Annotated in this window: 43 protein-coding genes and 1 pseudogene (1 of these 44 only partly in view); 19 read left to right on the top strand and 25 right to left on the bottom strand. The window is 60.4% G+C overall.

The annotated features are described in order from the left end of the window. Positions 1 to 757, top strand: a 757-nt coding sequence (locus K6U75_07210; protein ID MCL6474824.1) for a CZB domain-containing protein, incomplete at its 5' end; no start/stop codon positions are given. A gap of 197 nt (positions 758 to 954) precedes the next feature. After that, positions 955 to 3,888 (top strand): hypothetical protein, encoded by a 2,934-nt coding sequence (locus K6U75_07205; protein ID MCL6474823.1) that lies wholly within the window; start codon positions 955 to 957, stop codon positions 3,886 to 3,888. A 45-nt stretch (positions 3,889 to 3,933) separates the two neighbouring features. On the opposite strand, the gene K6U75_07200 is transcribed toward K6U75_07205, so the two are convergent. The 3 genes from K6U75_07200 to K6U75_07190 are packed head-to-tail and all read right to left on the bottom strand — an operon-like array spanning position 3,934 to position 8,921. Next, a complete protein-coding gene (locus K6U75_07200) occupies positions 3,934 to 5,181 on the bottom strand; it encodes a DegT/DnrJ/EryC1/StrS family aminotransferase (GenBank protein ID MCL6474822.1) in 1,248 nt (415 codons plus the stop codon). Between the two features lie 54 nt (positions 5,182 to 5,235). Continuing rightward, positions 5,236 to 7,008, bottom strand: a complete 1,773-nt coding sequence (locus K6U75_07195) for a hypothetical protein (GenBank protein ID MCL6474821.1) — start codon at positions 7,006 to 7,008, stop codon at positions 5,236 to 5,238. A gap of 2 nt (positions 7,009 to 7,010) precedes the next feature. Continuing rightward, on the bottom strand, positions 7,011 to 8,921 hold the full coding sequence (locus tag K6U75_07190; GenBank protein MCL6474820.1) for a hypothetical protein: 1,911 nt from the start codon (positions 8,919 to 8,921) through the stop codon (positions 7,011 to 7,013). A 113-nt stretch (positions 8,922 to 9,034) separates the two neighbouring features. Between K6U75_07190 and K6U75_07185 the strand changes: the two genes are divergently transcribed. After that, positions 9,035 to 10,000, top strand: a complete 966-nt coding sequence (locus K6U75_07185; GenBank protein MCL6474819.1) for a class I SAM-dependent methyltransferase — start codon at positions 9,035 to 9,037, stop codon at positions 9,998 to 10,000. Positions 10,001 to 10,008: 8 nt separating this feature from the next. Here K6U75_07185 and K6U75_07180 read toward each other — a convergent pair whose 3' ends face one another. The 5 genes from K6U75_07180 to K6U75_07160 are packed head-to-tail and all read right to left on the bottom strand — an operon-like array spanning position 10,009 to position 14,734. Beyond that, the gene (locus K6U75_07180) at positions 10,009 to 11,889 is read right to left on the bottom strand and encodes an aspartyl protease family protein (GenBank protein MCL6474818.1); all 1,881 of its coding nucleotides are present in this window, start codon (positions 11,887 to 11,889) and stop codon (positions 10,009 to 10,011) included. Continuing rightward, positions 11,847 to 12,875: a 23S rRNA (adenine(2503)-C(2))-methyltransferase RlmN gene (rlmN, locus tag K6U75_07175; protein ID MCL6474817.1), complete on the bottom strand. Its 1,029-nt coding sequence runs from the start codon at positions 12,873 to 12,875 to the stop codon at positions 11,847 to 11,849. Before rlmN ends, K6U75_07180 begins: the two co-directional genes overlap by 43 nt. Positions 12,876 to 12,881: 6 nt before the next feature. Continuing rightward, the gene (gene gatC, locus K6U75_07170; GenBank protein MCL6474816.1) at positions 12,882 to 13,178 is read right to left on the bottom strand and encodes an Asp-tRNA(Asn)/Glu-tRNA(Gln) amidotransferase subunit GatC; all 297 of its coding nucleotides are present in this window, start codon (positions 13,176 to 13,178) and stop codon (positions 12,882 to 12,884) included. A 17-nt stretch (positions 13,179 to 13,195) separates the two neighbouring features. Then, positions 13,196 to 14,155 (bottom strand): ribose-phosphate diphosphokinase, encoded by a 960-nt coding sequence (locus K6U75_07165; protein MCL6474815.1) that lies wholly within the window; start codon positions 14,153 to 14,155, stop codon positions 13,196 to 13,198. A gap of 42 nt (positions 14,156 to 14,197) precedes the next feature. After that, positions 14,198 to 14,734, bottom strand: coding sequence for a hypothetical protein (locus K6U75_07160; protein MCL6474814.1), 537 nt, complete (start codon positions 14,732 to 14,734; stop codon positions 14,198 to 14,200). Between the two features lie 308 nt (positions 14,735 to 15,042). Between K6U75_07160 and selB the strand changes: the two genes are divergently transcribed. Next, entirely contained in the window at positions 15,043 to 16,950 is a 1,908-nt protein-coding gene (gene selB, locus K6U75_07155) for a selenocysteine-specific translation elongation factor (GenBank protein MCL6474813.1), read from the top strand. On the opposite strand, the gene K6U75_07150 is transcribed toward selB, so the two are convergent. The 5 genes and pseudogenes from K6U75_07150 to K6U75_07130 form a co-directional block, all read right to left on the bottom strand. Then, entirely contained in the window at positions 16,947 to 17,312 is a 366-nt protein-coding gene (locus K6U75_07150; GenBank protein ID MCL6474812.1) for a zinc ribbon domain-containing protein, read from the bottom strand. The two genes, selB and K6U75_07150, sit on opposite strands and share 4 nt — an antisense overlap. 70 nt (positions 17,313 to 17,382) lie before the next feature. Next, the gene (locus K6U75_07145; protein MCL6474811.1) at positions 17,383 to 19,305 is read right to left on the bottom strand and encodes a hypothetical protein; all 1,923 of its coding nucleotides are present in this window, start codon (positions 19,303 to 19,305) and stop codon (positions 17,383 to 17,385) included. A 208-nt stretch (positions 19,306 to 19,513) separates the two neighbouring features. Further along, positions 19,514 to 19,819: a hypothetical protein gene (locus K6U75_07140; GenBank protein MCL6474810.1), complete on the bottom strand. Its 306-nt coding sequence runs from the start codon at positions 19,817 to 19,819 to the stop codon at positions 19,514 to 19,516. Between the two features lie 866 nt (positions 19,820 to 20,685). Beyond that, a pseudogene (locus tag K6U75_07135) lies at positions 20,686 to 20,868 on the bottom strand (DUF1559 domain-containing protein). 96 nt (positions 20,869 to 20,964) lie between these two features. Further along, entirely contained in the window at positions 20,965 to 22,098 is a 1,134-nt protein-coding gene (locus K6U75_07130) for a GntR family transcriptional regulator (protein MCL6474809.1), read from the bottom strand. Between the two features lie 252 nt (positions 22,099 to 22,350). On the opposite strand from K6U75_07130, the gene K6U75_07125 reads away from it, so the two are divergent. After that, on the top strand, positions 22,351 to 23,550 hold the full coding sequence (locus K6U75_07125; protein MCL6474808.1) for a hypothetical protein: 1,200 nt from the start codon (positions 22,351 to 22,353) through the stop codon (positions 23,548 to 23,550). Positions 23,551 to 23,564: 14 nt separating this feature from the next. Here K6U75_07125 and K6U75_07120 read toward each other — a convergent pair whose 3' ends face one another. Beyond that, positions 23,565 to 24,644, bottom strand: coding sequence for a radical SAM protein (locus tag K6U75_07120; GenBank protein MCL6474807.1), 1,080 nt, complete (start codon positions 24,642 to 24,644; stop codon positions 23,565 to 23,567). A 224-nt stretch (positions 24,645 to 24,868) separates the two neighbouring features. Here K6U75_07120 and K6U75_07115 point away from each other — a divergent pair, with 224 nt between their 5' ends. The 6 genes from K6U75_07115 to K6U75_07090 all read left to right on the top strand — a co-directional run bounded on the left by K6U75_07115 (position 24,869) and on the right by K6U75_07090 (position 31,478). Next, a complete protein-coding gene (locus K6U75_07115) occupies positions 24,869 to 26,569 on the top strand; it encodes an AAA family ATPase (GenBank protein MCL6474806.1) in 1,701 nt (566 codons plus the stop codon). Positions 26,570 to 26,580: 11 nt separating this feature from the next. Then, entirely contained in the window at positions 26,581 to 28,152 is a 1,572-nt protein-coding gene (locus tag K6U75_07110; protein ID MCL6474805.1) for a proteasome accessory factor PafA2 family protein, read from the top strand. Continuing rightward, positions 28,125 to 28,313: a ubiquitin-like protein UBact gene (locus tag K6U75_07105; protein ID MCL6474804.1), complete on the top strand. Its 189-nt coding sequence runs from the start codon at positions 28,125 to 28,127 to the stop codon at positions 28,311 to 28,313. Before K6U75_07110 ends, K6U75_07105 begins: the two co-directional genes overlap by 28 nt. A 3-nt stretch (positions 28,314 to 28,316) precedes the next feature. After that, positions 28,317 to 29,099 (top strand): proteasome subunit alpha, encoded by a 783-nt coding sequence (locus K6U75_07100; protein MCL6474803.1) that lies wholly within the window; start codon positions 28,317 to 28,319, stop codon positions 29,097 to 29,099. A gap of 89 nt (positions 29,100 to 29,188) precedes the next feature. Next, a complete protein-coding gene (locus K6U75_07095) occupies positions 29,189 to 29,959 on the top strand; it encodes a hypothetical protein (protein MCL6474802.1) in 771 nt (256 codons plus the stop codon). A gap of 46 nt (positions 29,960 to 30,005) precedes the next feature. Then, positions 30,006 to 31,478, top strand: coding sequence for a proteasome accessory factor PafA2 family protein (locus K6U75_07090; GenBank protein ID MCL6474801.1), 1,473 nt, complete (start codon positions 30,006 to 30,008; stop codon positions 31,476 to 31,478). A 161-nt stretch (positions 31,479 to 31,639) separates the two neighbouring features. On the opposite strand, the gene K6U75_07085 is transcribed toward K6U75_07090, so the two are convergent. After that, a complete protein-coding gene (locus K6U75_07085; GenBank protein ID MCL6474800.1) occupies positions 31,640 to 33,052 on the bottom strand; it encodes a hypothetical protein in 1,413 nt (470 codons plus the stop codon). 240 nt (positions 33,053 to 33,292) lie between these two features. Between K6U75_07085 and K6U75_07080 the strand changes: the two genes are divergently transcribed. Continuing rightward, positions 33,293 to 36,580: a DUF3395 domain-containing protein gene (locus K6U75_07080; GenBank protein ID MCL6474799.1), complete on the top strand. Its 3,288-nt coding sequence runs from the start codon at positions 33,293 to 33,295 to the stop codon at positions 36,578 to 36,580. Between the two features lie 203 nt (positions 36,581 to 36,783). Here K6U75_07080 and K6U75_07075 read toward each other — a convergent pair whose 3' ends face one another. Next, complete coding sequence (locus tag K6U75_07075) at positions 36,784 to 37,260, bottom strand: hypothetical protein (protein ID MCL6474798.1); 477 nt, start codon at positions 37,258 to 37,260, stop codon at positions 36,784 to 36,786. Between the two features lie 99 nt (positions 37,261 to 37,359). Here K6U75_07075 and K6U75_07070 point away from each other — a divergent pair, with 99 nt between their 5' ends. The 5 genes from K6U75_07070 (at position 37,360) to K6U75_07050 (ending at position 42,702) form a co-directional block, all read left to right on the top strand. Beyond that, on the top strand, positions 37,360 to 39,021 hold the full coding sequence (locus K6U75_07070; protein MCL6474797.1) for a cation:proton antiporter: 1,662 nt from the start codon (positions 37,360 to 37,362) through the stop codon (positions 39,019 to 39,021). A gap of 65 nt (positions 39,022 to 39,086) precedes the next feature. Further along, on the top strand, positions 39,087 to 40,169 hold the full coding sequence (locus K6U75_07065) for an aldose 1-epimerase family protein (GenBank protein MCL6474796.1): 1,083 nt from the start codon (positions 39,087 to 39,089) through the stop codon (positions 40,167 to 40,169). 49 nt (positions 40,170 to 40,218) lie between these two features. Continuing rightward, positions 40,219 to 40,554 (top strand): nucleotidyltransferase domain-containing protein, encoded by a 336-nt coding sequence (locus tag K6U75_07060; GenBank protein ID MCL6474795.1) that lies wholly within the window; start codon positions 40,219 to 40,221, stop codon positions 40,552 to 40,554. Next, the gene (locus K6U75_07055; GenBank protein ID MCL6474794.1) at positions 40,544 to 40,894 is read left to right on the top strand and encodes a DUF86 domain-containing protein; all 351 of its coding nucleotides are present in this window, start codon (positions 40,544 to 40,546) and stop codon (positions 40,892 to 40,894) included. The genes K6U75_07060 and K6U75_07055 overlap by 11 nt, the downstream gene beginning before the upstream one ends. Before the next feature lie 44 nt (positions 40,895 to 40,938). Further along, complete coding sequence (locus K6U75_07050; protein ID MCL6474793.1) at positions 40,939 to 42,702, top strand: alpha-L-fucosidase; 1,764 nt, start codon at positions 40,939 to 40,941, stop codon at positions 42,700 to 42,702. 93 nt (positions 42,703 to 42,795) lie between these two features. Here the strand turns inward: K6U75_07050 and K6U75_07045 are convergent, their stop codons facing one another. The 7 genes from K6U75_07045 to K6U75_07015 form a co-directional block, all read right to left on the bottom strand. After that, entirely contained in the window at positions 42,796 to 43,992 is a 1,197-nt protein-coding gene (locus tag K6U75_07045; protein ID MCL6474792.1) for a pyridoxal phosphate-dependent aminotransferase, read from the bottom strand. 10 nt (positions 43,993 to 44,002) lie between these two features. Beyond that, positions 44,003 to 44,563: an NUDIX domain-containing protein gene (locus K6U75_07040; GenBank protein MCL6474791.1), complete on the bottom strand. Its 561-nt coding sequence runs from the start codon at positions 44,561 to 44,563 to the stop codon at positions 44,003 to 44,005. 36 nt (positions 44,564 to 44,599) lie between these two features. Beyond that, positions 44,600 to 46,132 (bottom strand): DUF4091 domain-containing protein, encoded by a 1,533-nt coding sequence (locus K6U75_07035; GenBank protein MCL6474790.1) that lies wholly within the window; start codon positions 46,130 to 46,132, stop codon positions 44,600 to 44,602. A 47-nt stretch (positions 46,133 to 46,179) separates the two neighbouring features. Beyond that, positions 46,180 to 46,590, bottom strand: coding sequence for a GIY-YIG nuclease family protein (locus K6U75_07030; protein ID MCL6474789.1), 411 nt, complete (start codon positions 46,588 to 46,590; stop codon positions 46,180 to 46,182). A gap of 447 nt (positions 46,591 to 47,037) precedes the next feature. Next, the gene (locus K6U75_07025) at positions 47,038 to 47,985 is read right to left on the bottom strand and encodes a ParB/RepB/Spo0J family partition protein (protein ID MCL6474788.1); all 948 of its coding nucleotides are present in this window, start codon (positions 47,983 to 47,985) and stop codon (positions 47,038 to 47,040) included. A gap of 4 nt (positions 47,986 to 47,989) precedes the next feature. Beyond that, positions 47,990 to 48,703: a hypothetical protein gene (locus K6U75_07020; protein ID MCL6474787.1), complete on the bottom strand. Its 714-nt coding sequence runs from the start codon at positions 48,701 to 48,703 to the stop codon at positions 47,990 to 47,992. Positions 48,704 to 48,717: 14 nt separating this feature from the next. Further along, a complete protein-coding gene (locus K6U75_07015) occupies positions 48,718 to 50,685 on the bottom strand; it encodes a hypothetical protein (protein MCL6474786.1) in 1,968 nt (655 codons plus the stop codon). Between the two features lie 124 nt (positions 50,686 to 50,809). Between K6U75_07015 and proS the strand changes: the two genes are divergently transcribed. Further along, positions 50,810 to 52,249 (top strand): proline--tRNA ligase, encoded by a 1,440-nt coding sequence (gene proS, locus K6U75_07010; protein MCL6474785.1) that lies wholly within the window; start codon positions 50,810 to 50,812, stop codon positions 52,247 to 52,249. Between the two features lie 43 nt (positions 52,250 to 52,292). On the opposite strand, the gene K6U75_07005 is transcribed toward proS, so the two are convergent. After that, positions 52,293 to 53,522 (bottom strand): hypothetical protein, encoded by a 1,230-nt coding sequence (locus K6U75_07005; GenBank protein MCL6474784.1) that lies wholly within the window; start codon positions 53,520 to 53,522, stop codon positions 52,293 to 52,295. A 287-nt stretch (positions 53,523 to 53,809) separates the two neighbouring features. Here K6U75_07005 and mqnC point away from each other — a divergent pair, with 287 nt between their 5' ends. Then, positions 53,810 to 54,874, top strand: a complete 1,065-nt coding sequence (gene mqnC, locus K6U75_07000; GenBank protein ID MCL6474783.1) for a dehypoxanthine futalosine cyclase — start codon at positions 53,810 to 53,812, stop codon at positions 54,872 to 54,874. A 222-nt stretch (positions 54,875 to 55,096) separates the two neighbouring features. Here mqnC and K6U75_06995 read toward each other — a convergent pair whose 3' ends face one another. Then, positions 55,097 to 55,295, bottom strand: partial view of a glycosyltransferase family 4 protein gene (locus K6U75_06995; GenBank protein MCL6474782.1) — the final stretch only. Its footprint extends 917 nt past the window's final position; 199 of the gene's 1,116 nt are visible here — the last part of the coding sequence; the start codon falls outside the window, past its right edge — the gene reads right to left on this strand; the stop codon is at positions 55,097 to 55,099.

Below are 55,295 nucleotides of genomic sequence, written 5' to 3'. Positions count from 1 at the left end.
TGCGCGCAGTGAGCAGGTGGGTTCTGCGTTGACGCAGATTATCGGGGCGGCGCAGCAGGTGGCTGGTGAAGTGCAGTTGGTGACGGCGGTGGCAGAGGAGATGTCCGCGAGTGTGCAGCAGGTGCTGGCGACAGTGAGCACAGTGCTGCAGAGTGCCGAGGAGAACGCGCGAGCTGCGCTGGAGATGGCATCTGGCGCGGAGCAGGTGTCGTCGGCGATTGCGTCGGTGGCGAGCATCAGCGAGGAAGCCGCGGCGAGCGCAGAAGAACTCACCGCCACGAACGAGGAAGTCGCGGCTACCGCTCAGGAGCTCTCCAAAATGGCAGCCGAACTGCAGCTTGCGCTGGCGCAATTCAACACCGGCGACTGCACCGCCCTGCAAGAGTGTATCCACGTGTTCAAGAACGCTCACACCAGCCGCGCGGAGCGTCTGAGAAGGGTGATAGACGGTAAGGTCTCACTGACGGAAGCCGGTTTAGGAGACCATACCAGCTGCCACTTCGGCAAATGGTACTACAGCTCCGGTCAGAGGGACTTCGGCTCCTACCCCGAGTTTCAGGCGATGGCAGCGCCGCACGCTCGTTTCCATCAGCTGGAGCGGGAGATTGTCTCCCTGACGAACCGCGGACAGAAGCAGCAGGCAGAGCGCTTGCTGCCCGAGGCGATGCGAGCCAAAGAGGAGATCGTGCGTGCGCTGGATACCCTGATGAACATCGTGCGCGGACAACAAAGGGACGTCATGCGCAAGGCAGCGTAAGCCGCGCAATTGCTGGAGGGCGAACCTCCGGGTGAGCCGCCCTACCCCATGCCCTACGGGCGGGGAGGAGTTCACGGCTCGGCAGGAGCCGCGCCCTCCACTACGGTTATCACGTCGCCATTGGCTCAGCTTTCCCCAGAGGAGAAGAGTTCCCACACTGCGAATCTACAGGCAACGCTACAGGAGGTCATGCAGCGATGAAACGTTGTCTGAAAAGCGGGTTGCTCTTTCTTCTCATTGTCTCCGCTGCCATTGCCGAACAGACCCCCGACTGGGCGCAGGTGCGGCGTGAGGTTACTGCCTCGGTGAAACTGCCCGAAACACAGTATTCACCCGCTCGTATGTGGGAGGCGGAGGAAGCCAGTTCGAATGTGGGGCGGATAGTCAACGATGCCGGGGCGCACGGAGGCAAAGCGCGCGAAGCCCGAACCTCTGACCGCGGCGGACAACGAGACCTTGAAGGACATATTCTCTACGGTCCCTATATCGAACTGCCACCCGGCACATACGCCGCGTTCTTCCGCGTGAAGATGCTGGATGACATCCGCGACGGCGAAACCGTGGCAGAGATAGATGCCTGTGTGGGCTACGGACAGAACATCCTGGCGGCGCGAGAGGTAGCGGACACCGACCTGTCTCCCGGCGTATACGTGCAAATCCCCCTCTTCTTCCGCTATGACGGGGGCAAGCTGGAGTGTCGCCTGCGCTGGACGGGTTACGCTTCACTGCGTGTGGACAGAGTGAGCCTCTTCCGCGTGGAGGGTGCGCAGGTGCCTCAGGGCGTTCAGCGTGTGAACCCACCACAACCTTCTGGAGAACCGGAAGACCTGCCGGTCACACGTTCGCCCTCGCTTCACGAGATTTTCGCCCGCTCATCCGCTCCTGCAGACACCCTGCTGGTGACGGATATTCGCCCGCTATCTGCCGACTGGCAGATGCTCTTGCTGAGCCTGCAGGGCATTGTGAACCGCCAGCGACCACAGATTTACTATCTCTTCAACGAGACCGACCAGTTCTGGCTGGACTGGATGCGACAGCGCGGCTGGGTGAAGCGCACGGAGCGTGTAAGCAATCCCCAGCAGCTGTTACAGCGGTTCCGTTCGGTGATTAAGGGCATGGTGATTACCGACCCTGCAGTGCCTGCAACCAAAAACGTCGCGACCATGCTGGCTGGAGTGCATAACGCCGTGGTGGCGTCGCCCCGAATCGCCAGAGAATTGTCCCTGCCCGTTATCGCCGACCTGCGCGGGCGGTGGAAAAAGAACGTGGATGCTTACCGCTGGGCGTTTGAGACACTCTGGGAGCAGATGAACCACCATCTGGTCGCGTGTTCCTATCCCGACCACCTCGCGCTGCGCGACTATCTGGTGCGGAACCGCGTGTTCATCTTCTGGATCTCAGGACCGATTGACGGAGCACGACCGTACTCCGACCCCGATGCGGAAGCGCGTCTCGCGGAACAGATACTGGCGAAGATGCCGCCCAACACCTGTGTACTCAGCTACCCGTGGGCTGGCAAAGACATCGGCATGGGTGAGGGACCGGGTGTTACCCTCTTCGCGGAGTTCGGCAAGTACCTGGTGGGCACGATTAACGTTTCCAATCTCACCGTGCATTCGGGCATCCGCGTGGCGCAGTTCCGCCAGAAGCCCGCGCCGCCCGCGCCCCCATTGAGGGACAACAAGGTGTACGTCTCCTTCATCATGTCCGACGGGGACAACCTGCCGGTGCTTACCACGCATAACTTCCCGCAGCTGTGGCGCGACCCCCTGCGAGGCAAAATCCCTATCGGCTGGACGATGAGCCCTGCGGCAGGGCTGTTGATCCCCGCGGTAGTAGATTACTACTACGAAACTTCCACGCCGCAGGACTACTGGCTCACCGCGGTGTCGGGGCTGGGCTACACCTACCCGGACCAGTACGGCATACGTTACCGCGACCGCGAGAAGGTATATACCGATTTCCTGAACCTCACCCGCCTGGCGATGGTGCCGATGGACCTGCACGCCGCGTGGATTATGGGTATCACGCAGCCAAAGCTCATCGCACAGTACGCTGAGCTGGTACGCCCGCAGGCTCTGTTCCCCGACTACGGCAGGCGCGTTACCCGCTACGAGGATGCCACCTACCTCACCTCACGGAACGTGCCGGTGTTCCACGCGGTGATGGGATGGCGCGAAAACGCTTCTCCTGAAGAACAGGTTGCCCTGTGGGAGCAACAGATACGTGCGCTCACCCCCAAACAGCGACCTGCCTTCCTGCACCTGTTCCTGTGGAACTGGGGAACCAGCCTGCCGATGCTGCGCGACCTTCTGCAACGACTGGGCGACGACTATGTGGCAGTGCGCCCGGACCACCTGGCGACGCTGTACCGGCAGGCAATGGAGCGCGAGCAAATCATCGTGCGCCCGCCGGACCGTATTGCGGTGCTGGGCGACGAGCGTATCTCCTTTACCCTGCACGTGCGCAACACCGGTAAGGAGCGTCAGGAGGTGTCCGTGCGCGTGGAGGAAGGGCTTCAGCAGGCGGCAACCTCCTTCGACACGATAGACCTCTTCCCGCCGAACGGCGTGGACGTCTTGGTAGAGGGGATACCTGTCGCGGATACGGTCAAAATCGCCTTCGAGGGCGCGTTCGGACGACGAGAGGTGCGTATCCCCGTGCTGCGAGTAAAGCCGGATATGGTGGTTGGCACGCTACCGCCCCCGCAACAGCTGGAACCGGCGGGTTTCTATGAAGCGGAGAATCTGGGGCATCTGTCAGGTGCAGAGCTTCCCGACCCGGAAGCTACCGGCGGCACGGCGTGGAGCGCGGAGCCGGGTAAGGCACAACCGGGGCATATCGTGTTCGGTCCCTACGCCGGTATGCCTGCCGGACGGTATCTGGTGCTGTTCCGCACGAAGCGCACGGGTGAGGCACAGGGAGCGTTGCTGAAGGTAGATACCTGCGTTGGCGGCGGCAACCCCGTGACTGCCGAGCGTATCGTGCAGGCGCAGGAGCTGCCGCTGGGCGAGTACCGCTACGTGGCGCTCACCACCAGCCACCCCGGCGGCGCGATAGAGACGCGCGTGGAGTGGTTCGGCGCGGCAGGCGTGGTGGTAGACCACGTGGCTATCTGGCGCATCCGTTAGGGACAAACACGCTACGGGGGCAGACGCACTGGTCTGCCCCTCCGTCTATCTCTGGTTCCTGCTCCGGAACCACAGCACCACGCGGCGGATGGCGTGCGCGGTTTCCTCCAGGTCAATCTCAGTGTATGCCTCGTTCACCGGCAACAGCACGCAGGTATCAAGAATCGCCTCTGCGAACGGGCACAGCCCTTTGCCGTATGGGCGTGCGGTGTAGGCATGGGCGCCACGCTCGAACGCCGAGTGGTTGGTGAATATCGGGTACTCATACACACACTGCGCGATGTAGTGCGCGCCGACGGGCAGCCCCTCTGCGCGTAACGCCTCGGCGAAAGTGTCGGCATCTGCGCCCAGTGAGTCGGGTACGACGCGCATCATGTAGAACCACCAAGATGGTTCGCAGCCCGCCGTCGGCTGCGGCAGGGTGATGCCGGGCAATCCGTGCAGTTTTTCGCTCAGCGCCTCACACCAGTGCCGCCGCCGCGCCACGATGCTCTCCAGCTTCTCCAGTTGCGCCACCGCGACAGCCCCCTGCAGCTCGGTCATGCGGCAGTTATTGGCAAGGAATGTGGGGTTGCGCTGGGTGACTCCCGGCTCGCGGTTGTAGCACTTGTCGGTAGCGAGGCGCAGACGGGTAGCCAGCCGCTGATCGCGGGTAATCACGATGCCGCCGTCGCCACAGGAGATGTGCTTGAACTCGTTCAGACTGAAGCAGCCGATGTCGCCGAATGTGCCAATCGCCTCACCCATGTATCGGCAGCCGAACGCCTGCGCACAGTCCTCGATCAGCCACAGATTGTGCTTGCGGCAGATGTCGCGCAGTGCGTTCAGGTCGCAGGCGTTGCCCCACAGATGTACGGCTATCACCGCGCGTGTGCGCGGGGTGACCCGTGCCTCTACCGACTCCGGTAACATGGTGTAGGAATGCGGATGGAGGTCGGCAAAGACAGGCACCGCACCCTGATACAGGATGGGTATTACCGTTCCCATGTCGGTGATTGGCGAGGTAATCACCTCATCACCGGGCGAGATACCCACTGCAATCAGCGCGGCGTGGATACCGGAGGTGCCGCTGCTACAGGCTACCGCATAGGGTACCCCGTTCAGCTCGGCAAAACGCTTTTCCAGCGTCTTCACCTTGTTGCCATGTGCGTAAAACAGGCTCCCCTGCTCCAGCGCCTCGCGCAGCTGTTGCAGTTCCTCTTCGCCGTAACGTTTTTCGCGCCCGAAGGGCGTCCGCTTCGCCGGTTCGCCGCCGGCAATGGCGGGCAGGTCGGTGGCTACCGATGCGTGCATGGTTACATCCCCCTTTAGACAGTCTCACGCCGAGACCATGTGAAGAAACGCCTCTTACCGTAAACGCAAGGTCACCTCGCCGTGCAGGTTGAGTGTTACCGCTGTCATCGCAAAACCCCAGCGTTCCGTGCGCTGTACACGCAGGGGCGTCTCTGCGTCCGCGTTCACCTCCGCGTGTTCCCCGGTAAACAGCAAAGTTGCTTCGTGTAACGGCGTCTCACTGCGCACACGCACCACAAGCGCGCTATCCTGTTGCTGGTAAGCCAGCCACCGCACCGTCCGGCGGGCGCGTTCCCATTCGTTGATTCGTCGTGCTGTCCACCATTCCATGCCTCGCTCCTGCGCGGTGCGGATAGAGTGCAGGATGGTCTCGGCAATGCCCTGCTTATCCACATGGGCGGGATGGAAAAGCAGATGCAGGACGCCGTGGTGCCGCTCCACCGCTTTCAGTAAGGGATCGAGCAGGGCATCCGGGGCAAACACGTTCAGGTCCTGCGTGAGGGTTGGCAGTTCCAGCACGTCTATCGCTCTGCCTCGCGGGTCCACAGGAAAGTACGGATGGCACGTGCCGAAGTTGAAGCCCGCTTCACCCGTTTTGGAGGGTCCCTTCGACTGGTCTAACTGAACCCCTCGCCGCTGGCACCATTCGAAGAACTCGGTATCGCCCTCCCAGCGCAGGTAGTGATTCTTGTTGGTGGTAATGTGCTTGCCGCCGAAAAGCCAGCGCAGCTGCCGCCACTGTTCGTGAAATGCGCCCTCATTCCAGATACTGCCCTCTTCGACCGCGTCGTAATGCATCGCCAGCTCGTGACCTTCCTCATTGATGCGGGCGATAATCTCCGCAGGGTAACCGGGCAGGATGACACACCACGTCGAATGTATTCTTGCCTGCTGAAGCACCTGCAGCATCTGTTCTGCTTTGGCGGGCTCGTTGACGTCGGTATCATGCGATAAATGCGCCAGGGCAGGCAGATTGCGCGGGTAAAGCCACAGTATCGGCAACACCACTTTGCGTATCTGCATCAGATACAGTATCGCGCGGATGACCATCTCCCTCCAGATGTCCGCGATGGGGTGCAGGAAGGCATGAAAGCCGGATACCCCTTCCACCGCCTGGCGGTCAAACCACCAGTCCAGCACCGCGCCGTCGCTGCTTTTCAGCATATCATCGCAGATGGGTGCAGTGCCATCGGGCGCGGAGATGCCGTCGCGCGTCACCGCCACGCCCTGCTGGATGCGCACCACCGTGCCTGTGACATCCGGCGCAATCAGCAGGCATCGTCCGTTGCCCACACGCCTTTCCACCACCGCCGCGCGAGACGTTCTTCTCTGGTGTGCATCCAGCACGCCCGCGTGAGCAATGCCGATGCTTGCATGTACGGGCACGCCGTTGAAAAAGTGCAGAGGCACAGGGACATGCGCCAGCACGGGATGGTCGGCGGTCTTGACCTGCAGATAGCCTTCGCCCAGCGTACCCATGCTGGCTCCCCAGCCGGAGTAGGTTGCCGATTCCTCCCTGACCCCAAAAAGCGCAGGCGCGCCCGCGGTGCCTCCAATCGCCAGCCACATCCCGCCCCCTTCCACCCAGCGAGACAGGGCATCGATGGTGGTTTCGGGCAAAGCCGTATCGCCGACCGTCACCAGCACGCGCACGTCAGGCAGAATCTGCTCCAGCGTATCGGACGGGATGGTCTGGTAACACAAACCGGCGTGAGTGAGTATCTCGTGCAGATAGTGACCATAGCTGACGGTGCGTGCGGCGTTACGTGGGCGCGGCGGCAACACACACACGCCCACAGGAGATGGGAGCGTTTCTGTAAACTGCATGGCTACCTCCTGATGCGATAGATATCTGCGCCACAGGACGCATACAGGGTGCCGTCTTGCTCGACGGCTACATTCGACACACCAGCGGGCAGTTCCACAACGGTCTCGGTGGCGCCGGTGTTCATGTCTACCTGCACTATCGTCTTTCCGCTACCGTAGTACGCCCTGCCGTCGCCCAGCCCGATGATGCGGCTGCCCACTTTGGGCGGGCTTGAGACCGGTGCAAACTCGCGGGTGGCAGTATTGAAAAGGTGCAGTTTCCCGTCCACCGAAAAAGCCAGCCGCTTCGTGCGCGTATCCAGCCAGAAGGTGCGCACGCCGGATGCTCCTTCAAACTCGTGCCGGAACACCACCTTTTGCGTCGCCTTATCGATCATGCCGAATCGTGCCCACTCCCCGCTCTTGTTGGGCAAGCCGTTCGCGCCCAGCGAAGTTCCGACATAGATAAAATGCTCGTCCACCGCCAGCCCTTCCACTGCCTGCGCACCCAGCGGGTTTTCGATGAGCTGGGTTTGTCCGGTTGCAGGGTCGGTAATGACCACTGCTCCCCCGTACACACCGTATTTTGCCATCCAGCCGGAATACAGTCGTCCATCGGTCGCAGCGACTACTCCCGCGGTAGGGCGGATATAGCCTTTTTCGCCCACACTGGCTATCACACGCGGATTGACGTTGTTCCACTGGTCCCAGGGAGATTCAGGATCGTACTGCACAATGTCGCCGCCCGCGTAGGCAACCGCGTACACCTTGTCGTTCACGAAAGCCACATCGTATACCTCGCCCCCCGCGTTACAGATGGTGCCTGTGTTCACCGTTTGTCGGGTGCGGGTATCCATCCAGAAGAGCGTCTGCCCGAAGTGCGGACCGCCCCATAACCTGCCTTTGCTGTCCAGACGCAGAAACAGTGTCGGACGTGGGGCGGAGTCCACCGGTATCGGCTTGAGAGCGACCTGCGCGTCGCCCGGCTGAATGACGAAGTAGTCCTGCCCGCGTACACCGAGCAGTTCGCCTTTGGCGGTAGCGGCGTAGATTCCGCCGCCGCGTAAATCTACAGAGGCAAGCAACTGCGGTTTTTCATCGTCTTTCATATACCGGTAAACGGCGCTGCCCTGTCGCAGATACAGCACTTCGTCGGTAGTCAGGTTCACATCCACTGCCCAACCGCCCTCGCCTGGCGGTAGGGGGAACGGCGGTTCCACAGGCTGTAGCGTTTTGCCGTCCAGCACCCGCGAACCGGCGAGGAAATAACCGTTCCACGATACGCCACGGCTGACGCCCTGCAGCACAGGGGGAGTCTGCTCAAACCTCTTCGTGCGCGGATCGTAAATCAGGTTGACAGGCTTCTCCATGCCGAAGTCGCACAGGATGCGTCCGTCGGGCAGGGCGGACACATATCGCAGGTACATGTTCGGAGACGCGGGCGCACCGCAGTCTTCCACCGTGTAAGTATTCAGGTCCAGTGCGCCGAGCTTGCCGCCCGGATAGGTTCCGCCGTACACACGCCCGTCGGCTCCTAACGCCAGATTCCAGATGTAGCTTTCTCCCGGAAAGTCCGCGACCTTCACAAACTCCATCCGCTGCAGGTCGAACACCATGAACACGCCGTCGTAGAACGTACCCACAATGAGACGGTTGCCCGGAACCTGCAGCAGTGCCCAGGAGCCTGCTCCTGCCGGAGCACGGATTGCCTGTCCTGTATTGCTTCGAAAATCGATAAAGAGCAGTTCCATGCCTGCCGCCTCGTTCATGTTGGTGAGCACGAACCACTCCTTACCATCGGGAGCAATCACATAGCGCGCTGCCAGTACGTTCTTCGCACGGCATGGTTGACCAATCAGTTCCACCTTCGGCGCAGCGTGAACTGCTGCTACCAGAAGCAGGCACGTCAGCATCATGATGACCACTCTCCGCATCTTTATATCCTTCCGGTTCGCGGTGTATAGACAAGCTCCTGCTTGACGTTTGCAGGGGCCGGTGTTACCATCGATATCGTGCTGACTGAGAAAGGGCAGGGCTAGCGTTTCTGATGACCTATCGATGCCTCTGGTGTCATACTACAACCGCAGCGCGCACCTTCACCGCGCGGGAGCGCCTGTTTGGCATGGAGGGAGAGTGGGAGTACGCGGAGTGTGGCGCATGTGGCTCTCTGCAGATGCTTCAGCCTCCCGATGACCTGCAACGCTACTATCCACGCGAATACGATGCCTACAATACCTTACCGGACGCCTACTATCGAGGCCTGCTGGGCATCATCCGCACATGGCGCGACCGCACGGTAGCCACGGGAAAGGGGTTGCTGGGCAAACTGGTGTTGCTGGTGCATCCCCAGCAGGACCCGCGCGTGCGCAGTATCCGCCTGCTGAATCTGTTGCCCGATGCGCGCGTGCTGGATGTCGGCTGCGGCAGTGGCTTGCTATTGCTCATCATGCATCAGGTGGGTTTCAGGAACGTGGAAGGCATCGACCCCTTTTATCCTTCCGAACAGCCCATCGGGGGCAGGGTTCGCGTGTATCGGCGCACCCTTCGCGAGCACATAGAAGCGCAACCACCCCCATACGACGTAGTGATGTACCATCACGTGCTGGAGCATGTACCCGACCCCGAAGGCGAACTCTCGCTGGCAAAGCAGCTGCTGAAGCCCGACGGCAGGATACTCGTGCGGTTGCCGCTGGCGGGGTCGTACCACTGGAAGCACTACGGTACCGACTGGTTCCAGCTGGACGCCCCGCGCCACCTCAGTATCCCCTCGGTACAGGGCATGAAGGCTCTGGTGGAGCGGTGCGGATACAGGGTGGAGTACGCCGGATTCGACGCCTTGCCGTTGCACCTGCACGCCAGCGAGCTCTATCGCAAGGGCATCATCGGCAGCCAACACCGCCCCGAGCTGCACTCCCCCGCCCAGTGGCGCGAGTTCGCCCGCCTGACCGACCAGCTGAACCGGACAGGGGAAGCGGATTCGGGGGTGTTCGTGTTGAGGAAGTCTGGTCTATAGACAAACTTCTAAAACATCGGCTGGCACTGGAGCCGCACCTGCCAGCGCTTTGAGCCACGCTGCAGGAGAATGCGCTTGAGCGTTCCCTCTGCGCCCGTCAGCCACTTTTGCACTTCGGAAGGTGGCACGCCTCTGGTGGAACGTCCGTCCACCGCCAGTACCTCATCCCCCCGCTCCACGCCTGCTTCCCACGCGGCGGAAAGCGGGGTTACTCCCGCAACCTTCGCGCTCTCCGCCGTCAGGTCCAGCACGATGCCCACCGTCGCGGCGTCGTCCATTGGCGCAGGCTGGGGCATTCGCTGCAATACCACCGTGCGCATGGGGTAGTCGATGGTGAGTCGGAAATGGCGAAGCAGGTTATTGCCCAGCAAGCCGAAGCCCGCCTCCGAGAGTATTTGTACCGGCGCGCCTTTCGGGGCTGGCGAGGAGAACATCAGCGTGACGCCGCGGATGGTCTCCCCGGCGAGATGGACGAAACCGGCGCGAGCTGCACGGGGAACATTCCCTGCCCCACCCACTCCCAGCGTCAGCCCCAGCGATGCCGGGCGGTAAGGTTGCCACTGCTGACCCGACTCTGCGGGCAGAATGCTCATTGCCGCGCCGGTGTCCAGCAACATCGGCACTTTGCCGATGTCCTCGACCTCCACCTCCAGCATCGGTGTCGCACCAAAAAACTCAGTGGTTATCGCTCTGCCCGGAGGTAATTCACCACCCGGTCTCTCCAGAGTCACCGTGCGCCGGTGATAATCGACCGTCACGCGAAACCGGTTCAGCGCGTTGAAGCCGAGTATTCCCCCAAACCGACTGCCGCCGATAAGGCGTATCAGCCCCAGGTCGGTTACCGCTACCTGCACATCTCGCAAGGTGACACTGCCCATCTGCAGGCTTGCCAGCCTGGTCACCGAAGCTGCGCCTGGTCCGCTCGCGCCAAGCAGGTTAAATGTCTCGCCCGGCGGCAGGCGCAGTGCTTCTGCCACCGGCTGGTCCACGACGGTGATGCCTGCACCCGTGTCCAGCATCATCAGGTATTCGCGCCCATTCAGCTTCACCTCCACGAATATCTCGCGCTGGGAGAAGCGAACGGGCAGGGTAACGGGCAACCCGGCAGGCGCAGGCAGGGAAGCCGGCGCTCGGAGTTTCGATTGCAGCACTTCCCTCGGCAGAGGTTCACTGCGCTCCCAGCGTATCGTCTGCGTGTGGCGTTCGTCTTCGTATAGCTTCAGATCCACAGGCAAGCGGACGCCGTCCTGCTCTTTCCAGCCGGTGGGTATCACGACGAACTGAGTCGGGCGGCGGCGCAGGTCGTCGCTCTCGTGGTAACCCCATGCTATCAGGCTACCTTCGGAGTCGCAGTAGATATCCCACGGAGTGCCCGTGTGCGCAACCACTTTCAGCCACCGTGCCTGCCGCCCATCGGGTAAGGTGCAGGTACCACAGTCTATCACGCCCAGACTACCGCTTGCCCCTTCAAACATCACCTTGCGCAGGCGCAGCAGAGAAAGCCGTTCGGGTGGTTGTACGTTGCCTGATTCGAGAGGAAGAACCAGCCCATGCTGTCTGCGCCATCCGACGCCGGCACGTGCATCGTATGCACTCTCGCTATCCACACCGCCTACATGCAGGAGGGCGTGAAACCTGTCACCGTCCTCCATCAGCGTGATGGTGCCCGTATTGCTCATCGGGTAGAACACCTGCACCGTGCCCTGCAGGCGCACGGCTGGCGATGTCGGCACAGCTAAGCCCGACGCCGCTCTTTGCAGAAGCGTTTGGGGCGATTGCGCGAGTGCAGCTATCGCCGTACCCAAAAGCCACAGTGCGGCGACCGCTACCAGAGGCGAAAACCGTATCAGGCGCGCGCCTGCGCCGTTTCTAATTTCAACTGACCACATGCGGCGGAAATGTCGTGTCCTTTCTCTACACGTTGTGTTACGGCGATGCCCGCCTCCTCCAGCACCCTGCGGAATCGAGCCACACGCGACGGCTCGGGGCGGGTAAAGCCTTCGGGCGTATCCACCTGATTAAACGGTATCAGGTTCACGTTACACACCAGACCTTTCACCAGCTGTGCCAGTGCCTGCGCATGGTGCGGCTCGTCGTTCACGCCGCGAAGCAACAGATACTCAAAGGTGACTTTGCGTCCCGTCACTTCCGTGTAATGTCGGGCGGCGTCGATCAGCTCCCGCACCTTCCACTTCCGCCCGACGGGCATGATGCTTTTCCTCAGTTCATCATCGGGCGCGTGCAACGAGATGGCAAGCGTTATCTGCAGGCGATGCTGCGCCAGCTCGTAAATACCGGGTACGACGCCGACCGTAGAAACGGTAATATGCCTTTGCGAAATGCCCACTTCACGGTTCAGCAGCAGGATGCTCTTCACCACCTCCTGCAGGTTCCACAGGGGCTCACCCATGCCCATGTATACCACGTGGCTGATGCGCTGTCCTGCGGACTGCTGGATGGTGAGTACCTCGTCGACCATCTCGCCGGCGGTGAGATTGCGGCTGAAGCCCATCTGTCCAGTAGCACAGAAGCGACACCCCGCCGCGCACCCGACCTGCGAGGAGATACATACCGAAATGCGGTCTTCATAGGGCAGATACACCGCTTCCACCTGTTCGCCATCTCCCAGCACAAACAGGTACTTCACAGTGCCGTCCGCGGAATGCTGGGCGCGAGCGACTTCCAGCCTTTTGAGGGGCAGTATGTCAGGCATAGTATCCCGCAGACCCTGCGGAAGGTTGGTCATCTGCTGGTAGGTGTGCGCGCCCTTGCGGTACACCCATTCGGCTATCTGCTGGGCGCGGTAGTCCGGCTGCCCTAACCCGCGCACCACCTGCAGTATCTCCTCGCGCGTTGCGCCGGGCAGAACGGGCATTCGGCATCACTCCTCTACAATAATGGGCACAATGAAACAGCCGTCGCGCTGGTCAGGGGCGTTGGCAAGAATCTCCTCGTGGGGCAGAGAGGGCTGTACGGCGTCCTCGCGGAACACGTTGTACACCGGGAACGAGTGCGCGGTCGGCTCCACACCGGTGGTGTCGAGCTCCTGCAAGCGTTCGAACTGCGCCATCAGGTTGTTGAGGTGCTTCTCCATCTGGCGCATCTCCTCTTCGCTCATCGCCAGCCGCGCCAGATTCGCAACGTGCGCTATTTGTTCCAGAGTCAAACGCTGTGCCATAGACGTTGCCTCCCCTGTCAATCTCTCACCGTTTGAGGGAGAACGATGGTATCCAGTGTTCGGTCAAAGTATATCCGTCGAATCGCCTCAGCAAAAAGGTGCGCCGTCGATATGACTGTCACGCGAGGTTGCTGGTGCTGCTGGGGGATGGTGTCGGTGATAGCCAGTTCCACCACCTCCGGTTGCATGACTCGCCGGCTGGCATCGCCCGCCAGCACGCCATGCGTGGCAGCTACCCGCACCTCAGGGATGCACCCCTGCCGAATCAACGCCTTCACACAGGATTCTACCCGTTTTCCCGTGACAATCATATCCTCAATAACCAGCGGTTTCAAGCCTTCCACGTCGCCTGCGAACCGGATATGCGCCGGGTTATCGGTACGCCCGGTACGGGCATAAGCCACCGCCAGCGGTGCCTCCAGCTTCCGCGCCACCGCACGCGCCAGCCGTACCGCTCCGGCGTCCGGGGCAACGACCACCAGATTCTCTTCGCGGAGCCGGACGAAGTGGTGTACCAGCAGCGAGAGCGCGCTCAGGTCGTCCACCGGGATGTGGAAGAAGCCGGTAATCGCCTCCGCGTGCAGGTCCATCGTGATGACGCGATTCGCCCCGGCGGTGGTGAGCATATCCGCCACCAGCTTCGCGGGCACGGGGTCGCGCGGGGTGTTCTTTTTCTCCTGCCTTGAGTAGGCGTAGTAGGGTATCACCACCGTCAAACGCGCCGCAGAAGCTCGCCGCAGAGCATCCAGCAGGATAAGCAGCTCCATCAGGTTGTCATGGATGGGCGGGCAAAGGGACTGAATCACAAACACATCACACCCGCGCACCGTCTCATGGCATTCCACGCGCACCTCGCCGTCGCTAAAACGGCGTACCATCAGGTTGCCCAGCGATATGCCCAGTTCAGCGGCGATACGCTGAGCCAGAGCGGGGTTTCCGTTGCCGGCAAACAGTTTCAGAGGACGACGTTGTCTCATGGAGAGATGAAGAAGGGGCGGTATGCTACCGCCCCCGCCGCCTTAGAGTCGGTATCCAACCAGAATGGTGGTGCTATCGCCGCGGAAATCCTGCTGTTTTTCGGTGAGGTGGTAGTTGAACTCGATAAACACTCTCTCATTGATGTCGTAGCCAAGCACGACCTTTCCACCGAATACGGACTTCGCGCTGACACCAGCAGGTTTCAGCACGTATACTCCTGCCCCCACACCGATATAGCCCTTGAACTTTTCGGAGGGGTCTACCGAGAACACCTGCGTCAGGGTAACAGCGGTGATGCTGGACGTTTGCCCACCCTTGCTGCGGGTGTAGTAGTCCACGCCCAGCAACAGCTCGCCCTCGCCAATAGGCGAGCCGCCGCGCAGCTTCACATCTGCTCCCACAGCCAGCCACACGTCGCCTACCACACGCATGCTCGCGCGGTTCACCACGTTCGCTCCCAACCGCAGGCTCAAGTCGGTTGAGGCGTTGTCGAACTGCGCCCGAGCCTGCGGTGCTGCGAAAATCCCAAGGGTCAGCGCCAGAGTACACAGCGCTACGAGACGAGACAAGCCTTTCACTCGCATTCCTCCTTGTGCTGAATTCACACCCAAGACAGCAGTCCTCCGGGTTGCCTGCTATCTCGGAAACATTATATGTTTTCGCCCTGTAGATGTCAAATCTCCTGCGAGAGCATTGAAAAAACGCGGCGGGGGACCATGTGGTGGGCTATCCCCCACCTGGCCTCACCGCTGGCGGGGAGGTGTTAACGGCTCGGCGAGAGCTTCGCCCGCCAGCGGGGTGTTGGATGCCGAAGAGGTTTTGCACTCTTCAGGTCGAAGTAACAATCCGTGATACATGAGCCGATTTCGCCCAGCGGGTGGTAAACATGTCAGAGAAACACGTCATCATCGGCACGGCGGGGCACGTGGACCACGGCAAGTCTACGTTGATTACCGCTCTCACCGGAACCAATCCCGACCGCGTGAAAGAGGAGCAGGAGCGCGGGATGACCATTGACCTCGGTTTCGCGGCGCTGACCCTGCCAGACGGGCAGACAGTGGGCATCGTGGACGTGCCGGGGCACGAGCGGTTCCTCAAAAACATGCTGGCGGGCGCAGGCGGGGTGGACGTGGTGCTGCTGGTTATCGCCGCTGATGAGGGCATCATGCCTCAGACCCGCGAGCACCTGGACATCCTGCGCCTGCTGGACGTGAAGGCTGGCGTGGTCGCGATTACCAAGTGCGACCTCGTGGACGCGGAATGGCTGAAACTGGTTACCGACGAGGTACGCGCTTTCTTGCAGGACACGCCGCTGAAGGACGCGCCTGTGGTCGCGGTGTCGGCGGTGACCAAGCAGGGTTTGCAGGAGCTGTTGAACGCCTTGCAGGAGGCGGTAGCGCATGTGCCCGCTCGCGAAGTGAGTGCCCCCTTCCGCCTGCCCGTGGACCGCGTGTTCACGCTGGCTGGAGCAGGCACGGTGGTAACGGGCACACTGATCAGCGGGCGGGTGCGTGCAGGCGACCCCGTTGAGATACTGCCCCCCGGTCTGCATTCGCGAGCGCGGCAGATACAGGTGCATGGGCGCAAGGTGGAGGAGGCAGTCGCGGGCAGTCGTGTTGCCATCAACCTGCCGGGCATAGAAAAAGAGCAGATAGAGCGCGGGATGGTGTGCGTTCCACCGGGCACCTTCCAGCCCACCCGTGCTTTTGATGCGCAGTTGCGCCTGCTTCCCAACGCAGCCAAAGGGTTACCGCATCGCGCCCGTATCCGACTATATCTGGGCACGGCGGAGGTGATTGGGCGTGTCTCCCTGCTGGACAGCGAACGGCTGGAGCCGGGTGCGCAGAGCTTCGTGCAGTTGCGTCTGGAGAAAACGCTGGTGGCGGCGCGCGGTGACCGGTTTGTCATCCGTACCTATTCGCCCATGTTCACCATCGGCGGGGGCATCGTGCTGGAGCCCCATGCTCCGCGGCACCGACGGTTTGACCCTGCTGTGCTGGCAAGGTTGCGTTCTCTGCTGGAAGGTGCGCCAGAGGAGAAGATGCTGGCTATCCTGGCGCAATCGCCTGTGGGAATGGATGAGCAGGAACTCATCCGCCGCGCCGAGATGGACGCAACCAGCGTTTCCGCTATTCTGAGCCAGCTGGAGGTGCGTCAGCAGGCAGTGCGTGTTGGAGATGTGTGGCTGGCGCGAGGCGCATGGGAGAACCTTCGCCAGCAGGTCGTGGAAACGTTGCGCCGCTATCACCAGCAGAACCCTCTGCGCGCGGGCATGCCCCGCGAGGAACTGCGCTCCACGCTGGGCGGGCGGTTGCCTGCTCGCCTGTTCGAGGCGATGCTGTTGCTCTGGCAAAAGGACGGAGTCATCGCCCTGCAGGGTGCGCAGGTGCGGTTATCGGGTTTCACCATCCGCCTGAACGAGCGTCAACAGCGGCTAGCAAAGCGTGTGGAGCAAATCCTGCGTGAGGCGGGAGCCACTCCTCCGCCTCTGAAAGCGATTGCGGAACAGGTGGGCGCACCGCCTCCTGCAGTCAAGGCGATGATAGAGGTGCTGCTGGAGCAGGGGGTGCTGGTGAAGCTGGAAGAGGAGATGTACTTCCATCGGGACACGCTTGCGGAACTCGCCGAGCTGGTGAAACGCACGATCCAGCAGAAGGGTTCCCTCAGCGTTGGGGAGTTTCGCGACCTCACCGGCTCCAGCCGCAAGTTCGTCGTGCCCCTGCTGGAGTACTTTGACCGCCTGGGTTTGACGCGCCGGGTGGGGGATGTGCGTGTGCTGGCGCAGCAGGCTTAAGGCAAATCTTCGGAGCCGCCTTCTTCCTCTCCCTCGTCACCGCCGCCTCTGGCTGCTTTCTTCTCCTCCTCGGCAAGTATCTCGTCGAACTCGTCGGTGAAATCTTCGCCCAGCTCTTTGCCCATCTCTTTGACCCATCGGCGCATGGTTTTGGGGTCTTCCGGGTCCCCGATTTTGTCTGGATCGAGCATATCATCAATGATGTCATCTTCGTTGCGCAGGCGGGCAAAGCGCGAGATGAGGCGTGTAACATCCGTCCCCCCGCAGCGCGGGCACTGGAGAGGGTCGTCCTCCGCAATCACTCCCACCAGCACGCTAAATCGCCTTCGGCAGGCGTTGCACCGATACTCGTAGATGGGCATGACCACAACCACCTCCTGCACCGTGTTGCGCAAGAGCATTATACCTTTACCATGTGGATTCTGCCATAACTCATATCCAGAATATCTGATTGCCCTTTGCACCGCTGAAGTAGTCCATGATGAGCCAGAAGCCGTTGCAGGTATATTGCCCGACAATGAGCCCCAGGAAGAAAGGCAACGACAGGCGGAACCAGCGCAACCCGCCGAATCGCAGGATAAGAAACTTGACCAGCCAGGCGATGAAGCAGGTAAGCCAGATTTCGTCCATAATCCACGTGCTGCCCACGCAGAAGCCCACAGGATGGAAGGGCCAGCCCACAAACCGCTGTCGCATCGCGCTGAGAAAACCCATCACCGCCGCGCCGAAGCCCGTCAGCAGCCAGCCGGTGATACTGGGGTCGGAGGGGTTGTTTATCTTGCCCGCTACCCACTTGTAGGGGAACTGCGGACCGTCCAGAAAGAACCATCGGTTCAGATTCGCGCCGCCGTAGCGGTACGCCAGCAGCAGGGTGACCCACACCGACGCCACGATACTGACGACAATTGCCAGCATCATCGCCCAGAACAGCCCGCGCGAGCGCACGCCGGTGCGCTCGGCTAAACGCATGCCGTGAATGCTGGAAGCCATGACGGTGGTGCGAATATCGGCGGAGTAGACCCACGTTAACCCCAGTGCTGTCAACCCACGCGGCCCGAAGGGGGTACTGCCAAATCCCGCTACCGTGAACACAGGCGCAATCATCGCCGCCACTGCCTCCGCCAGACCCGTTTCCACCACCACGCGCGTCAGCCCGAAGAACAGCACCATCATAAAGAGCAGATACATCCATGTCGCCCAGTAAGGCAGTCCCGACCACCATATCCAAACGCTCATCGCTAGCAAACCCAGCACCGTACCCCAGAAGGCCACAGGGTAGCTCAGCACCTCACCGCTGTCATCCACGTCCTTGCCCCTGCCGATGGATTTACGGAAGACATCCGCCAGGTGTGAACGCGCCGCCCACAACCCTGTTGCCACCAGCATCAGCATTGCTCCCATGCCCAGATATTTGTAAGGGATGTAGGGTGTGCCGTAAGCGCCGCCCAGGTCCTCGCGGATTTCCACCCCATAGATGTTCAGGTAGCCGCGCACCACCATGAACAGCAGGTTGAAAAACCAGAGGCTGAACAGCGCATCCAGGTTTGCCAGATAAAAGAAGCCCAGCATGGGGAAGCTGAAGCGCAAGCTCCAGCTGACCGTCTCGCGGAAGAGGGGCACGTACACATTGAGTTTGGGAGCGGGCACGGAAGGCGCGTAGTTGTGCAGGGCAATGAGGCTACCCACCGCGAACGGCAACGCGACCCCCAGCCAAAACAACTTTTTGCGCAGCAGGGGGTCCTGCGCGTTGACCATCTCCAGTGGCAGCTGGGTGACGGGGAAAGCCAGACGCTCGCGGTCCATCCATTGACGACGGAAGATGACCATGATGGCAATCATCACAAAATATAGCGCGAGGATGAGGGGCATCCACGCCAGCAATGGCGGCAGCCACACCTCCCACGGCACCGTAGCCCCCGGCTTACCCTCAAAGAAGAGCCTTACCGCCTCCTTGTCGCGCGGCACGAGGAGAGGATGCAGATGGGGATGTATCAGGCGGTCCCAGCCATTTGCCGGGTTCGCATAGTAGATAACCGCTGCCAGCACAGGCAGAATCTGCGCCGTCAAACCCAGGGTGGGGACGACACAGGCGGCAATCATCATCACATAGATGGTGATTAGCTCACCAGACTGCAGGGCGGTGCGCGGGCTCAGGCGTTTCCATAACCCGTTGATGATGACCACCAGCACAAAGAACCCAAAAACGGCTGCAGGGGTACTGTAGTCGAGAGTCATGTAGGAGCCTTGGATAACGTACAGCCCGTAGGGGTCCAGCGCAGCGATAAGTAAAGAAGCCAGCAAACCGATGCCTACCGCTCGCCAACTGAGCGAGCGCACGCGCGTGTTACACTGCATGAATAGTCAAGAACCCTCCTTAAAAAACAATCATAGAGTGCAACAGTCAGCCTGTCTTTCGCCACAGAGTTCTTTATAGAGGTTATACGTCTCGGCTGGAGCCTTGCCCTCCACAAGGGGGTTGGGCGTCAACCGGAGGGCGAACCTCCCGGTGAGCCGAAAACCGCGCCACGCGGCTCGGCAGAAGCCTCGCCCTCCGAAGGGAATGTCATCGCCCCTGTGCGGGCGGAGCTGTCTGTCCCGCGGGCGGAACGTACACAGGCGGCATGCCCGGTGCCGGCGACACCCATCCTCCTTGAGGCATTCGTTGCTGCAGCTCCTGCTGCTTCTGCTGCCATGCTTCTTCTTGGCTTACCTGTCGGCGCGGAAATATCGGTGTGATGAACTGATTGACGAGGAACAGGATGAAGACCAGTATCACCACCCCCGCCAGCACCGCGACGCCCGGATGCACCTCGCGCTGTCGCCAGTCGGAACCTCTCTGGCTACCGCCACGCTGTATCGTCTGCGGCATTCCTGTCCACCTCCCTGTAAAAGGGGTGTCCTCCTCTTTACGGGGAAGACACCCCACAGATATCAGTCAGATGACGCCGTGTGCTGGCGCATGAAGGTATCCCGCTGGAACTTCACGTGCCCGTCCGCGAAGACGAGGTTTTGTCCGTTGTTGTGCGGGTGCAAAGCCCGGTCGTTCGACCGCTGCACGGGCATCACGGTACCGTCGTCGTTCAGCATACCGTTCTCCATCACCCAGAAGTTAGGATCGGTCTTCGCGCGCTTCAGCGGGCGGTTCGGGTGGTAACCAGCGGGGAATCCGCCCTCGGCGGGATAAGCAGCTGCCATCTTCGCCAGGATGGTTGCGCGGTCGCCGGGGTAGCTATCCATGCCGCAGCACTCGGCAAACATCGGTCCCGTGCCCACAGGTCCCTCCATGAACACGATGGAGTCCGCCGGATGGGTCAGGCGAGCGAGCTGTGCGCCCTTCGCGCAGCCCCATCCCCAGCCCTGGCAGCCGGGGTCCTGTCCGCACAGGAAGTCCGCGCCTCCACCAGCGGCAGCGCCTGCGCTCTCCGGGTTGATGGGGTCGGCATTGATGTTGCTCTGGTTGATACCGTAAGTCAGCGAGCCCCATCCGCTCTCGCCGCCCACCGCGGGGATGAGCGCGTCGCCCGTTGGGCAGGTGAAGACTCCGCGGTTGCCTTTCGCGATGGGGCGTCCCTGTGCGTCATAGGCAGCAGCCCGTCCCGATTTCACGTACGGATAGATGAGGTCGGGCCAATACTGACCCCACGGAGTTCCTGTGTACGGCGCGCGGAAGTTGGGGTCCACTACCGGGAAGCATCCCCGGTTGAGGTTGCTCTTCACCCACATGGGCGCACCCGTCTCATCGTAGTCCTGCGCGTACATAGCCCAGGCGGTTCCAATGTTCTTCATGTTGCTGGTGCAGGTTGCCTGGCGAGCCTTCTCCCGAGCCTGGGCGAACACCGGGAACAGGATGGCTGCCAGAATCGCGATAATCGCGATAACCACCAGCAATTCAATCAGCGTGAAAGCCTTGCGAGACATGCTTGTTACACCTCCTGATTAGATTAGTTGAACGTCCTGGCTAGCACTCCATTAGACCGCAACATGGCGCGACAAGGTTCTTCCAGAATTTTTCCGTTAACCACCTCCTTTTACTGACGCAGCATGGAGAGTGGAAGCCACCAGCGCCGTAGAGGCTATTGTCGAGGCACGGATACGCAAGTTCACCGGCAATACCACATGCTGGGGTGGTGATTCCGGCTCCCGAATACGCCGTACCAGCAGGCGCACCGCCTCTGCCCCCATACGCAGCGATTGCTGTTCCACAGTGCTCAGAGCGGGGCTCATCAGGTCGGATAGCTCCATGCCATCGTAGCCCACTAACGCAACCTCTTCGGGCACCGCGATGCCACACTCCCGCAGGTAGCGCAAGGCGCCCGCCGCTAAGCAATCATTCATGGCGAAAAGGGCTGTCGGTGGTTCGGGCAAACCCAGTAACGCCTTTGCCTGAACTCTCCCCTGATACAAATACTCCTCCCAGCCATCCCGACGTTTGCTGACAGAGTGACCAACCAGCGCAGGGTCAAACGGTACGCCGAACTCTTCCAACGCTTTCTGATAACCGCGCAACCGCTCGGTGAACGTGGTGGACTTTCGGGGAGAGATGACCCCGATACGCCTGTGACCCAGCTCCAGCAGGTGGCGCGTGGCCAGATACCCCCCATGCACGTTGTCGGAAGTCACTCTGTCCACATTGAACTCGGGCAGATAACGGTCTACAAAAACAAACGGCACGCTCTGCACGAGCAGTTGTCCATAGTGTGCATGGTTCTGGTTACCTGTCGCTGGGGCGATAACGAAACCCGCCACGTGCGATTGCAGCTCCAGCAAACACTGCCGCTCCTTTTCCGCGTCGTTGTCGGTGGAGCGTACCAGCAGCTTGTAACCGTGCGCGGCTGCTTCTTGCTCCGCACCGCGAATGATTTTGCCAAAGAAATCCAGCTGAACGTCCAGCGCCAACAGAGCGATTAGCTTGGGGAGAGAAGCAGACGATTCACGCTGCCGCACAAAGGTGCCTTTCGCCGGAATACGCACGAGCAGCCCCTCCCGCTGCAGCAGTGCCAGAGCGTTCCGTACCGTGACCCGGCTGACCCCAAATCGCTGCATCAGCTCCGCCTCGGTCGGCAATTGCGCGCCAGGCGGGTAATGACCGCTCTGTATCTCTTCTCTTAGCGCATGGTAGATTTGCCTGTAAAGTATCGGCTCTTCCATGTTCACACCATTCCGATAATAAAATACATTATGATACATTATGCTATATATAGTATACTATGCATTTGCGAAAATGTCAAGGAGTTTGCGCTACATTTTTTTGGAAAAATGGAAAATCCCAACAGGAAATAGCGTGTACGCAAACAAACCCCAAAACGGAAGAATGCGCTTCGAGTACTGGTCATGTCTGGTGTGGGAAACGCTGATTCTACAAGGGGTTACCCCCTCGGGCAGGAGGTGAAAGTTGCTCTCATGAGATTTCGCAACGGATTCGTTTTATTCAGTCGGCGGTTGGCGGGTGTCACTCCGCCGTTGACTGCGGCGGTTCTCGGAGCAGGTTTCGCTCTGATGGTGCTTGCACTCGTGGTTTTTTCGCAGCCGCTTCCCCCCGAACGTTTTCGCGACCGTACGGCGTTATGGCAGCGCAGCGGGAAGAACATCCTCAGTGGCTTCCGCAACATGTATAACTTCCATGTGCTGCATGAGCCGGGCGCGGAATATCCCTTCCGAGCATGGTTCTTCGGTTGGGCGATGGAAGATTGCAACACCAACGTGCCCGGCTTCAGGGGATGTGATGCCATCTTCGCTGCCCGTGCCAAACGACTGGAGGGTCCGTGGGAGGTGTACGCCGGTGATGGCAAATGGGATGCCACAGGTAATCCCCGACTGTGGAGACCGCTGTTTGCGCCGCTGGGTACCTATTTCGACGAGTGGCATAACGGCGACCCCAGCGTGGTGAAGGTGGGTAAGCGCTACTACATGGCTTACAGCGCCACCGGGCACGATAAAGACCGCAAGCCCGACGGCACTCCCTCCGACTCCGACGGCAGTTACCTGTGCATTATGGGCGCGGTCTCCGAGGATGGCATCCACTGGAAACGCTCGGAGAAGCCCATCCTTGCCTACCCGCGCGAGTACGGCAGAAAAGCTATCGAAGGCGATGTGGTGGTGTACGGCTCGTACCACCGCCCCTCCATCCTGTACGAGAACGGCGTGTTCAAAATGTGGTTCGATTACTGGACGCCGCGCGGGGTGGCGATGGGCTACGCGGAGAACCGCGGCGACTTCCTGAACCCCGCCGACTGGCAGGTCATCCGTGCCGGCAAGGAACCGTGCCTGTGGGAGTTTCCCAATCCGGATGTGGTGAAGGTGGGCAAACTCTATTACGCTTACGCCGATGCCAGCGGTTACGCGAATCACCCATGGACCGGGCGCAAGATCGTGGAGGCGGTATCACGCGATGGGCTGAACTGGCAGGTGCTGGGATACATAGAGCCGGACGCCGATGCGCCTGCGATACATGTGCCCGAAGCTCTCGTGCTGAACGAGAAAGGCGCAACCCGCATCTACCTCTTCTACGCCTGCCAGATTGGCGGCGAGCCTGAGTACGATTACCGCTACAACCGCATCCGAACGATGTGGCGGACGGTCTCTGACGAAGAACCTCCGTAAAGGACGTGTGCGTCCTAAGCCACGACGCGCAGCAGGGGATTTGCTCCTGTTGCTTGCTGTTGTTGTTCGGCGAGACGCTTGCGGATGCGGGCAATCACCTTTGCGCGGCTGTGACAGCCCGTCAAACTGCCGTCCTCCAGAAGAGCCTGCCCGGGACAGCGACTGCAGTACTGCTTCACCTCGCAGGTCTGGCACTGCGTGAGGTCATCGGGAGTGATATTCCGCAGGTTCCTCAGCTCACGGGAGCCGTACCATATCTCCAGAACGGACTTCTCGCGCACGTTGCCGCAGGGGACGAGCATCTGCACACAGGGATACACCTCGCCCCATGGGTTGATTGCCATGCTGTTGCGCCCCGCGTCGCACATCTTCACCCTGTCGTCGGGTCCCATGGACGGCAAACCCTTTTTCTTGAACACCCGCTCGTCATCGTACAGTTTCATCAGCTCGTCCATGCCGATGCGCAGGTTGGTGGGACACATATTGCCGTCGTTCATGGGGGCGATGGTGGGGTCAAAACGGTATTCCGCTCCCAGCTGCTGAGCCATCTGCATGATGTCCTCGTATTGCCCGAAGCTGGATGTCGCCAGCGGGCACTTCAGGATAACCCGCTGTCCCAATCCGACCAGCAACCTCACCGCGCGTAGCACGCGGTCGAAGCTGCCTTTTACCTGCGTCATTCCGTCGTGTGTTTCGGCATTGGAACCGTACACGCTGATTTCCACCGTGAACGGCCGCAGGCTGGCTATCCGCTCGGCGACTGTGGGAGTAACAAGCGTGCCGTTGGTGTATATCTTCAGCGCGAACCGCTTCTTGCGAGCGTAACGTGCGATATCGAAGAAGTCTTTGCGCAGAAGGGGTTCCCCGCCCGTCAGCGTGAGGTACAGCGTACCCGCCGCTGCAAGGTCGTCCATCACGCGATACCACTCTTCCGTGGTCAATTCCCCATCGGCGCGTCGGGGATGGTGTTGATAACAGTGCTTGCACCGCGTGTTGCACCGGTGCGTGAGCTCAAACATCACGTTGAAGGGGATATTCCGCTCCACCGTGATGTCCGACAGACGCGCTAGCAGCGAATACTCTTCGCACTCCATGCCGAACCCCTCCTTGCTGTCAAATGTTTAGCAAAGCAATATTCTGACCTGCAGGGCATTTCTCCTGCATGAAGGCGAGTTTGGCGGTTTGCCATTCTTATCAATTCTCTAGCGATTCTATGCATTCTGCGGGCAAAAGGGCTTCCGAAAGATGTACCGTTCGGGTATAATCAGTACACGCCCGACGGCAAGTAATCCGCGTCGGGTCGCAGGGGGCGAAGAAGATGAAGCGTGACCGTTACCAAGAGGATAAATACGAAGAGTTTCAGCCGCCGGAGACCTCCCTGCGTGCGCTAACGCTACTTGACGAAATCCTGCGCGCTCGTCCACCCCAGGATGCCCGGCTCCTGAACTACCTGCTGTTGCTGCGTCATCAGCTGGAGGTGGACGAGAAGCAGTTTCAGGAGGCGCAGAAGGCGCTGCAGGAATACGAGCAGGTGTATGAAAAGCTCACCTCTCCGGCAAACCGTATCGGGGTGTATCTCGGTTCGCCTGCGGACGGCGTTGCCATGATTGCCGTCGGCGACACCGAATACTATGCGAACATCGATCCGAAGATGGACGCCAGCACGCTGAAGGTGGGCACGCGCGTGCGCATCAATGAGGCGTTTGCGGTGGTGGGGGACCTGGGTTACCACCCGCAGGGTCCCATCGTCAAGGTGCAGGAGGTTCTGGAAGACGGTCGCCTGCGCGTGGCATCCGACCCGCAGGGCATGTCGGGACGACTCGTGCTGCGTGGTCATGACCTGGCCGAGGTCACCATCAAGCCGGGTGACGAAGTGCGCATGGAGCCTAACCTGAAGGTGGCGCTGGAGCACTTCGCGCAGCGCGAGGCGCGCGACTACTACTTCGAAGAGGTTCCCGAGATACCCTGGAGCGCCATCGGCGGTCAGGAAGATGCCATCCGCGTCATCCGCGATACCATCGAACTGCCGCTGCTCCATCCCGAGCTGTTCCGCAAGTTCGAGAAGCAGCCGATCAAGGGCATCCTTCTGTATGGACCGCCTGGCTGTGGCAAGACGCTGATTGGCAAAGCCACTGCCTATAACCTGACACAAGAATACCGTCGTCAACTGGGGCGCGATGTGCGCGAGTACTTCATGTACATCAGCGGTCCCAAGATACTGAACATGTGGCTCGGCGAGAGCGAGCGCATGGTGCGCGAAATCTTCGCTGCCGCGCGAGAGAAGGCACGGGAAGGTAATCTGGTCTTCATTTTCATCGACGAAGCCGAGTCCATCCTGCGCGTGCGCAACTCCGGCAGGTTTACCCACATCTCCAACACGGTGGTGCCGCAGTTCTGTGCGGAGATGGATGGGCTGGTCTCGCTGGAGAACGTGGTGGTGATGCTGACGTCCAACCGTCCGGACTATATCGACCCCGCCATCTTGCGTCCAGGGCGCATTGACCGCAAGGTGAAGGTGGCTCGCCCCGACAAGCAGGCGTCGCGGGACATTCTGGCGATTTACCTGCATCCGAACATCCCGCTGGACCCAGCGACGGTGCGCGAATACGGCTCGGAGGAGGCGGCTCGCGAGGCGTTGCTGGACGGCGCGATCGAATACCTGTGGCGCAAGCATCCGGAGACCGAGTTCGTGCAGGTGTACCTGCGCAACGGCTCGGTGGAGACGCTCTACTGGCGCGACCTGGTCAGCGGCGCGCTGCTGAAGTCGGTGGTAGACCGCGCGAAGGACTACGCCATCAAGCGAGCCATCGAGTGCGGCGAGGATAGCGGCATCTCCCTGCCCGACCTGCAGCAAGCCATCCGCACCGAGTACAAGGAGAGCGAAATCTTCCCCAAGTCCGACTCGCAGGAAGACTGGCTGAAGCTGCTGGACTACGAGCCGGACAACGTGGCGGACGTGCGCCCGATTCGCCCACAAGACCGCGAGCGGCAATCGGCGGCGCGGCGGAACATCATTTAGGCGGTGCATCCATGCAGAGGCTGGTCGGGCTGGAGACCGAGTATGGGTTATACATTGAGGGCAAAAACCCCTCGGAGCTGGTGTTCGAGGCGGCGGAGGTGGTGCGCAGCTACAACGCCTCCACCTTCGCCTCCCCGTGGGACTACCGGCGCGAAGACCCACGTAAAGATGCACGCGGCTTCCACGTGGAATATCTGCAAACCGACCCGGTAGACGCCCAGTACGACACGGAAGGCACCGCCTCTGCCTGCATGTCTGCCGAGACACGCAGCGACCGCGTGTTGCCCAACGGTGCGCGCCTCTACAACGACCATGGTCACCCCGAGTACTCCACCCCAGAGTGCGTTAGCTTGCGGGAGCTGGTGGCGCATGACCGCGCGGGAGAGCGCATCGTCTGGTCGTGCGCGCAGGAGTATATGCGCCGCACCGGTTTGAAGGTGCACATTTATAAGAACAACACCGACTTTCACGGCGCGAGCTACGGCTGTCATGAAGGCTACCTGATGCGCCGCAGCGTGCCTTTCGAGCAGGTCATCCGGGGCATGATGCCTTTCTTCGTCACGCGCATCCTGTATGCAGGCGCGGGTAAGGTGGGGGTGGAGACGCCCGGCATCTTCGGTGATGTACCCTATCAACTGTCTCAGCGGGCGGACTTCTTCTCGGTGGAAGCCAGCGTGGACACCCTTTACCAGCGTCCCATTATCAACACGCGCGACGAGCCGCACGCCACCCCGTCACGCTACCGCAGACTGCATGTCATCTGTGGCGATGCCAACATGAGCGAATATGCCACCGCCCTCAAGGTGGGCACGACGCGCCTCGTGACGGAGATGATCGAGATGGGGTGGCAACCGGGCATTGCCATCCGCAACCCGGTGGAGACCATCCGCCGCCTCTCGCGCGACCCGCAGTGGAAGTGGCAAGTGGAACTGGAAGACGGACGCACCCTCCCTGCCATAGAGGTACAACGGCTCTACCTTCGCGAAGCGCAGAGCCGCTTCGCCCATGCCGATACCGAGACGCAGTGGCTTTTGATGGCATGGGAAAGCACGCTCGACGCGCTGGAGCGCGACCCGCAGCAGCTGGCAGATAGCCTGGACTGGGTTGCGAAGAGACTGTTGCTCGAACAGTTCATCGAGAGTGAAGGCGTGGACTGGAAGGAGCCTATTGTGCAAAGTCTGGATTTGGCGTATCATAGTATAGACCCGCAGGACGGCTTGTTCGCGGGGCTGGAACAAATGGGAGCGGTGAGGCGCGTAGTAACAGATAAAGATATCGAGCGAGCGATGTGCCATCCGCCCAGCAGCACCCGGGCGTGGGTGCGCGGCACGCTGGTGGAGCGTTACCCGCAAGCCATCAGCGCAATTACGTGGAGCCGGGTGCAGTTGACCTTCGGCGAGCAGGCGGTGACGCTGGACCTGCGCGACTGGGTGACCCAGCGGGTACCGCAGAAGGTACAGAGACTGGCGAAAGCACATAACCTCACCGAGTTTGTCAACACATTCCGACAGCTACATGCCTCGCGCAAGAGCGAGGAAGAAGGAGGGAACCAGCCATGCAGTGGCGAGCAGACGACCGATTAACCCGAACCATCCCGTCCGACCCCATCACGCGCAAGGGAGGCGAGGAGGGAGGCCCCACCACACCGAAGGTAAGCCGCCCTGATGTGAACGACCTGCTGAAGCGCATGAGGCGCGTGGATCCGGACCAGGCACGACGCTATCGCCAGCGCAGTGGAGAATAAGCAGTGGGAGAGCGACTGTCGGCAAACCACAGCGGGGACTTCATGGCGCTGCTGCGGGCACATGGCTTGTGGCGGGAGCCGGAGGTAATCCCTTCCGAACGGGTCCCGCCGGCGGTACAGGAAGTGCACGGCACTACTGTCATTGCCCTGAAGTACCGCGACGGCGTGCTCAACGTGGGCGACCGCCGTGCCACTTCCGCCAACGCCATCATGTACGACCGCGCGGAGAAGATTCTGCCACTGGATGACTACACGCTCATCGCTATCGCGGGGTCCTACGCGCGGGCAATGGAGATTGTGCGCTATCTGCAACACTCGTTCAAGTACTACGCCCGCACGCAACTGCAGGAGATGAGCCTGGAGGGCAAGCTGGCGGAGGTGTCGCGTGCGCTGGCAGGCAACCTGAGCATGGCGTTGCAGGGCATCGGCTTGTTTATACCGGTCGTCTCCGCCTACGACCTGGAGCGCGGCGAGGGGCGCATCTTCTTCTACGACGGCATGGGCGCACGCTTCGAAAGCGTGGAGTTCGGCGGGGCAGGCTCTGGCTCGGAACGCATTCGTGGCGTGTTCGACTATATCTTGAAAACGAAAGGACCCTTCCACGAGATGACGCTGGAAGATGCCCTGCGCGAATCGCTGCTGCTGCTGGACATCGCTGCCGACCTCGACTCCGCCACCGCGGGCATCGAGAAAGTGCTACCAGTAGCGCGAGCAGTGACCAGCGAAGGCATTCTGGACATCCCGGAGGAACAGTTATCCGACATCCGGGCGAGCCTGAAAAGATAGGTGCCTCATGTAGCCCCAGGCTTTAGCCTGCGCCGAAGTGTCATGCAGGCTGCAGCCAGCGTGAAACGAAGGGCGGATAAGAAGGAGCAATGGTCTACACACCCTACGACTTCAATGAAAGCGTGCGGCATCGCACGGAATATATCGAGGAGCGGTTGCGTGACGGTAGCCCCGTCGCTGGCATCAGCTACGACGGGGGCGTGTTGTTGCTCACCCTGCGCCGCACGCAACGCAAGATTTTCGAGGTCTACGACCGTCTGATGTTTGCAGGATTGGGCAACCAGAGCGACCTGGAGATTATCCGGGTGGGCGCGATCGACTTCGCGCATCAGGAGGGCTACGCCCGCAGTCCCGATGACGTGACCATCCAGCGCGTGGTGGGCTTCGCCATCAGTCCGGGCATCAAGCGGGCGTTTGGAGATGTGCTCAACGCGCCGTTTGTGGTACGCGCCCTCTTTGCCGAAATGGGCAGAAAGCCCGAAGAAGACCTGTTCTACACCCTGAACTATGACGGTGAGTTCGTCTCGCTCAACTGGGCGGCGGCGGTAGCAGGCACGCCGGAGGCGGAGGAACAGATGATACGCCAGCTGGTGCCCGAAGATGCGGAGGGCGCACCCGACCTGCATACGGCGTTACGTCGCGCTCTGCGAGCATGGGCGACCGGCAGGCTGTGGGCGACCGACATGCACCTGCAGGAAGAGGGTGCAGAGAGCCTGACGGAAGAACGCATCGAGGCGTTCCTGCGGGAGCAGCTGCAAGACCTGCAGGTCGAGGCGGCGATTCTCGACCGCTTCACCAAGCGCGAGCGCAAGTTCCGCCTGCTGAAAGAGGACGAAATCCGTCCCGTGCTGCCACAGTAGCGTCGGAACAGAACGGGTTCCAAGCAACACGCGGAGGTGCAGGCAAATGGAAAACCGGATTTTCGGTATCGAAACAGAGTTTGGGTGCTTCGTCCGTGACGAAAGCGTGGGCAGACCCGAGCGGGTGGTGGAAAAGGTCAAAGACTGTGTGTTCTACCGCCTGCGCCGTGGGCTGATCGACCTGCACAGCCGCGACTTTGCCTTTGAGCCTGCGCGCGGAGGCGGGTTCCTCATCAACGGCGGGCGCCTGTACATCGACGCGGTGGGCGACCATGAGGAGTATGCCACCCCGGAGTGCTCGCGCCTGTCCGACATCGTGGCGCACGAAAAGGCGGGACAGCGTATCCTGCTGGAAGCGTTACAGGCGCTCGGCTGGCAGGACAAGGTCTCCTTCTACAACAACGCCGTCGACCACTTTGGCGGGCATACCTTTGGCTGTCACGAAAACTACCTGGTCAGCATCGAAGACCGTTACTTCCTTGACTCGTTGTATAACCTGTTGCCCTTCCTGGTTACCCGGCAGATTTTTGCGGGCACGGGACGTGTGGGCGGACATCGCCTGAACTATAACGACTTCTCGAACAACATCATGGACCTGAGCGAACATGAGATGGACTACGTGTGGGTGAGCCGCTTCTACGCGGTGGAGATCGACCCCACGGTGGAGTTTCAGCTCTCTCAGCGGGCGGACCACATTGTGAAGACCATCTCTTCGCGCGTGCGCTTCAACCGTGCCATCATCAACCCCAAGTGGGACAGCTACTACTCCTACAACAGCATGCACCGCCTGCACATCCTGTTCGGCGAGGGCAACATGAGCGAATACGCCACCGCCCTCAAAATCGGCACCACCAGTCTGGTGCTCGACCTGCTGGAGCGCAACCTGATTAAGCCCGACGTGCGCCTCGCCGACCCGCTGGAAGCCCTGCGCAGTGTCAGCCGCGACCCCACCTGGCGGTGGATTGTGCGCCGGCACGACGGCTCTACCATCCGCGCGATCGACCTGCAGCGCATCTACCTCGAAACGGCAAAGCAACACCTCACCGGGCGCGATGAGGATACCGACTGGGTGCTGCGCGAGTGGGAATACGTGCTGGACGCCCTCGAGCTCGACCCCATGAGCCTGGACGATCGCCTCGACTGGGTGGCGAAGCGCAAACTGCTCGATACCTTCCGGCAACAGGAGGGTTTGCTCTGGCACGACGACATCATGTTCAGCCTGGATATGGAGTACCACAACACCGACCCCTCGCGCGGACTGTACTACGGTCTGGTGGAGGCGGGGCTGATGCAGCGCATCGTCACCGATGAGGACATCCAGAACGCCACTACCAACGCTCCTGATAACACCCGCGCCTACGGGCGCAGCCGCGCCATCCAGCACCTGCTAGCCTCCCGCAACAGGGCGTATATCGTGGACTGGGATATGGTCTACGTGGACAAAGGGCGGCAGCTGGAACTGCGCAACCCCTTCCGCACCTACGAGAAAGAGTCGGAGCGGTTTATCCGCAGCCTGTAAGGGAGCGCGCACCGCGTGCCCAATCTGCCTACAGCGATTAACTCTTCGCGTGAGAAATCGCATTCAATTGCCCCTCTCCCACAGCGTGGGAGAGGGGCACGGGGTGAGGGCTAACACAACTCCCCTCTCCCACAGCGGGGGAGAGGGGCCGGGGGTGAGGGCTACTCATCCCCAATCGCGCCAAAGTTCTTCACGAGGATACCGAAGTCGAACAGCGTGACCTCTTCATCTCCGTCCAGGTCAGCGTCGGGGTTCCAGTTGCCGTCGCCGGGCACGGAGCCGAATGCCGCCACCAGCGCGCCGAAGTCAAAGAGCGTGACCTCGTTATCGCCGTCGATGTCGCCGTTGAGCAGCTCGATGCTCAGGTCGGTGACACTGCCGCCGCTGGTATCTACGGCAAGCGTGCGACGCAGCCAGTGGCTCACCTTCACCGAAATGTCAAACACGCCGCGGCGGGGAGCGGTGAAGCGGAAAGTACCCCCCTCGCCAAGCGCGACATCCACTGTCTGGAAGGGCGTGGTTCCGCCCGGCTCGCGCAGCTCGAAGGTGATGCTGGAAGGCAGCACCCCACCGTAATCGCCGAAGGCGATGGTTCCGCCCACCTTCGGCATGGCGAAGGGGTTGCGTGCCAGCACCACACGCCCATCGGAACCGCCGTAGGCAAACGTCTCCCCGTCGGGGGAGAAGGCGACCGAGTAAACGGCGGAGCTGGTCTCCTGATTATACATGGCGAGCTGAGCACCGTCAGACACCCGCCACAGGCGCACGGTGCCGTCTCGTCCGCCCGATACCAGAATCTGCCCATCGGGACTGAAGCTGACGCTGTACACCCAGTTGGTATGCCCGGTCATTGTGCGCAACAGCGCACCATCGGATACGCGCCACAGGCGCACGGTGTTATCGAAGCTGGACGAGACCAGCAGGCTTCCGTCCGGCGAGAAGTCGACTGCGGTGATTCCGCTGCCATGCCCTGTCATTGTGCGTACCAGCACACCATCCGACATCCGCCAGATGCGGATGCCCCCGTTCTGCCCTCCTGAAGCGACCAGGCTACCGTCCGCAGAGAAGGCGATGCACCGAATCCACTCGGGGCTGCTGATGGTTCTCACCGGCGTGTTGTTGGGTATCTGCCAGAACTTGATGAGACCATCGGTACCGCCGGTAGCCACCAGACTGCCGTCAGGCACATAGCGCGCGGCGTACATATACGCGCTGTGCCCCAGGAAGCTGGCGAGCAGATTGCCGCCGGTCACGTTCCAGAACTGCACGGTGCGCTCGAACAGCACATCGGTGAGGGTGCTGCCATCGGGCGCAATCGCCAGCCCGCGAACTGCTGTGCCGCATGAGAAGTTCCTGAGCAGTGCACCATCAGAAGCGCGATAGACTTTGGCGGTGGTGTCTTCGCTGCCCGATGCCAGCAGGCTGCCATCTGCGGTGAAGCTGAGCGCGTTTACCCAGCTGGTGTGCTGTTTGACCATCCACACGATGTCGGGGGTCCCCTGCGCGTACAGTGGCGTTATCTGGATGACGAACACGAGGAGCAAAGCGAACCGGGTTACAAAGCGCCAAAGCATGTTGCACACTCCTTTCCCTCAGAGATATGGCTCCTTAAGCCGCCCCCATTATAGGTGTCTCAACCGAGATTTGTCAAGCAATCTGGAAGATGAAAACGAAAAGCGGCGACCATTGCGCGAACGAACACCTCCAGCCGCAGAAGTTGTCAAGATTGTAAAGGATGAGCGCAGGTAGGAACCTCTTGCCCTTTGGCGAAGCATCGAACCAGTCCTTAACACAACACCCGGTAGGAGGTGGAGATGACGCGCGCCATGAAGGTTTTGTGGACCTCCCTCTTTGTGTGTGCTCTGTTTGTGAGTATGAGCCAGGCGGATTCGCTCGAGGAGGGCTTCCGCAACCCTCCCAACTCCGCGAAACCGCATACCTGGTGGCACTGGGTGAATGATAATATCGCCAAAGAAGGTATCACCGCCGACCTGGAGGCGATGAAGCGCGTGGGCGTCGGCGGAGCGCAGATATTCAACGTGGATGTGGGTGTGCCTTCCGGCGGCGTGACCTTCATGAGCGACCGCTGGCGCGAGATGATACGACACGCCGTGAAAGAGGCGAACCGGCTCGGACTGGAGCTGTGCATCCACAACTGCGCCGGATGGTCGAGTAGCGGCGGTCCGTGGGTCAAGCCCGAGCACGCGATGCTGATTGTGGTCACGCGGGCAGTGCAGGTGCAGGGACCGCAACGCTTTTCCGAGCAGCTACCTCAACCGGAAAGAAGAGCGGGGTTCTACCGCGATATCGCCGTGCTTGCCTTCCCCACCCCCACAGGCAACCTGCGCATCCACAACCTGCGCGGCAAAGCGGCATACGAGCGACAGGACGGCATCCAGCCGGTTGCTGAATCCGGTGCCTCTGCCGAGAGCGTCGTTCCCGCTGAAAAGGTGTGGAATCTCACTGCCTTGCTGGACGCAGACGGAAGGCTGACGTGGGATGTACCGGAAGGCGACTGGACCATCCTGCGCATCGGCTACACGCCCACCGGCAAGGATAACCACCCCGCCACACCGGAAGGACGGGGACTGGAGGTAGACAAGCTCAGCAAGGAAGCACTGGACGCGTTCTGGAACGACGGCATGATGGCGACGGTGCTGCGCGACATCGGGGCGCTGGCGGGTAAAACGTTGAACAATGCGCTGGTGGACAGCTACGAAGTCGGCAGCCAGAACTGGACGCCCCGCTTCCGTGAGGAGTTCTACCGTCGGCGGGGCTATGACCTGCTGCCTTTCCTGCCGGTGTTCGCGGGATACGTGGTGGGTTCACCGGAAATCTCCGAGCGATTCCTGTGGGATGTACGCCAGACCGTGTCGGAGATGTTCGTGGAAAACTACTACGGGCACTTTTCCGAGCTGTGCCGCAAGCACGGATTGCTTTTCTCCACCGAACCGTACGGCAACGGCACGTTCGACGACCTTGCCGCCGGCGGACGTGCCGACATCCCCATGGGCGAGTTCTGGATAGGCGGCGGCGCACACGAAACCGCCAAGCTCGCTGCTTCCGCCGCGCACATCTACGGCAGGACAATCGTCGGGGCGGAGGCTTTCACCGCCACCCCCGAGCTGGGCAGGTGGCAGAACGACCCCTACTCCATGAAAGCTCTGGGCGACCATATCTTCTGCCTGGGCGTCAACCGTTTCATCTTCCATCGCTACGCACACCAGCCATGGCTGAACGTCAAGCCCGGCATGACGATGGGTCCCTGGGGCTTTCACTTTGAGCGCACCAACACCTGGTGGGAGCCGGGCAGAGCGTGGCTGAAATACCTTGCCCGCTGCCAGTATCTGCTGCAGCAGGGGCGGTTCGTGGCGGACATCGCGATATACGTGGGCGAACACCAGCCGATTTCCGCACCCTTCCGACCCGATTTGCGGGCGAAAGGCTACGACTACGACTGCCTGAACAAAGAGGTGTTGCTGAGAGCAACGGTGCGCAACGGAAGAATAGTCCTGCCCAGCGGGATGACCTACCGTGTGCTGGTGTTGCCCGACAGCCGCTTCATGACGCCGCGCGTGCTGCGTAAGGTGGCAGAGCTGGTGCGGGCAGGAGCGGTGGTCATCGGTCCGAAGCCCGAAAAGTCGCCCAGCTTGAGCAGATACCCGCAGTGTGACCAAGAGGTTCGCCGCCTGGCAGATGAGGTCTGGGGCAACTGCGATGGCGTGAAGGTGAAGGAACACGCTTACGGCAAGGGCAAGGTCGTCTGGGGCAAATCGGTCGAGCAGGTGCTTGCAGGGATGCGTGTTCCCCCCGACTTTGAAGCATCTCCCGGCACCCGAATCGATTTCATTCACCGCGTGGTGGGCGACACAGACCTTTACTTCGTCTCCAACCAGCGGTATCGCACGGAGGACCTGGAATGCACGTTCCGGGTGGCAGGCAAAGTGCCCGAGCTCTGGTACCCCGACACCGGCAAAACCGAGCCTGCGCTCGTTTATCGGGTGGTTGGTGGGCGCACGGTGGTTCCTCTGCGACTGGACCCGGCAGGGTCGGTGTTCGTGGTGTTCCGCAAGCGGTTGTCGCCGACCCTGCACTTTGCGACGGTACAGGCTCCGGGTGTGGGCAAGACAGCTCGCCCCTCGCAACTGGTCATCCGCAGGGCAGTATATGAGGCGGTCGACGGAGCGGGGTCTGCCGATGTCACCGCCCGTTTGCAGGCGATGGTACGCAACGGTACGCTCTCCGTGAACGTGAACAACATCACCATGGGCGGAGATCCTACCCCCTTCCACTACAAGCGCCTGCGCGTGGAGTATACGCTGGACGGCAAAGAATACAGTATCATCGTCAATGAGAACGCCGACCTCGACATCCCTGCCCGCGAAACGGCAGGCGCAATACCCGCTTACTCTGTCCGTCTCCTGCCGAATGCCAGGGTAGAGCTGCTGGCATGGCGAGCAGGAGACTACACCCTGCGCCTGCCATCCGGAAAAACCATCCGTGTCCGCAACGACAGGTCTGCACAGGTGATGCCGGTAACAGGCAAATGGACGGTGCGCTTCCCGAAGGGCCGGGGCGCGCCGGAGAAAGTGGTGTTTGACCGCCTGATTTCGTGGACGGAGCATCCGCACCCGGGCGTGCGCTACTTCTCCGGAACTGCCCGCTATGAAAAGGCGTTGCAGATACCGCCCTCATGGATTGTGCCCAACCAGCGGCTGTATCTGTCGCTGGGCGAGGTCAAAAACCTGTGCGAGGTGTGGCTGAACGGCAAGTACCTGGGCATTCTGTGGAAACCACCGTTCCGTGTGGACATTACCGACGTTGTCCGCCCGGGTCTGAACAGGCTGGAGGTACACGTAACCAACCTGTGGGTCAACCGCCTCATCGGTGACGAGCAGTACCCTGACGACTGCGAATGGCAGGGAAGCCAGCTGAAAGCCTTCCCACACTGGTTCGTGGAAGGCAAACCGCGTCCCGTGCCACAAAGGTTGACCTTCACCACCTGGAAGCACTGGCAGAAAGATGACCCCTTGCGCCCATCCGGTCTGCTGGGAGAGGTAGAGGTTTATGCCGTAAGAAGTCACACCATCAGGGCGCAATGAGGCAGGTTACCGAAGATTCGCTGAACAAACACGCCGCGACAGAGGCAAAAGCGGTCGGTTGAGACTCTTGCAGGGGGGGCGAACCTCCTGACGAGCTAAGCCCTCCCCCGTCTTCCCGCTATGGTCAGGAGAAAACGAGCAAACGGCTTACCGCTCGCAGGAGGTTGCACCTTGCTATCATGCGCGGTACCGCTCTTGCAGGGTTATTCTGCTTCTTCCTCGCGGTTCAGCCAGCGCGTGCGTCGGGCGTAGTGACGCAGGGTGCTTTCGCTGTATGTCAGCGTCAACCCATGCAGAGGATGTTCCTGCCAGCACCGTCGGATGGCTTCGCAGGCGCGGAGAAACAGCTTGTGCGCTGCCTGCTTGCTGATACCCCAGTACTTTCCTATCTCTTCGAAAGTGTAACCCCGCAGGAAAAGCTCGATCACCTGACGCTGGCGCGGGGTCAAAGGGGCTACTTGCAGCATGATGGCAATCTCGCGCCGTCGCAGAAATCCCACCGCGTCCACCTGAGCATGGTGATGCAGAGGATACAGGCGCGATGCCCACTGCGCGTCTATCTGCTCACGCTTCGTGGTGCGCGCCTCCGAGTAGGCAGGATAGTGTTCGTCACGCCCTGCCAGTTGCAACAACAGGTCAGACAACGCTTCCAGGTTCACATATCGCTCGTGTCCTCTCAACAGTGTTCCCTCCACACAGAATAGTATACAAAAGTATACATCTTTTTATGGCTTTTGTCAAGGCTTCTTTTTCACCATACTTTCCTGTACAATGGAAGTATGATTTCACTGGGTCATCCACTCTTCATGGCGATTATCGCCACCATTGTTGCCGCGCTGATTGGCGGGGCGGCTGCCCATCGGCTGCGCGTGCCTGTCATCATCGGCTACATCAGCGCGGGGGTATTGCTGGGGGTGCTCAACCCGGTGCTGCACATGGATTCTGCTGCCGTACACACCGTATCCGAGCTCGGTGTCGCGTTGATGATGTTTGTGGTGGGGATGGAGCTCTCCCTGCGTGACCTGTTGCGATCGGGGGGCAGGCTGGCTGTGGCGGGCGGGATACAGATTGCACTCTCGATTCTTTTGGGCTACCTGCTGATGACCCTGCTGGGCTGGGAATGGTTCCCTGCGCTGGTGGCGGGATGTGTGGTGGCAATGAGCAGCACCGTCGTGATGATAAGGCTTTATGAACGGCAGGGGGATATCGGGAGTACCGCGTCGGTGCTGGCTATGGGAATTGCCATCACGCAGGACCTTGCGCTCATCGTGCTGGTAGGGATGCTGCCAGTGCTGGCGGACTTTACCCCCGAACGGATTTCCTTGCTTGGGGGTACGTTGCTGCGCTCGGTGCTGGTGCTGGTCGCTGCCTTCCTGCTGGCAACACGATTCATTCCTGTTCTGCTGCGCCACGCGGTTCAGTGGAACTCCCGCGAGCTGTTCCTGCTGCTGGCGGTAAGTCTCTGCTTCGCGACGGCGCTTGGCACGCACGCACTGGGCTTCTCGATGGCGCTGGGTGCGTTTCTCACGGGACTAATCATCAGCGAGTCCGAGTACAGTCGTCAGATCGTGGCAGAAGTGGTTCCCATCCGCGACGTGTTCGCTATCTTCTTTTTCGTCTCGCTGGGCATGCTCATGGACCCCGCCGCGTTGACGTCCCAGTGGATGGAGGTGCTGCTCCTACTGGTGCTCATTGTGTTGGGCAAGGCGCTGATTATTGTCTGGCTCATCCGCACCATCGGTTTTCCCATACGCATTGCGGTAACGGTGGGGTTATCGCTGGCGCAGATTGGGGAGTTCTCGTTTGTGATTGCAGAAATGGCTCGTACGAAGAACTGGTACACCCTCAGCGAGTACAACACCATCCTCGCCGCATCGGTCATCTCGTTGCTTCTATCCCCGATGCTTTTCGCATTGTCGCCGGTGATTTCGCGCATGGCGGCGCGCTTCGTGCGCGGAGAGCGTTTTCGGGAGCTGCGCGAGGAGATACAGGTACAGCGTAGCGTGATGCGGGACCATGTGATCCTATGCGGATTCGGCAGGGTGGGTAGTCGTGTGGCTCAGCAGCTGCTGGGGCGAAAGGTGCCCGTAGTGGTGATTGACCTGGACCCTGAAAGCATCCTGCGAGCGCGCAACCAGAACATCCCCACCATCTACGGCGACGCCGAGGCGCGCGAGGTGCTGGAGTTGGCGAACCCACACACCGCCTCTATCGCCATCCTGACCATGCCAGAGAGCAGTAGCGCAATGGTGGCGGCACGTCGCCTGAAGGAGATTAACCCCCAATTGACCGTTCTGGCACGCACCCACGACGAAGGCAAAATCGCCGACCTGCGCCGGTGCGGGGTAGACCATGTGGTCTTTGCCGAAGAGGAGACTGCCAGGGTGATTGTGCGTCTTGCCCTCGGCTCGGTGGTGAAGAAGGGCGAGTGGGAAGGCTGAAAGCAGGAGATTACCTCATCACCCACGAAGCAAGAGCCGAAACGATGCGAAGGAGGGGAAGTACCATGCCTCGGTTGTTCGGCAAAGAGTTCTCCGTGCAAGAGCTGCTGCAAAAGGTCGGTGACATCTCGCAAATCGCCCGGGTGAAGCCGGTACGCCTGATAGAGGGTGTGGAAGACGGCGTACTGGGCTTTGATTTTATGACCGGCAGTGGGCTGACCTTCAGCGTGCTTGCCAGCCGCGGGATGGACATCTCGGCAGCGCACTACAAGGGCAAACCGCTGGCATGGCGTTCCGCTACCGGCGATGCCCATCCGTATACCTACGAGCCGGAGAAGTTCGGCTGGCTGCGCGGTTTCTACGGTGGACTGGTCACCACCTGCGGCTACAGCACGATGGGCTTTCCCAGTGAGGACGACGGACAGCAGCTGGGCTTACATGGAAGGGCATCCTACACGCCAGCTTATCACCTCGCATGGGGCGGAGAATGGCACGGCGAGCAATACGTGCTGTTTGCACAGGGCTGTCTGCGCGAGGCAATCGTGTTCGGGGAGAACCTGCAGCTCACCCGCCGTATCGAAACACAGCTGGGCGCAACATGGCTGCGCATTCATGACGTGGTGAAGAACCTCGGTTACAAACGCACTCCGCACATGATTCTGTATCATATCAACCTGGGCTGGCCCGTGGTGGACGAAGGCGCGGAAGTGGTGCTCCCCAGTCAGGAGGTAACCCCGCGCACCGAAATCGCCGCGAAGGACATCGGCATTTGGAACCGACTGATTGCGCCCACTCCCGGCTTCTACGAGCAGGTCTACTTCCACAAGATGGGCGCGAAGGCAGACGGCTCGGTGGTCTGCGGGATTGTGAACCGCGCCTGTGAGGGCGGTTATGGCGTATACGTGCGCTACAACCGCAATGAACTGCCCTACTTCACGCAGTGGAAGATGATGGGACAGGGCGAGTACGTGGTCGGCTTGGAGCCGGGCAACGCGCTGGTACAGGGACGGGTGGAAGAGCGAGCCGCCGGACGCCTGCAGTATCTGGAGCCGGGCGAGGAGCGCACCTACACGCTGGAAATCGGCGTGCTGGACGCTGCGGAAGCCATCGAGCAGTTCGAGAAGGACGTGAAGGACTGCACCGGCTGAACGCCATGAGAGGTGAGGTAAACTGAAGACAGAGGATGTAACCAGTACGATGGACAATATGCACGTCACCCTGCCAAAACGGGAGCTGGAAGAGTTCTGCCGGCGCTGGAAGGTTCGCGAAATCGCTGTGTTCGGCTCGGCGTTGCGCCAAGACTTCTCAACCGACAGCGACGTGGACGTTCTCGTCGACTTCCAACAGGATGCGGACTGGAGCTTACTGGATCACGTGCAGATGGAGCGTGAGTTGGAACGACTGCTCCAGAGAAAGGTCGACCTCATTACCAAACGTGCTCTGATGAGAAGCCCGAATTGGGTAATCCGTCGCGAAATCTTGAGAACAGCGCGGGTTGTGTTCCTTGCTTCCGAGGAATCCGATGTTTCGTGATGAAGCCACTTTGATAGATATCATCAGTTCTGCTCGATTGGTGAAGCTCTTTGTAGCGGGGTTGACCAAAGAGCAGTTTCTGGGCGATATCAAGACCCAATCCGCAGTGTTGTATCAGCCGCTGGTCATGGGAGAGGCAGTCAAGCGACTTTCGCGGGAGTTTCGCTCACTCCATCCCGAGGTTCCATGGCAACTGATTGCCGGTATGCGGGACCACCTGATTCACGGCTACGACGTTATTGACTGGGAGGAGATTTGGAAAACTGCAACCCGAGACGTTCCTGACCTGCTGACACAAATCGAGCATCTGTACCCCGAAGAGTCTGGTCAATCGTTGTGACTCTCCGGTCGGATTTTAGAGACATCATTCAACGCAGGTAAACAATGATGATGCGTGGGGTTGTCCAGACAGCGTTGGTGTTCTGCATGGCGTCTCTGCTGATGGCTCAGCCACAGGGCGAGACACCTGAAGCCTTCCTGAAACGCACGCAGTGGTGGCGTGAGGCGAAGTTCGGCATGTTCATCCACTGGGGCATTTATGCCGTACCCGCCGACGCCACCGACCTGCAGGGGCGCAAAACCATCGCCGAGTGGTACCTGAGCAACAAGCAGATGCAGGTGCGCGATTACGAGAAGTTCGCTGCTCAGTTCAACCCGGTGAAGTTCAATGCCCGCGAGTGGGTGCGTATGGCGAAAGAGGCCGGCATGAAGTACATCGTGATTACCAGCAAACACCATGATGGCTTCTGCATGTTCGACACGAAGCTAACCGACTACAATATCGTCAAAGCGACCCCCTTCGGGCGCGACCCCATGAAGGAGCTGGCGGCGGAATGCAAGCGGCAGGGCATCAAACTCTGCTTCTACTACTCTATCATGGACTGGCACCATCCCGATTACCTGCCCCGCCGTCCGTGGGAACGTGATGTACGTCCCGCCGCCGGTGCCGATTTGAACCGCTACATCGACTTCATGAAAGGGCAGCTGCGCGAGCTGCTGACCAACTACGGACCCATTGGCGTGCTGTGGTTTGACGGCGGATGGGAGCATAACGCGCAGGAACTGCGCTCGGCGGAAGTGAACGCCTTCATCCGCAGCCTGCAGCCGCAGATTCTCATTAATGACCGCAACCACCTGCCCGAAGACTTCTCCACGCCGGAGCAAACCATCCCGGCAGGCGCACTGCCCGGTGGGCGGCTGTGGGAAACCTGTATGACCATCAATGATACCTGGGGCTACGCCAAAAACGACACCAACTGGAAATCGGCGGAAGACCTCATCCGCAAGCTTTGCGACATCGCCCACAAGGGAGGTAACTTCCTGCTGAACGTGGGACCGACCGCTGAGGGCACATTCCCCGAACCGATTGTGGAGCGTCTGCAGCGCATCGGGCAGTGGATGAAGGTGAACGACAAAAGCATCTACGGCACCACCCAGAGCCCTTTCCGCAAGCTGTCGTTTGACGGAAGATGCACCGCCAAAGGCAACACGCTGTACCTTCACGTCTTCACCTGGCCCGATGGCGACCTGCGCGTGGAAGGTCTGGAGACGAAGGTGCTAAGTGCCCGCGCCCTGCTGGGCAACGAACCGCTGAAGGTGCGCACCGAACATGTGCAAAACGGCAACGGCTACACGGTGGTTTACATCTCCAGACCGAAACGTATAGACCCCGCCGCGACGGTGGTGGAACTGAAGTTAGCGGGTAAGCCGGTGGTTGCGCAGGTGGCTTCGGTTATCCAGCCAGATGCCCGAGGTGTACTTCTGTGCCACGCGCGTGATGCCGAGGTACACGGCCAAAGTGCCCGGTACGAGCAGGGCGACGGCAAAGACAATATCGGCTTCTGGACAAACGCTTCCGATTACGTCACGTGGACTATTTCCGTACCCGCACGGGGCAGGTATAAAGTCACCGTGACCTATGCCTGCCCGCCGGAGAACGCGGGAAGCCGGTTTCATATCGGCATTGAGGGCAGACAACGGCTGGAAGGCGTTGTCGAAGCCACCGGCTCGTGGACTGCGTTTAGGGACTTCCCGCTGGGCGAGTTGACCCTGCCTGCCGGCAGGCAGGTGCTGTCCGTTCGGGTGACCGAGATGCCCCGCGGGGCGGTCATGAATCTGCAGAAAGTGGTGCTGGAGCCACTGCAATAGACCGTGCACCCCATGGAGGGCGAGGCTCCCGCCGAGCCGTGTTGCCTGTTTTCTCGGCTCACCGGAAGTTTCGCCCTCCGGTTACACGATGTCCTAATCCTGCAACGCCTGCACCGCGTCGGCGATTCGGGCGAGACCGTTGTGGATGGTATCCAGCGAACAGGCGTAGGACAACCGGATGTTCTCGTCCGCGCCGAAGCCACTGCCCGGCACCACCGCCACCCGCGCCACTTCCAGCAGGTACTCCGCGAAGGCGTCGGAGTTGTTGATGAGACGGTCGCCCCAGCGTTTGCCGTAGAGAGCCGACACGTTGGGGAAGGCGTAGAAAGCCCCACCGGGTTCGGCGCAACGGAAGCCGGGGATGCGGTTCAATCCGTCCACAATCGCCTGCCTTCGCTCGGCGAACGCCGCGACCATCTGCTTCACCGTGTCCTCCGGTGCTTGCAACGCTGCCAGTGCCGCCTTCTGCGCAATCGAGGTGGGGTTGGAGGTGGACTGGTCCTGAATGCGCGTCATGGCGGCAATGAGTTCTCGCTCCGCCGCCGCGTAACCGATGCGCCAGCCGGTCATCGAGTACGCTTTGGACATACCGTTGACCAGGATGGTGCGTTTCTTGACTTCCTCACCCAAACTGGCGATGCTAACATGTTCATGCCCATCGTACACCATCTTTTCGTATATCTCGTCGGAGATGATGTACAGGTCATGCCTGAGCGCGAGAGCGGCAATCTCCTTAAGCCTTTGGCGATGGAACACCGCGCCCGTTGGGTTGCACGGGCTGTTCACCACGATTGCCCGTGTTCGCGCACTTATCTTCTCGCGGATGGCGTCGATGGTGGGTACAAAGCCGGTGCTCTCGTCAGCATAGACAAACACCGGCACGCCGTCAGCCAGCTTCACCATCTCCGGGTAGCTCACCCAGTAGGGCGCGGGGATAATCACCTCGTCGCCGGGGTCGCAGATGACCTGAAAGGTGTTATAGAGAGCATGTTTGCCCCCGCAGGTAACGATAATCTGATTGGGCTCGTACTTCAGTCCGTTATCGCGCCAGAGTTTGTCGCAAATCGCTTTGCGCAGTGGCTCGATGCCGGCGGTGGGGGTATATCTGGTGAAGCCCTCTCGCAGGGCGGTAACTGCCGCTTCCTTGATGAACTCCGGCGTGTCGAAGTCGGGTTCTCCGGCTCCAAAAGACAGCACGTCGATACCATCCTCGCGCATCTTGCGCGCTTTGGCGGTGATGGCGAGGGTGGGCGAAGGGCTGGTGCGTTGTGCTCGCTGCGAGATGAACATGCGAACCTCCTTAGAGTGTCATGGCGTCGTTTTCGGGCATGGGTTGTACGCGGGCGAACTGCCCGTAAATCTCACGTAACGGCACACCGGGGCGGAACCGTTTGCGGTATTGCGATAGGGCGAACTGGAATACCTGCGCTATCAACGGGTCCCAGAGATGATACACCTCCTGCACATCCTCAGGAGGTATTAACAGCACCCCATGCGACTCGCTACTGTCCGGTATCGCCATGAAGTGCGCCACCTCTCCGATGAACACCGGCGCGTACCAGCGGGTGCCGTCCGCCTCCTGCAGCAGGTAGACGCCCAACGGCTCCAATTTATTTAACACGATGCCAGCCTCTTCCTGCGCCTCGCGGCGGATGGCTTGCTCCGGCGTTTCCCCTTCCTGCAGATGACCACTGGGCACACTCCAGCCGCGCCCCTCGATGTCGCTGAGCACGACTCTGTCACCGAAGAAAGCGAACAACAAAACCGCGTGCACCGGCTGCAGACCCCGCCACGTGCGGCGCGGGCGAAACGTGACCACCTTCTCATGCCAGCGTACGGTTGGGAACTTGACGGAAGCCATTCGCACTCCTTCCCATTTGGGTCTCGTTCCTTATTATCACCTGCGAGAGTGCCTGGCGTCAAGGGCGCGTGCTATCCGCTCGCGTACTGCCTCGAGCCTCTTCGGGTCCTTCTCAAACTCTGTGAGGCTGCGGGTCAGCTCCCGAATCGCCTCCTGCGTCGCGGTGGCACCGAACTCCTTCTCATAGAGCGTGAGATATTCATAGTCCTCTGTCCCATCGCAGATGAGCTCGAGACGAATGGAGGTCACAGGACCATACACACCTGCCCGCTTGCCCGGGTACACCAGTGAGCCGTCGCCATACACCTGCGGGTTAATGTTTTTGACGGTTGCAATGTCTTCCCAGGGGTCTTGCGTGCTGTTGGGGTCCCACCAGATGGTGTTCCAGTAGAGCAATCCCTGTACCCCAAACATCTTCTGCTGCCAGAAGAGGATGCGATGGTCAATCCCATCCATATCCACGAAGAAGTTGGCATAGGGTTTGCCCGGTCCGCAGCAGACATACCACCACACCTCCTCCCCCCGTTGCTGACGCTCCCGCAGCAGGTCGGGCTGGAAGAAGGGTGTGACAGGGCACCAGATGTTGACCTGCCCGTCCAGCAGTACCTCTGGTCGCTTTTCGGGGTCGAAGTCGGGATTGCGAAAATAGGGCGAAACGATTTTCAAAGAGGGGTCTATCCTTTGAATGCGCTGACAGACCTCCACAAGGCGGTCATACTGTTCGCGGGTGACAGGCTCATCCACCACGTAGAAGTATCCCTTCTCCAGCCAACCGCCCTGCCTCAGATGGTCTACGGTTCGGCGCAGCTGCGCCTCGTCGTCGCTATAGGGGATGATGAAGCTGGTCAGGCGCGGGTCGCTCAGATATTTCCCCGCCTCCGGCGAGAAGATGTCCACCGGTATCGAGAAGGGCGAGATTCGGCGCGACACCAGCAGTTCCCAGTATCGCTGCATTAGCTTGCGGTGTGAACCGCTCTGGGATGACACTCCATGGTGACGGGCAATACCATCGCCCCACAGCCCGAAAGCGGTACGCATCGACGGCTTCAGCGGGATTTCAAAGCTCCACACCCGCAGTTGTATCGGTATGAGGTGTCGTTCGCCTCCGGTCATTTCCAGTTCTATCTCACCGCGATACTGCCCGGGACGGGCGTCACGGGGCACCTCAATGCTTACCCACAGAGGCTGGTTCTGATTCGGTTCCAGATCCACGGGCAATCGCAAGGGTGGTAGAGGGTCCGGGTATTTGCGACCGTGTGCGGGTAGATGGATGTACGCCACCCGGTAGATAGCTATCGCCTCTGCCCCCAGACGAACACCTCTACCGGCTTGAAGGTCGCTCACTTTGACATTGACCAGCTGTGCCTTGTGTGAGGGGCGCAGTACGATTTGCGCTGCCTCTCGTTCGCCCCGCGCGGCGGACAGACGCAAAACCTTTTCGGCAGAACCAGGAGGGGCCTCGTCCTGAAAGACCTTCTGCATGGCGGACGCCACCCATACCTGACAAAGGGGCTGGTCTGCCAGGTTAGCGGCTACGGGCAAACAGGCTATCAGTGCTGTGCAAAACACGGGTAAACCCACCACTGTTCACACCTCCGGAAGGGTATCTATCGAGCTTACTCGTTAGGCGCGGGCAGGCAGCCATCCTGCCCCAGATACACCAGATGCGTCGGGCAATGACATTCGCTCGAGCCGAAGCCACGCGCTATCACCCGGGCAGCAGGCAGGGCGAGAGTTTGCCGATTGAGGGCACACTCGCTTCGCCCACCGCCAAGAAAGAGGCGAACGTCTTCGACCACAGCATGTCGCATCAGGTAGTCGATATGCCAGCGCAGGCGTTTCTGTGTGCGCAGGTGGCGGGCGAGGCGCCTCCGCAAGCCTCCCAGCGCACTGCCCGTGTATACATATCTGCCTGCGGGAAATCGAAAGACCCCCAGCGCACCCACTCGCAGGGTGATGTCTTCCGGCAGAAACAGCACCAGTTGATATACCCCACGCTCATTGGGTATGGCATCAAATTGGAACATCTTCGCGTACTCCGTGAACCGGTTGCAGGTTGTGCCGGACAAGCCATGTGGAGGGTGAACCTCCGGGTGAACCTCCCCCACCCAACCTCCCCCCGAGGGGAGGAGTTTTGCGAACCGGCAGGAGCCTCGCTGCCCACGAGGGCATGATTCACCGTTCTTCTGTCAAATTAATACCGCACAAAAAGCGGTATTGGCATTTCCGACAAAACAAGTATTCCCATGGTATACTGCTACCAAGTTACCGCAAGGTATTGTACCTGTTCTGAATCAAAAACTACCAAAAAAGAGCAAAAAAAGAGGTATTTTCTGGTAGAATTCGCGTATAATAATACTAAAGAAACTCGAGTTCGCAGCCGATAATCGTAGTAGCGAACCGAGTTCACCTTCCTTCCTCGGGGTAGCAGGCTTTGCTCTCCTTTCACTGCTACCCCGCTTTTTTGTACCGCCCTACTGCTCCATCAGCTGGTCGATGAGCGTCTCCGCCACAATCAGCAGGGAACGCAGCACCTCCACAGTCTCGACGCGTTGTTCGGGGCTCATTGCAGAGGGTTCCAGATCACCCAGCAGCTCGATAGCCTGGCGCACCACGTCGGCGGGTCGCGATGAAGCCGTGATCGCCGCTGCGGAAGCCGCAGATGACGAGGCTGTCACTGTGGGTGAGACTGCGGCGTGGGTGTCCTCTTCAGGCAGTGGAGGCAATTCGGGAGTGGTCCACTCCGCCCAGTCGGGCGCAGAACCCCGCAGAAGCTCCTCGGCACGCTCTGGCGACATGCGCAGCGCCTTCACCAGTTTGGCGGTCTCGTCGGTGCTTAAACGGTCGCTCTTGATTTTCTCTGCGACCTGCGCCTGCAGTTCCGGCATCTCGTTCAGCTGTTTCAGGAAGCGGGCGTGTTTCTCGGTAATCGCGCCCTCGGCGGGTCGGTTTGGACGGGAGACCACCTGCTCGGCAATCGCCTCGGGCAGCTCCAGCAGCTCCAGCATGTAGCCCACCATGCGCTCGCTGATGCCCAGTCGGCTGGCTAAGTCGCGATTGGAAAGCCCCAGACGTGTCTTTGCTGCCTGCAGGGCGCGGGCGCGGTCGATAGGACGCAGGTCTTCGCGCTGCAGGTTCTCAATCAGCTGGTCGGTGAGTGCCTCCTCGGGGTCCACCTCGCGTACGATGCAGGGGATTTCATACAGTCCCGCCATCTGCGCCGCCCGCCAGCGACGCTCGCCGATGACAATTTGGTACATGTTCACGTGGTGCAAAGGCTTCACCACAATCGGTTGTAACATGCCGTGCTGCCGAAGGCTGTCTGCCAGCCCCTGCAGGCTCTCGGGATCCATCTCCCGACGGGGCTGATCGGGGTCCTCCACGATTTGCGAAACGGGTATCATGCGCACTTCGACTGCCATTTGATTACTCCACCATCACGATGCCTTGCGGCGTAATCTCAAAGGGCAACCACTCCAGCGGATGCGCGACACCTTCCATCTTCTCGATTCGCAGCTCCCGGCGCATTGTCCCACCTGCTTCGCGCACGCGGAAGCGGAAGATGTTGTGCGCCAGCGAGAAGGTAAAGTCCATCAGGCGGTTGGTCACCGGGTCGCGCTCGCTCACCTCGGTCATGATGTCCATGTTGGTCATGCCGTCGTAATGGCACCAGTTGATTGTCCAGTGTTCCACCAGCATCCACTGCTCTTCACTCAGGCTGGTGAAGATATGCTCGAAGTTATCGCCCGCCACGAAGCGCGTGACGCCCCTCCGCGACAGGTCTAAGTCTATCTCCTGCATGGTGTTGAAGTCCGCCAGCGAGAAGTAGCGCACCAGTGGGTCTTTCGGATACTCTTTGGGATGGGGAAACGCCTGAATAGGAATGAACTTACCCTGTTGCTCGTAGGGCGTGATGTCCCAGCCGAACGATGCGAAGTAGCGACGCATGTGCGTCCAGGGGCGGTCAAACACGTCGTAGGAGACGGTTTCCCCTTCCTGCAAGCCTGTCCACAGGAACTGCATGGCAAACACCGTCTTGCCAGTGCCTGGTGGACCGTAAATCAGGTTGCGGCTGCCGCGCGGAATGCCCCCAATCAGCCTGTCCAGCCCCTCGATGCCCGTGCGTTGCAACTCGAACATCCTCCGCCTCCGTCCTACTGTTGCCAGTGCAAACGACCGTTAATCGAGATGGTATAGGTCGCGATTTGCGTGGTCATGGTGATGGTTGACCATATCAGTTCGGCGGTAAACTCCGCCAGAATGATGCCAATCGCCACCATGCGCAATTTGTCGTAACCCTTCAAGCCGTAATAGCGCTGGATGAAGCTCTTTATCACCAGCACCACAATCAACCCAAACCAGAAATAGTCTACCCCAAAGTTCATCGACAGCGCGTAGCCAACGGGATGGAGTGGGAAGCCCGGAACCTGAAACCGAATGGTATCCAGCAACATCACGATGGCGAAGCCGGAGACCACCGCCAGAATGGCTGTGACGTTTACCGGGTTGGGTTGCTCGATAATCTGGCGCGAGGCATATCCGATTTCGCCCCATGCCGCCTGCGCGCCCCGCACATATCCCCGATAGATTTGCGCCACCAACCCTACCGCCACACCGACAAAGATGGCAATCAGCATCGTCCAGAACAGGGAACGGGCGGAAACTCCCACGCTTTCGCCCATTTTGTACGCCTCCAGCTGGTAGGGCATGGGATGAGAACGGTGGATACGGTTGAAGATAAAGAACAGGTGATAGATTCGGATGGTGTCCGCCTGCGACAGCGTTTGCTGCGCTCCCGTTGCCAGCACCAGCTGATGGGGTCCCATGAACGCCATCTCATGCGAAGGTGGCCCCAGCTGCGCTCTCATGCGGGTCAGCGCAGTGCTGAACACCAGAAACACTCCCACATACACCAGCACCAGCCACGGTGACAGCCCGCTGTACAAGCCAATGGTTGCCAGCCCCGCCAGCGACAGGATTAAGCCCAGCAGGGCGTAACGGGGACGGATTTCGTGAGGGGTGGGTGCGGTGTTGTGCTTGATGTGTTGCCACAGCTCGCGCAGGTACGGGCGGGACGCCATAACAGCCCCCACGAACAACCCCAGAAAAGCGCCCCATGTCTGCTCGCTGAAGTAGGGTGGGCTGGGCACCAGCCAGCCTCCCCCGAACACCCCCTGCTCATACCCATACATCGCCATGATAATCTGCACTGCCTTGCGCACGAAGAAGAAAAAGATGCAGCTGAACAACAGGTCGTTGGGCATAAACACCGCAATCGCGCTCATGTAGGGGAAGATACCTATCGGCGTCCAGCCGATGGCGTTCCACGGCGGGTCGGGCAGCCACTCGTTCAGGTTAGCGAGGAAGCGTACCTTAATCATCGGCACGGAAGGATACAGGAAGCTGATGCCGTTGAGCATATCGATAGCGAACATCACCGCAAACGCGCCCCACAGGTAGCGGCTTTTCCATGCGGGGGCGTCGGGGCGGGTCAGCAACATGGGCACCTGAATAATCGGAAACGCCAGCTTCTCGCGTCGGCTCCACTGGTCACGCATCAGCGTGTTGATGCACAGCATGGCGGTGCATACCAGTCCAAACAGCGCAGTCCACGCGAGGATGGGCTTCAGGAAGAGAGGCACGCGGGACAGTGCATACGCCAGATCGAATCCCCCACGACGAAAGTCCTGCAGGAGGGTGGCGTCTTTGAAGTAGAACCACTCGGGCAGGCGTGGCAGGATGTTCTCCGTGTTCCAGGGGTTGGCTTCAGCGAACATGGCATACGAGTAGATATAGGGGAAGTTAATGCCCATCCACTCGGCACAGATAGCGGTGGCAACCGACAGGAAGGCGTAGACCAGCACCAGTTCCCCGCTGCTGAATGCCCATCGCCTGGCAAACTGTCGCAGGAAGACGTTGATGAACGCCAGCACCATCAGCGAACACATCGGAGGCACCAGCAGGGAGAATATCACGTCCACCAGCACATCCGCCGCCCAGTAGGCGTTGAAGGGCAGGAGAATCAAACTGACCAGCAGCGCCCGCACAAAACGCAAGCGAGGCGTGAAGGTAATCGCCGCAGGCGCGTCTTCCACCAGAGGTTTCGCACGTTGTTCTATCACCGCCATAGCTTGGTTAGGTTATATCGGCGGGCGCGGGAATCCTTCTCTTCTCTCAATGCCGCGTTGCCAGACGCCCCGCGTGCGTGTAAAATATTCCCGTGCGAATACTGGAAGGAGGAACAGCATGCCCAAAGAAGGCATTACGCCCCGCTCACAGGACTACTCGCAATGGTATCTGGACATTGTGGAGAAGGCGGAGCTGGCGGACTATTCTGCCGTGCGTGGCTGTATGGTGATTCGCCCGCATGGCTACGCGATATGGGAGCTGATTCAGCGCGAGGTGGACCAGCGCATCAAGGCGACAGGGCACGTCAACGCCTATTTTCCGCTGTTCATCCCCATGAGCTTCCTGCAGAAAGAGGCAGAGCACGTGGAGGGCTTCGCCCCCGAGGTGGCTGTGGTGACACACGGCGGCGGAGAGCCGCTCGCCGAGCCGCTGGTAGTGCGCCCGACCTCAGAGGCGATTATCGGGCACAGCTTCGCCAAGTGGATTAAGTCGTGGCGCGACCTGCCCCTGCTGATTAACCAGTGGGCAAACGTGGTTCGCTGGGAGATGCGCACGCGCCCCTTCCTGCGGACGCTGGAGTTCCTCTGGCAGGAGGGACACACGGCGCACGCCACAGAACAGGAGGCAGAAGAGGAAACCCTGCGCATCCTGCATGAGGTGTACGCCGACTTCGCCGAGAAGGTGATGGCTCTGCCCGTGCTGCGTGGGCGCAAAACGGAGAAGGAGAAGTTCGCAGGCGCACTGCGCACCTATGCCATCGAGGCGATGATGCAGGACGGACGTGCCCTGCAAGCGGGAACCTCGCACAACCTGGGGCAGAACTTCGCCCGCGCGTTCGAGATTATGTACCAGACGCCGGACAACCGCCAGGAGTATGTGTGGACCACCTCATGGGGAGTGTCGACGCGGTTGATCGGCGCGCTCATCATGGCGCACTCCGACGACGAAGGGCTGGTGCTGCCGCCGAAGCTTGCCCCGGTGCAGGTGGTCATCGTGCCCATCTACAAGAGCGATGCCGAGCGGTCGGCCGTGCTGGAATGCTCGCATCGCCTGAAGGAGCAGCTGGCAGAGCGATTCCGCGTCAAGCTGGACGACCGCGACGAGGTCACACCGGGTTTCAAGTTCAACGAGTGGGAGGTGCGTGGCGTGCCCGTGCGTGTGGAGGTCGGTCCGCGCGATGTGCAGCAGGGTACCGTCGCGCTGGCACGGCGTGACATGCCGGGACGAGAGGGCAAAACCTTCGTGCCGCAGGAGGGACTGCCGGAGCAGGTCAGCCAGCTGCTCGACACCATTCACCAGAGACTGTACGACCGTGCCCTGCGCTTCCGCGAAGACCACACGGTGGAGGTCACCAGTTTCGAAGAGCTGAAGGAGGCTATAGAGACCGGCTTCGCACGGGCATACTGGGCAGGCAGCCGCGAAGATGAAGACCGCGTGCAGGCGGAGACCCGCGCGACCATCCGCGTCATCCCCTTCCAGCAGCCCGAAAAGGCGGGCAGGTGCATCCTGACGGGCAAAGAGACCACCCAGCAGGTCATCTTCGCACGGGCGTACTGAACCGGAGCCCCTCTCCGGCGCGCAGGGGGAGAGGGGCGCATGTCTAAAATCGCGTACCAATACCGATAGCGAACTGGTTCAGGTCGGGTCTGGTTGCGCCTCCGCGCGTTTCATTGAGCGTGTACTCCGTTTTGAAATGTGTCAGGCGCGACAGCCGATAGCCCAGACCGAGCGAGTATCTGCGGTACTCGTTGACCTCTACAGGGCTTCCTCCCAGTTTGGCAGTAGCACCGTCCTCCAGCGCAATCTGGCTGAAGCGCAATGCCAGATACACCCGCGGCGTCAGGTTAAACAGCGTCTCCACAAACCCGAAGCTGCCCTTGCGGTCGGGCGCTCCCTCAGCATCGTCCCGGAACCGACCGTATGCCAGCGCCAGTTGCCAGGGAGTGTCCGCCTCGCTGCCGACGACAGGCTTGACACCCTCTTTGCCGTAGCCGTAGCGCAGGTCTACCTCCCAGAAACTGCGACGCCAGCCGGTTGCGCCAGCGGGTGGGTCAAAGACCTCGGCGATGTTCAGGTCGGGCTTGTCCAGTGTGCCGTCCCGCCTGACGAGATTGCCGGTGCGCATGTAAGTGGCGGACAGATGAACCTTATCCGCAACCGGCCCGCCGACCTTCACGCCCCACGCCCACTGTGACGAGGCAGGTGCAAAGCCGTGACTGCCGTTCACCAGTTCGATGGAGTAGCTCCACGGGCGCGAGCCTGCCCCGAGCGGTCCTCGCAGATTCAAGCCCTCGTCCAGCCCGGAGATATGAGATACCGCGTTGGTAATCACCACGTTCTCTATGGGATTGTCTGTCCATGTCTCCTGACCGATATCGAGCTTGTGTTTGCCGATGCGCAGGGTGTGCCCGCGCCAGATGCCTCCCCAGTCTATCAGGTCGATGTAAAGATAGTCCATGCTGCTGGCGCCGGTGCGGCTTGCACTGAAGCGATTGACCAGAACCACGTGCGGCGAGGGCTGGAAGGTAAACCGAACCTTACTGTCAGGGATATCCAGAGTGCGATTGGGGAAACAGCCGTCCGGCTGTGTGCCAAAGACCCCCACAAAGAACCGTCCATCGACCGCGATTTTCGTCTCCCGGTGCGCTGCCGTCGCCGGAGGCAGCCGGGTCTCCTGCGCCTTTTGCAGTTGCTGTTCCAGCCTGTCCAGCTGCGCCTTCAGTGATTCCAGTTCCGCCACCCGCTCACGCAGGCGGGCGATCTCCGCTTGCAGCTCCTGTACCGATGCTTCCTGCTGTCCCCAACTGGTAGCAGTCGGCGCAATGCACATCGCCAACATCCAGAGAAGCACACCCACAGCGCGCCAGACTTTTTGGCCTGCGCTTCGGCAGCAGTAGATTGTCCTTAAGAAGGTTTCCCCCGGCATAGTCACGTACCCCAAGAAAAAGAGTCACAGATGCACAGGCATATTCCCACATTCATCCGGCGTTTCCCTGCCCCCGTTTTGCGCGTGCGCGGCGCGTTTTATTCTTCTCTGTGACACCGCAGGGTATAATGGGATGTAAACGATTTGAACGAGGTAGCACAATGAGTCGTGCTTTAGCCGACCACTCGACCATGACCATAGAACATCTCGCTGATAAAGTGTACTCTGGCGAACCGCTGACTTTCGAGGAAGGCGTGTGGCTGTTCCGCTACCCCCGCCTGCCCGAGATTGCCGCGCTCGCCAATGCCGTGCGGGAGCGCATACATCCCAACCGCATTGTGACCTACGTTGTCGGGCGTATCATCAACTATACCAACGTATGCTGGGTACGGTGCAAGTTCTGTTCCTTCTATCGCGTGCCGGGCAGCGCGGAAGGATACACGCTCTCCATGCAGGAGATTTTCGATAAGATTCAGGAGCTGGTGGACAAAGGCGGGGTGGAGGTGCTGATACAGGGCGGTCTGAATCCCCGCTTGAAGATAGACTATTACGAAAACCTCTTCTCCTCTATCCGCGAGCGGTTTCCGCAGGTCATTATCCACGCGCTCTCCCCGACGGAGATTATCTACATCGCCCATATCTCTCGCCTGAGCATCGCTCAGACGCTACGCCGACTACGTGAAGCGGGCTTGCAGTCTATCCCGGGCGGTGGCGGCGAGATACTGGTGGACCGTGTGCGGAAGCAAATCGCGCCCTACAAGCACACGGTCGACGAGTGGCTGCACTGTATGCGCGTGGCTCACGAAATGGGCATCTACAGCACCGCCACCATGATGTTCGGGCATGTGGAAACGATAGAGGACCGCGTGGAGCACTTACTGCGTATCCGCGAACTGCAGGAACAGACCGGCGGATTCCGCGCCTTCATTGCATGGAACTTCCAGCCGGAGGAGACCGAGCTGTCTCACCTGAGCAAGGCAACGGGATATGACTACCTGCGTACAGTAGCCATCGCTCGCCTGCTGCTGCATAATGTGCCGAACCTGCAGGCATCGATCCTGACGCAGGGACCAAAGATTACGCAGATTGCGCTGGGCTACGGCATCAACGACCTCGGCTCCACGATGATCGAGGAGAACGTGGTATCGGCAGCGGGAAGCAAGTTCATCCCCACCGCCACCGAGATGGAGCGTCTCATCCGCGACGCCGGTTATGAACCCCGCCGCCGCAACACGCGGTATGAACTGCTGGATTGAAGGAGAATGCCACAAGGGCGGCGGTTTTCCCGTATACGGTGCGCCGGCTGAAGAGCGTAAAACCTCACGTAGCCTCATGCAACCGCAGGCTTTCGCCTGCGCATTTTGGAACGCGCCCTGAAGGGTGTGGCTACGTGGACATTAGCGGGTTCCGTCTGTAGTTCCATCTGTAGCCTGCGTGTAAGGGCTCGGCGGGAGCCTCGCCCTCCGGTGGGCGGGGTGCTACCTGGTCGGGCAAACCGCCTCGTAGACCTCCAGCGTGCGCCTGGCGGACTCGCGCCATGAGAAGAGGGAGGCTTGCCGAAAACCGCGCTCGCGCATCTGCTGGCGTACCCACTCGTTGGTCAGCAGTGTATGTAAAGCCTGTGCCCATACCACCGGGTCATGAGCCGAAAGGAGCATACCTGCCTCCCCGACCACT

The sequence above is a fragment of the Bacillota bacterium genome, from assembly GCA_023511455.1.
Taxonomy (GTDB): Bacteria; Armatimonadota; HRBIN16; order HRBIN16; family HRBIN16; genus HRBIN16.
This window is presented reverse-complemented; position numbering and strand designations above follow the sequence as displayed.

Coding starts and splice junctions, on each gene's coding strand:
- K6U75_07030 (MCL6474789.1), bottom strand. CDS start 46,590: ATGTTCCAATTTGATGCCATACCCAATGAGCGTGGGGTATATCAACTG.
- K6U75_07050 (MCL6474793.1), top strand. CDS start 40,939: ATGATGATGCGTGGGGTTGTCCAGACAGCGTTGGTGTTCTGCATGGCG.
- K6U75_07145 (MCL6474811.1), bottom strand. CDS start 19,305: ATGCAGTGTAACACGCGCGTGCGCTCGCTCAGTTGGCGAGCGGTAGGC.
- rlmN (MCL6474817.1), bottom strand. CDS start 12,875: ATGCCCGTTCTGCCCGGCGCAACGCGCGAGGAGATACTGCAGGTGGTG.
- K6U75_07080 (MCL6474799.1), top strand. CDS start 33,293: ATGACGCGCGCCATGAAGGTTTTGTGGACCTCCCTCTTTGTGTGTGCT.
- K6U75_07150 (MCL6474812.1), bottom strand. CDS start 17,312: ATGCCCATCTACGAGTATCGGTGCAACGCCTGCCGAAGGCGATTTAGC.
- K6U75_07070 (MCL6474797.1), top strand. CDS start 37,360: ATGATTTCACTGGGTCATCCACTCTTCATGGCGATTATCGCCACCATT.
- K6U75_07130 (MCL6474809.1), bottom strand. CDS start 22,098: ATGGAAGAGCCGATACTTTACAGGCAAATCTACCATGCGCTAAGAGAA.
- K6U75_07090 (MCL6474801.1), top strand. CDS start 30,006: ATGGAAAACCGGATTTTCGGTATCGAAACAGAGTTTGGGTGCTTCGTC.
- K6U75_07115 (MCL6474806.1), top strand. CDS start 24,869: ATGAAGCGTGACCGTTACCAAGAGGATAAATACGAAGAGTTTCAGCCG.
- K6U75_07125 (MCL6474808.1), top strand. CDS start 22,351: ATGAGATTTCGCAACGGATTCGTTTTATTCAGTCGGCGGTTGGCGGGT.
- proS (MCL6474785.1), top strand. CDS start 50,810: ATGCCCAAAGAAGGCATTACGCCCCGCTCACAGGACTACTCGCAATGG.
- K6U75_07165 (MCL6474815.1), bottom strand. CDS start 14,155: ATGAGACAACGTCGTCCTCTGAAACTGTTTGCCGGCAACGGAAACCCC.
- K6U75_07200 (MCL6474822.1), bottom strand. CDS start 5,181: ATGCACGCATCGGTAGCCACCGACCTGCCCGCCATTGCCGGCGGCGAA.
- K6U75_07040 (MCL6474791.1), bottom strand. CDS start 44,563: ATGGCTTCCGTCAAGTTCCCAACCGTACGCTGGCATGAGAAGGTGGTC.
- K6U75_07195 (MCL6474821.1), bottom strand. CDS start 7,008: ATGCAGTTTACAGAAACGCTCCCATCTCCTGTGGGCGTGTGTGTGTTG.
- K6U75_07105 (MCL6474804.1), top strand. CDS start 28,125: ATGCAGTGGCGAGCAGACGACCGATTAACCCGAACCATCCCGTCCGAC.
- K6U75_07085 (MCL6474800.1), bottom strand. CDS start 33,052: ATGCTTTGGCGCTTTGTAACCCGGTTCGCTTTGCTCCTCGTGTTCGTC.
- mqnC (MCL6474783.1), top strand. CDS start 53,810: ATGACCATAGAACATCTCGCTGATAAAGTGTACTCTGGCGAACCGCTG.
- K6U75_07045 (MCL6474792.1), bottom strand. CDS start 43,992: ATGTTCATCTCGCAGCGAGCACAACGCACCAGCCCTTCGCCCACCCTC.
- K6U75_07180 (MCL6474818.1), bottom strand. CDS start 11,889: ATGTGGTCAGTTGAAATTAGAAACGGCGCAGGCGCGCGCCTGATACGG.
- K6U75_07190 (MCL6474820.1), bottom strand. CDS start 8,921: ATGCGGAGAGTGGTCATCATGATGCTGACGTGCCTGCTTCTGGTAGCA.
- K6U75_07055 (MCL6474794.1), top strand. CDS start 40,544: ATGTTTCGTGATGAAGCCACTTTGATAGATATCATCAGTTCTGCTCGA.
- K6U75_07060 (MCL6474795.1), top strand. CDS start 40,219: ATGGACAATATGCACGTCACCCTGCCAAAACGGGAGCTGGAAGAGTTC.
- K6U75_07120 (MCL6474807.1), bottom strand. CDS start 24,644: ATGGAGTGCGAAGAGTATTCGCTGCTAGCGCGTCTGTCGGACATCACG.
- K6U75_07020 (MCL6474787.1), bottom strand. CDS start 48,703: ATGTTCGAGTTGCAACGCACGGGCATCGAGGGGCTGGACAGGCTGATT.
- K6U75_07205 (MCL6474823.1), top strand. CDS start 955: ATGAAACGTTGTCTGAAAAGCGGGTTGCTCTTTCTTCTCATTGTCTCC.
- K6U75_07065 (MCL6474796.1), top strand. CDS start 39,087: ATGCCTCGGTTGTTCGGCAAAGAGTTCTCCGTGCAAGAGCTGCTGCAA.
- K6U75_07140 (MCL6474810.1), bottom strand. CDS start 19,819: ATGCCGCAGACGATACAGCGTGGCGGTAGCCAGAGAGGTTCCGACTGG.
- K6U75_07005 (MCL6474784.1), bottom strand. CDS start 53,522: ATGTGCATTGCGCCGACTGCTACCAGTTGGGGACAGCAGGAAGCATCG.
- K6U75_07095 (MCL6474802.1), top strand. CDS start 29,189: ATGGTCTACACACCCTACGACTTCAATGAAAGCGTGCGGCATCGCACG.
- K6U75_07185 (MCL6474819.1), top strand. CDS start 9,035: ATGACCTATCGATGCCTCTGGTGTCATACTACAACCGCAGCGCGCACC.
- selB (MCL6474813.1), top strand. CDS start 15,043: ATGTCAGAGAAACACGTCATCATCGGCACGGCGGGGCACGTGGACCAC.
- gatC (MCL6474816.1), bottom strand. CDS start 13,178: ATGGCACAGCGTTTGACTCTGGAACAAATAGCGCACGTTGCGAATCTG.
- K6U75_07025 (MCL6474788.1), bottom strand. CDS start 47,985: ATGGCAGTCGAAGTGCGCATGATACCCGTTTCGCAAATCGTGGAGGAC.
- K6U75_07110 (MCL6474805.1), top strand. CDS start 26,581: ATGCAGAGGCTGGTCGGGCTGGAGACCGAGTATGGGTTATACATTGAG.